At 43.5% G+C, this 54,722-nt stretch carries 74 protein-coding genes, 1 rRNA gene and 2 other annotated features (1 of these 77 running past the window's edge); of the genes, 68 read left to right on the top strand and 7 right to left on the bottom strand.

Translation table 11 applies throughout. The annotated features are described in order from the left end of the window. From ispF to BT147_RS07130, 24 genes are all read left to right on the top strand, one after another. Positions 1-61, top strand: partial view of a 2-C-methyl-D-erythritol 2,4-cyclodiphosphate synthase gene (ispF, locus tag BT147_RS07245; RefSeq protein WP_072332900.1) — the 3' portion only. Its footprint begins 416 nt before the window's first position; only the last 61 of its 477 coding nucleotides appear in the window; its start codon lies off the left edge, out of view; it ends in the stop codon at positions 59-61. Between the two features lie 51 nt (positions 62-112). After that, complete coding sequence (gene gltX / locus BT147_RS07240) at positions 113-1,573, top strand: glutamate--tRNA ligase (RefSeq protein WP_072332897.1); 1,461 nt, start codon at positions 113-115, stop codon at positions 1,571-1,573. A gap of 29 nt (positions 1,574-1,602) precedes the next feature. Further along, positions 1,603-1,844: a binding site (T-box leader), on the top strand. Between the two features lie 77 nt (positions 1,845-1,921). Further along, the gene (gene cysE, locus BT147_RS07235; protein ID WP_353640708.1) at positions 1,922-2,650 is read left to right on the top strand and encodes a serine O-acetyltransferase; all 729 of its coding nucleotides are present in this window, start codon (positions 1,922-1,924) and stop codon (positions 2,648-2,650) included. After that, positions 2,619-4,016, top strand: a complete 1,398-nt coding sequence (cysS, locus tag BT147_RS07230; RefSeq protein WP_072332894.1) for a cysteine--tRNA ligase — start codon at positions 2,619-2,621, stop codon at positions 4,014-4,016. The genes cysE and cysS overlap by 32 nt, the downstream gene beginning before the upstream one ends. Beyond that, entirely contained in the window at positions 4,001-4,429 is a 429-nt protein-coding gene (locus BT147_RS07225; protein ID WP_353640707.1) for a Mini-ribonuclease 3, read from the top strand. Before cysS ends, BT147_RS07225 begins: the two co-directional genes overlap by 16 nt. A 16-nt stretch (positions 4,430-4,445) precedes the next feature. Then, a complete protein-coding gene (gene rlmB, locus BT147_RS07220; RefSeq protein WP_072332891.1) occupies positions 4,446-5,186 on the top strand; it encodes a 23S rRNA (guanosine(2251)-2'-O)-methyltransferase RlmB in 741 nt (246 codons plus the stop codon). Next, positions 5,179-5,703, top strand: a complete 525-nt coding sequence (locus tag BT147_RS07215; RefSeq protein WP_072332888.1) for an NYN domain-containing protein — start codon at positions 5,179-5,181, stop codon at positions 5,701-5,703. The genes rlmB and BT147_RS07215 overlap by 8 nt, the downstream gene beginning before the upstream one ends. An 83-nt stretch (positions 5,704-5,786) precedes the next feature. Next, entirely contained in the window at positions 5,787-6,449 is a 663-nt protein-coding gene (sigH, locus tag BT147_RS07210; protein ID WP_072332884.1) for an RNA polymerase sporulation sigma factor SigH, read from the top strand. 237 nt (positions 6,450-6,686) lie between these two features. Beyond that, a complete protein-coding gene (gene rpmG / locus BT147_RS07205; RefSeq protein WP_072332881.1) occupies positions 6,687-6,836 on the top strand; it encodes a 50S ribosomal protein L33 in 150 nt (49 codons plus the stop codon). A 35-nt stretch (positions 6,837-6,871) separates the two neighbouring features. Continuing rightward, complete coding sequence (gene secE, locus BT147_RS07200) at positions 6,872-7,099, top strand: preprotein translocase subunit SecE (RefSeq protein WP_177239725.1); 228 nt, start codon at positions 6,872-6,874, stop codon at positions 7,097-7,099. A 54-nt stretch (positions 7,100-7,153) separates the two neighbouring features. After that, positions 7,154-7,687 carry a transcription termination/antitermination protein NusG gene (gene nusG / locus BT147_RS07195; RefSeq protein WP_072332878.1) on the top strand — a complete coding sequence of 178 codons (534 nt, stop codon included), beginning with the start codon at positions 7,154-7,156 and terminating at the stop codon, positions 7,685-7,687. A 158-nt stretch (positions 7,688-7,845) separates the two neighbouring features. After that, entirely contained in the window at positions 7,846-8,271 is a 426-nt protein-coding gene (gene rplK, locus BT147_RS07190; RefSeq protein ID WP_072332875.1) for a 50S ribosomal protein L11, read from the top strand. An 87-nt stretch (positions 8,272-8,358) separates the two neighbouring features. Continuing rightward, positions 8,359-9,057 carry a 50S ribosomal protein L1 gene (gene rplA, locus BT147_RS07185; RefSeq protein ID WP_072332873.1) on the top strand — a complete coding sequence of 233 codons (699 nt, stop codon included), beginning with the start codon at positions 8,359-8,361 and terminating at the stop codon, positions 9,055-9,057. Positions 9,058-9,115: 58 nt separating this feature from the next. Continuing rightward, positions 9,116-9,235: a sequence feature (ribosomal protein L10 leader region), on the top strand. Positions 9,236-9,258: 23 nt separating this feature from the next. Further along, positions 9,259-9,771: a 50S ribosomal protein L10 gene (gene rplJ / locus BT147_RS07180; protein ID WP_072332870.1), complete on the top strand. Its 513-nt coding sequence runs from the start codon at positions 9,259-9,261 to the stop codon at positions 9,769-9,771. 75 nt (positions 9,772-9,846) lie between these two features. Continuing rightward, entirely contained in the window at positions 9,847-10,209 is a 363-nt protein-coding gene (gene rplL, locus BT147_RS07175; protein WP_072332867.1) for a 50S ribosomal protein L7/L12, read from the top strand. 70 nt (positions 10,210-10,279) lie between these two features. After that, positions 10,280-10,879, top strand: a complete 600-nt coding sequence (locus BT147_RS07170) for a class I SAM-dependent methyltransferase (RefSeq protein ID WP_072332864.1) — start codon at positions 10,280-10,282, stop codon at positions 10,877-10,879. Positions 10,880-11,146: 267 nt separating this feature from the next. Beyond that, the gene (gene rpoB, locus BT147_RS07165) at positions 11,147-14,698 is read left to right on the top strand and encodes a DNA-directed RNA polymerase subunit beta (RefSeq protein WP_177239723.1); all 3,552 of its coding nucleotides are present in this window, start codon (positions 11,147-11,149) and stop codon (positions 14,696-14,698) included. Positions 14,699-14,772: 74 nt separating this feature from the next. Next, a complete protein-coding gene (gene rpoC / locus BT147_RS07160) occupies positions 14,773-18,381 on the top strand; it encodes a DNA-directed RNA polymerase subunit beta' (protein ID WP_072332859.1) in 3,609 nt (1,202 codons plus the stop codon). A 97-nt stretch (positions 18,382-18,478) separates the two neighbouring features. Continuing rightward, positions 18,479-18,727: a ribosomal L7Ae/L30e/S12e/Gadd45 family protein gene (locus tag BT147_RS07155; RefSeq protein WP_072332856.1), complete on the top strand. Its 249-nt coding sequence runs from the start codon at positions 18,479-18,481 to the stop codon at positions 18,725-18,727. Positions 18,728-18,882: 155 nt separating this feature from the next. Next, entirely contained in the window at positions 18,883-19,296 is a 414-nt protein-coding gene (rpsL, locus tag BT147_RS07150) for a 30S ribosomal protein S12 (RefSeq protein WP_072332853.1), read from the top strand. 47 nt (positions 19,297-19,343) lie between these two features. Next, positions 19,344-19,814 (top strand): 30S ribosomal protein S7, encoded by a 471-nt coding sequence (rpsG, locus tag BT147_RS07145; RefSeq protein ID WP_072332850.1) that lies wholly within the window; start codon positions 19,344-19,346, stop codon positions 19,812-19,814. Between the two features lie 43 nt (positions 19,815-19,857). Then, the gene (fusA, locus tag BT147_RS07140) at positions 19,858-21,933 is read left to right on the top strand and encodes an elongation factor G (RefSeq protein ID WP_072332847.1); all 2,076 of its coding nucleotides are present in this window, start codon (positions 19,858-19,860) and stop codon (positions 21,931-21,933) included. A gap of 114 nt (positions 21,934-22,047) precedes the next feature. After that, on the top strand, positions 22,048-23,235 hold the full coding sequence (tuf, locus tag BT147_RS07135; RefSeq protein ID WP_072332844.1) for an elongation factor Tu: 1,188 nt from the start codon (positions 22,048-22,050) through the stop codon (positions 23,233-23,235). A gap of 236 nt (positions 23,236-23,471) precedes the next feature. After that, positions 23,472-23,915, top strand: coding sequence for a hypothetical protein (locus tag BT147_RS07130; RefSeq protein WP_072332841.1), 444 nt, complete (start codon positions 23,472-23,474; stop codon positions 23,913-23,915). A gap of 127 nt (positions 23,916-24,042) precedes the next feature. Here the strand turns inward: BT147_RS07130 and BT147_RS07125 are convergent, their stop codons facing one another. Genes BT147_RS07125 through BT147_RS07105 form a run of 5 tightly spaced genes read right to left on the bottom strand, consistent with a single transcriptional unit; the run spans position 24,043 to position 27,929 of the window. Next, positions 24,043-24,909, bottom strand: coding sequence for an ATP-binding cassette domain-containing protein (locus tag BT147_RS07125; RefSeq protein ID WP_072332838.1), 867 nt, complete (start codon positions 24,907-24,909; stop codon positions 24,043-24,045). Continuing rightward, positions 24,909-25,325, bottom strand: coding sequence for a GntR family transcriptional regulator (locus BT147_RS07120; protein WP_072332835.1), 417 nt, complete (start codon positions 25,323-25,325; stop codon positions 24,909-24,911). Before BT147_RS07120 ends, BT147_RS07125 begins: the two co-directional genes overlap by 1 nt. Positions 25,326-25,341: 16 nt before the next feature. Next, positions 25,342-26,049 (bottom strand): hypothetical protein, encoded by a 708-nt coding sequence (locus tag BT147_RS07115; protein WP_072332832.1) that lies wholly within the window; start codon positions 26,047-26,049, stop codon positions 25,342-25,344. A 12-nt stretch (positions 26,050-26,061) separates the two neighbouring features. Further along, complete coding sequence (locus BT147_RS07110) at positions 26,062-27,186, bottom strand: ABC transporter permease (protein ID WP_072332829.1); 1,125 nt, start codon at positions 27,184-27,186, stop codon at positions 26,062-26,064. Beyond that, positions 27,183-27,929: an ABC transporter ATP-binding protein gene (locus tag BT147_RS07105; RefSeq protein WP_072332826.1), complete on the bottom strand. Its 747-nt coding sequence runs from the start codon at positions 27,927-27,929 to the stop codon at positions 27,183-27,185. Before BT147_RS07105 ends, BT147_RS07110 begins: the two co-directional genes overlap by 4 nt. A gap of 390 nt (positions 27,930-28,319) precedes the next feature. On the opposite strand from BT147_RS07105, the gene rpsJ reads away from it, so the two are divergent. The 40 genes from rpsJ to salA all read left to right on the top strand — a co-directional run bounded on the left by rpsJ (position 28,320) and on the right by salA (position 50,858). Continuing rightward, positions 28,320-28,628 (top strand): 30S ribosomal protein S10, encoded by a 309-nt coding sequence (rpsJ, locus tag BT147_RS07100; protein WP_093291968.1) that lies wholly within the window; start codon positions 28,320-28,322, stop codon positions 28,626-28,628. A 33-nt stretch (positions 28,629-28,661) separates the two neighbouring features. After that, complete coding sequence (gene rplC / locus BT147_RS07095; protein ID WP_072332820.1) at positions 28,662-29,291, top strand: 50S ribosomal protein L3; 630 nt, start codon at positions 28,662-28,664, stop codon at positions 29,289-29,291. A gap of 25 nt (positions 29,292-29,316) precedes the next feature. Continuing rightward, complete coding sequence (gene rplD / locus BT147_RS07090; RefSeq protein ID WP_072332817.1) at positions 29,317-29,943, top strand: 50S ribosomal protein L4; 627 nt, start codon at positions 29,317-29,319, stop codon at positions 29,941-29,943. Beyond that, positions 29,940-30,227: a 50S ribosomal protein L23 gene (gene rplW / locus BT147_RS07085; protein ID WP_072332814.1), complete on the top strand. Its 288-nt coding sequence runs from the start codon at positions 29,940-29,942 to the stop codon at positions 30,225-30,227. The genes rplD and rplW overlap by 4 nt, the downstream gene beginning before the upstream one ends. Positions 30,228-30,261: 34 nt before the next feature. Continuing rightward, positions 30,262-31,092, top strand: coding sequence for a 50S ribosomal protein L2 (gene rplB, locus BT147_RS07080; RefSeq protein ID WP_072332812.1), 831 nt, complete (start codon positions 30,262-30,264; stop codon positions 31,090-31,092). A 42-nt stretch (positions 31,093-31,134) separates the two neighbouring features. Continuing rightward, positions 31,135-31,416, top strand: coding sequence for a 30S ribosomal protein S19 (gene rpsS, locus BT147_RS07075; protein ID WP_072332809.1), 282 nt, complete (start codon positions 31,135-31,137; stop codon positions 31,414-31,416). Positions 31,417-31,447: 31 nt separating this feature from the next. Then, positions 31,448-31,780: a 50S ribosomal protein L22 gene (gene rplV / locus BT147_RS07070; RefSeq protein ID WP_072332806.1), complete on the top strand. Its 333-nt coding sequence runs from the start codon at positions 31,448-31,450 to the stop codon at positions 31,778-31,780. Between the two features lie 24 nt (positions 31,781-31,804). Next, positions 31,805-32,470, top strand: a complete 666-nt coding sequence (gene rpsC, locus BT147_RS07065; protein WP_072332804.1) for a 30S ribosomal protein S3 — start codon at positions 31,805-31,807, stop codon at positions 32,468-32,470. A 3-nt stretch (positions 32,471-32,473) separates the two neighbouring features. Continuing rightward, a complete protein-coding gene (gene rplP, locus BT147_RS07060; RefSeq protein WP_072332801.1) occupies positions 32,474-32,896 on the top strand; it encodes a 50S ribosomal protein L16 in 423 nt (140 codons plus the stop codon). Further along, positions 32,893-33,105, top strand: a complete 213-nt coding sequence (gene rpmC / locus BT147_RS07055) for a 50S ribosomal protein L29 (RefSeq protein ID WP_072332798.1) — start codon at positions 32,893-32,895, stop codon at positions 33,103-33,105. Before rplP ends, rpmC begins: the two co-directional genes overlap by 4 nt. Then, a complete protein-coding gene (gene rpsQ, locus BT147_RS07050) occupies positions 33,102-33,368 on the top strand; it encodes a 30S ribosomal protein S17 (protein WP_072332795.1) in 267 nt (88 codons plus the stop codon). Before rpmC ends, rpsQ begins: the two co-directional genes overlap by 4 nt. A 39-nt stretch (positions 33,369-33,407) precedes the next feature. Continuing rightward, on the top strand, positions 33,408-33,776 hold the full coding sequence (rplN, locus tag BT147_RS07045) for a 50S ribosomal protein L14 (protein ID WP_072332792.1): 369 nt from the start codon (positions 33,408-33,410) through the stop codon (positions 33,774-33,776). Positions 33,777-33,834: 58 nt separating this feature from the next. Then, entirely contained in the window at positions 33,835-34,191 is a 357-nt protein-coding gene (gene rplX, locus BT147_RS07040) for a 50S ribosomal protein L24 (protein WP_072333097.1), read from the top strand. 26 nt (positions 34,192-34,217) lie between these two features. Next, entirely contained in the window at positions 34,218-34,757 is a 540-nt protein-coding gene (gene rplE, locus BT147_RS07035) for a 50S ribosomal protein L5 (RefSeq protein ID WP_072332789.1), read from the top strand. Positions 34,758-34,785: 28 nt separating this feature from the next. Further along, the gene (locus BT147_RS07030) at positions 34,786-34,971 is read left to right on the top strand and encodes a type Z 30S ribosomal protein S14 (protein ID WP_072332786.1); all 186 of its coding nucleotides are present in this window, start codon (positions 34,786-34,788) and stop codon (positions 34,969-34,971) included. A gap of 26 nt (positions 34,972-34,997) precedes the next feature. Next, positions 34,998-35,396: a 30S ribosomal protein S8 gene (gene rpsH, locus BT147_RS07025; RefSeq protein WP_072332783.1), complete on the top strand. Its 399-nt coding sequence runs from the start codon at positions 34,998-35,000 to the stop codon at positions 35,394-35,396. 31 nt (positions 35,397-35,427) lie between these two features. Continuing rightward, the gene (gene rplF, locus BT147_RS07020) at positions 35,428-35,964 is read left to right on the top strand and encodes a 50S ribosomal protein L6 (protein WP_072332780.1); all 537 of its coding nucleotides are present in this window, start codon (positions 35,428-35,430) and stop codon (positions 35,962-35,964) included. 33 nt (positions 35,965-35,997) lie between these two features. Then, positions 35,998-36,357: a 50S ribosomal protein L18 gene (gene rplR, locus BT147_RS07015; RefSeq protein WP_072332777.1), complete on the top strand. Its 360-nt coding sequence runs from the start codon at positions 35,998-36,000 to the stop codon at positions 36,355-36,357. Between the two features lie 47 nt (positions 36,358-36,404). Further along, a complete protein-coding gene (rpsE, locus tag BT147_RS07010) occupies positions 36,405-36,872 on the top strand; it encodes a 30S ribosomal protein S5 (RefSeq protein ID WP_093292052.1) in 468 nt (155 codons plus the stop codon). Positions 36,873-36,883: 11 nt separating this feature from the next. Further along, on the top strand, positions 36,884-37,072 hold the full coding sequence (gene rpmD, locus BT147_RS07005; protein ID WP_072332771.1) for a 50S ribosomal protein L30: 189 nt from the start codon (positions 36,884-36,886) through the stop codon (positions 37,070-37,072). 31 nt (positions 37,073-37,103) lie between these two features. Continuing rightward, positions 37,104-37,544, top strand: coding sequence for a 50S ribosomal protein L15 (gene rplO / locus BT147_RS07000; protein ID WP_072332768.1), 441 nt, complete (start codon positions 37,104-37,106; stop codon positions 37,542-37,544). 1 nt (position 37,545) lies between these two features. Next, on the top strand, positions 37,546-38,850 hold the full coding sequence (gene secY / locus BT147_RS06995) for a preprotein translocase subunit SecY (RefSeq protein WP_072332765.1): 1,305 nt from the start codon (positions 37,546-37,548) through the stop codon (positions 38,848-38,850). 111 nt (positions 38,851-38,961) lie between these two features. Next, entirely contained in the window at positions 38,962-39,615 is a 654-nt protein-coding gene (locus BT147_RS06990; RefSeq protein ID WP_072332762.1) for an adenylate kinase, read from the top strand. Then, a complete protein-coding gene (gene map, locus BT147_RS06985; protein WP_072332760.1) occupies positions 39,612-40,358 on the top strand; it encodes a type I methionyl aminopeptidase in 747 nt (248 codons plus the stop codon). The genes BT147_RS06990 and map overlap by 4 nt, the downstream gene beginning before the upstream one ends. An 11-nt stretch (positions 40,359-40,369) precedes the next feature. Beyond that, positions 40,370-40,684: a KOW domain-containing RNA-binding protein gene (locus BT147_RS06980; RefSeq protein ID WP_072332757.1), complete on the top strand. Its 315-nt coding sequence runs from the start codon at positions 40,370-40,372 to the stop codon at positions 40,682-40,684. Between the two features lie 3 nt (positions 40,685-40,687). After that, positions 40,688-40,906, top strand: coding sequence for a translation initiation factor IF-1 (gene infA / locus BT147_RS06975; RefSeq protein ID WP_072332755.1), 219 nt, complete (start codon positions 40,688-40,690; stop codon positions 40,904-40,906). A 32-nt stretch (positions 40,907-40,938) separates the two neighbouring features. Further along, the gene (gene rpmJ, locus BT147_RS06970) at positions 40,939-41,052 is read left to right on the top strand and encodes a 50S ribosomal protein L36 (RefSeq protein ID WP_072332752.1); all 114 of its coding nucleotides are present in this window, start codon (positions 40,939-40,941) and stop codon (positions 41,050-41,052) included. Between the two features lie 20 nt (positions 41,053-41,072). Continuing rightward, positions 41,073-41,441, top strand: coding sequence for a 30S ribosomal protein S13 (gene rpsM, locus BT147_RS06965; RefSeq protein ID WP_072332749.1), 369 nt, complete (start codon positions 41,073-41,075; stop codon positions 41,439-41,441). Positions 41,442-41,463: 22 nt separating this feature from the next. Further along, the gene (rpsK, locus tag BT147_RS06960) at positions 41,464-41,865 is read left to right on the top strand and encodes a 30S ribosomal protein S11 (RefSeq protein ID WP_072332746.1); all 402 of its coding nucleotides are present in this window, start codon (positions 41,464-41,466) and stop codon (positions 41,863-41,865) included. A gap of 230 nt (positions 41,866-42,095) precedes the next feature. Beyond that, positions 42,096-43,049: a DNA-directed RNA polymerase subunit alpha gene (locus tag BT147_RS06955; protein ID WP_072332743.1), complete on the top strand. Its 954-nt coding sequence runs from the start codon at positions 42,096-42,098 to the stop codon at positions 43,047-43,049. Positions 43,050-43,075: 26 nt separating this feature from the next. Further along, positions 43,076-43,468, top strand: coding sequence for a 50S ribosomal protein L17 (rplQ, locus tag BT147_RS06950; protein ID WP_072332740.1), 393 nt, complete (start codon positions 43,076-43,078; stop codon positions 43,466-43,468). A gap of 79 nt (positions 43,469-43,547) precedes the next feature. Then, on the top strand, positions 43,548-44,405 hold the full coding sequence (locus BT147_RS06945) for an energy-coupling factor transporter ATPase (RefSeq protein WP_072332737.1): 858 nt from the start codon (positions 43,548-43,550) through the stop codon (positions 44,403-44,405). Beyond that, positions 44,381-45,238 (top strand): energy-coupling factor transporter ATPase, encoded by an 858-nt coding sequence (locus BT147_RS06940; RefSeq protein ID WP_072332734.1) that lies wholly within the window; start codon positions 44,381-44,383, stop codon positions 45,236-45,238. The genes BT147_RS06945 and BT147_RS06940 overlap by 25 nt, the downstream gene beginning before the upstream one ends. Beyond that, a complete protein-coding gene (locus BT147_RS06935) occupies positions 45,235-46,029 on the top strand; it encodes an energy-coupling factor transporter transmembrane component T family protein (RefSeq protein WP_072332731.1) in 795 nt (264 codons plus the stop codon). The genes BT147_RS06940 and BT147_RS06935 overlap by 4 nt, the downstream gene beginning before the upstream one ends. A 10-nt stretch (positions 46,030-46,039) precedes the next feature. Continuing rightward, positions 46,040-46,789 carry a tRNA pseudouridine(38-40) synthase TruA gene (truA, locus tag BT147_RS06930; protein ID WP_072333094.1) on the top strand — a complete coding sequence of 250 codons (750 nt, stop codon included), beginning with the start codon at positions 46,040-46,042 and terminating at the stop codon, positions 46,787-46,789. A gap of 223 nt (positions 46,790-47,012) precedes the next feature. Continuing rightward, positions 47,013-47,450: a 50S ribosomal protein L13 gene (gene rplM, locus BT147_RS06925; RefSeq protein WP_072332728.1), complete on the top strand. Its 438-nt coding sequence runs from the start codon at positions 47,013-47,015 to the stop codon at positions 47,448-47,450. Between the two features lie 19 nt (positions 47,451-47,469). After that, positions 47,470-47,862 carry a 30S ribosomal protein S9 gene (rpsI, locus tag BT147_RS06920; protein WP_072332725.1) on the top strand — a complete coding sequence of 131 codons (393 nt, stop codon included), beginning with the start codon at positions 47,470-47,472 and terminating at the stop codon, positions 47,860-47,862. Positions 47,863-48,022: 160 nt separating this feature from the next. Continuing rightward, positions 48,023-48,742 (top strand): sulfotransferase family 2 domain-containing protein, encoded by a 720-nt coding sequence (locus BT147_RS06915; protein ID WP_072332722.1) that lies wholly within the window; start codon positions 48,023-48,025, stop codon positions 48,740-48,742. Positions 48,743-48,837: 95 nt separating this feature from the next. Then, on the top strand, positions 48,838-49,584 hold the full coding sequence (gene cwlD, locus BT147_RS06910; RefSeq protein WP_143187940.1) for an N-acetylmuramoyl-L-alanine amidase CwlD: 747 nt from the start codon (positions 48,838-48,840) through the stop codon (positions 49,582-49,584). Between the two features lie 179 nt (positions 49,585-49,763). Then, positions 49,764-50,858, top strand: coding sequence for an iron-sulfur carrier protein/transcriptional regulator SalA (salA, locus tag BT147_RS06905; protein WP_072332719.1), 1,095 nt, complete (start codon positions 49,764-49,766; stop codon positions 50,856-50,858). 68 nt (positions 50,859-50,926) lie between these two features. On the opposite strand, the gene gerD is transcribed toward salA, so the two are convergent. Then, positions 50,927-51,550, bottom strand: a complete 624-nt coding sequence (gerD, locus tag BT147_RS06900) for a spore germination lipoprotein GerD (protein ID WP_072332716.1) — start codon at positions 51,548-51,550, stop codon at positions 50,927-50,929. 151 nt (positions 51,551-51,701) lie between these two features. Here gerD and BT147_RS06895 point away from each other — a divergent pair, with 151 nt between their 5' ends. Next, positions 51,702-52,337, top strand: a complete 636-nt coding sequence (locus tag BT147_RS06895) for a KinB-signaling pathway activation protein (RefSeq protein ID WP_072332712.1) — start codon at positions 51,702-51,704, stop codon at positions 52,335-52,337. A 15-nt stretch (positions 52,338-52,352) separates the two neighbouring features. On the opposite strand, the gene pdaB is transcribed toward BT147_RS06895, so the two are convergent. Then, positions 52,353-53,129 (bottom strand): polysaccharide deacetylase family sporulation protein PdaB, encoded by a 777-nt coding sequence (pdaB, locus tag BT147_RS06890; RefSeq protein ID WP_072332709.1) that lies wholly within the window; start codon positions 53,127-53,129, stop codon positions 52,353-52,355. Positions 53,130-53,200: 71 nt separating this feature from the next. On the opposite strand from pdaB, the gene BT147_RS06885 reads away from it, so the two are divergent. The 3 genes from BT147_RS06885 to BT147_RS06875 form a co-directional block, all read left to right on the top strand. Beyond that, complete coding sequence (locus BT147_RS06885; RefSeq protein ID WP_072332706.1) at positions 53,201-53,827, top strand: stage II sporulation protein M; 627 nt, start codon at positions 53,201-53,203, stop codon at positions 53,825-53,827. Between the two features lie 13 nt (positions 53,828-53,840). Then, the gene (locus BT147_RS06880; RefSeq protein ID WP_072332703.1) at positions 53,841-54,260 is read left to right on the top strand and encodes an OsmC family protein; all 420 of its coding nucleotides are present in this window, start codon (positions 53,841-53,843) and stop codon (positions 54,258-54,260) included. Between the two features lie 223 nt (positions 54,261-54,483). After that, positions 54,484-54,722: ribosomal RNA gene (locus tag BT147_RS06875) — 16S ribosomal RNA — on the top strand; the annotation flags it as partial.

Genomic DNA, 54,722 nt, shown 5'->3' with positions numbered 1-54,722 from the left:
TTTTGCTGGTCGTGGTGAGGGAATTGCTTCAATGGCGGTTGTGCTGTTGGAGAAGAGGTAGTCTATACGGCGAAACAAAACTAATTAACTTACTAAGAGGAGAGATAACCCCATGACAGTTCGCACACGATACGCACCAAGCCCTACTGGCTACTTACATATCGGCGGAGCGCGTACCGCCTTATTCAGCTACTTATTCGCTAAAAAGAATGGCGGACAATTTATCCTACGGATCGAGGATACAGATACAGAACGTAATATAGAGGGCGCAGATCTAGAGCAAATGAACGGCTTGGAGTGGCTAGGCGTCATAGCGGATGAGTCGACGGAAAAAGGCGGACCACATGAGCCGTACCGTTGTATGCAACGCCTCGATCTCTATACAGAGTACGCAGATCGACTCGTAGCGGAAGGGAAAGCCTACTATAGCTATGCGAACCAAGCGGAGCTAGAGCAAGAGCGCGAAGAACAACTAGCTCGTGGTGAGGCGCCGAAGTTTAGTGGCTGGGATCGTCATCTGAGTGATGAGCAAATTGCTGCATATCAAGCAGAGGGACGCGTTCCTAGTATTCGTTTGGCTGTTCCACCAGATCAAACGTTCGCTTTTTCTGATTACGTGCGTGGCGATGTAGAGTTTGATTCCAATGGAATTGGCGATTTTATCATTGTTCGTCCAGATGGTCGTCCTACTTATAATTTTGCTGTTGTGATTGATGATGCGCTTATGAACATCACTCATGTGATTCGCGGGGAAGAACATATTTCGAATACGCCTCGTCAGCTATGTGTCGCTCAGGCGCTTGGATTTGCGGCACCGAAGTTTGCTCATATCCCGTTGATTCTCAATCATGAAGGGAAAAAAATGAGCAAGCGGGATGAGTCGATTGTTCAATTCATTAGCCAATATCGCGATCTTGGTTACCTACCAGAAGCGATTGTGAATTTCTTGGCCCTACTGGGATGGTCTCCTGAAGGAGAAGAGGAGATTTTTACTCTTGAAGAATTAACCGATCTCTTCTCCTTAGAGAGGGTTTCAAAGTCACCAGCAACGTTTGATACAGCCAAGTTGAAGTGGATGAATAACTATTATATTAAGAAATCAAGCCTAGAACGGATCACGGATCTTGCCATACCTTATTTAGAGAAGGCAGGCAAAATTTCATCCCCTCTTACTCTGGAGCAAAGAGAATGGGTAACACGGTTAGTAGGGCTTTACCAGGAGCAGATGGATGAGATTTCTCAAATCGTGGAGCTATCGGATATCTTCTTCCGTCAAGATATCTATTATTCTTCAGAAGCGGAGCAGGTACTGGCTGGAGATTCTGTAGTGACGGTTATTTCAAGCTATGTAGCGGAGGTTCAAGCACAAGGTGATTTAGACGCTACGACGGTCAAATCCATGTTCAAAGCAGTGCAAAAAGAGACTGGTTTTAAAGGGAAGCAGCTCTTTATGCCAGTGCGTGCGGTCATTTCTGGACAGACGCATGGTCCAGACTTGACCGAAACGATCTTACTCCTAGGGAAAGACATTGTTGTAAAACGTTTACAAAGCTTCGTTGACAAACGTTCCTAGAATCGGAGAGAATAGAGTTAAATTCATACGGCTTTGCGATGATTGGGAAAAGTATAGATGATCGTTGTTTTCAGAGAGAGGTCAAACGGTGAGACGACCTTAGCGATATCATCTGGAAGTGCCCCCAAGAGCTAGTTTCCCCAATGGATGGTGATGATTTGCCTATCTTAGTAGGGAGATTCGGTACCCTGCCGTTATCAGGATTTAAGGGGAATCCACTTTTGGTAGGTGGGTTCAAACAGAGTGGAACCGCGGGCAAACCGTCTCTGTAGCAGATGTGCTATGGAGACGGTTATTTGTTTTATTCGGCAGATGAGAGGAGAAGGTTGTATGTCATGGTTGAGTAAAATGGGGATGCTTCGGAGAACGATACAAGCGGATATCCAAGCCGTCTTTGATCGAGATCCAGCGGCAAGAAATACGATTGAAGTCGTTTTTACGTATGCAGGGCTACATGCGATTTGGGCTCATCGAGTAGCACATTGGTTTTATAAAAAGGGCTGGTACCTTGTCGCCCGCTTGATTTCACAGAGTAATCGGTTTCACACAGGTATTGAAATCCATCCAGGTGCCAAAATAGGGATTGGTTGTTTTATTGACCACGGGATGGGTGTGGTAATAGGGGAAACGTGCGAGATCGGGAACTATGTAACCATTTATCAAGGAGTTACATTAGGGGGCACTGGGAAAGAAAAAGGAAAACGTCATCCTACGATTGACGATCATGTACTGATTGCATCAGGCGCGAAAGTATTAGGATCGATCCGAGTTGGGCGTTGCGCTCGAATTGGAGCAGGTTCTGTTGTGTTAAGAGAAGTACCTGCTAACTCAACTGTTGTAGGTGTTCCTGGACGGATCGTGGTTCAGGATGGAGTTCGTGTCCAAACCGATCTCGATCAAGTAAATCTTCCAGACCCTGTAGCAGAGATGTTTCGCGGATTACAGGGAGAGATCGGGCTGCTAAAACAAGAGATAGAGCGCTTAAAACAAGAACAAAATGGACAAATGAAGCTGATACCAGAAGGGCAACAAGGAGGTAGCAACCATGACAATCAAGCTGTTCAATACACTGACTAGACAAAAAGAAACTCTCACCACAATAGAGAAAAATAAGATCAATATGTATGTTTGTGGCCCAACTGTATATAGTTATATTCATATCGGGAATGCTCGTTGTTTTGTATTTTTTGATGTGGCGAGACGTTTTTTGGAGCACCAGGGGTATGAGGTAAACTACGTACAAAACTTTACAGACGTGGATGATCGCCTGATCAATGCATCCATTGAGACAGGACTTTCGGTTCCAGAGATTGCGGAGCGATACATCGAAGCGTACTTTGATGACATGGATGCTCTGGGAGTAAAAAGAGCAACCACTCATCCGAGGGCGACTGAAAACATCCAAGAGATGCTCGAATTTATTCAGGATTTGATTAAAAAGGGATACGCCTATGAAAAAAACGGAGATGTCTACTTTCGTTCCCTAAAAAAAGAAGGATACGGATGCCTGTCACATCATTCACTAGAAGATTTAAAATCGGGTGCTCGTGTAGAAGTAAATGAGTTGAAGGAGAGTCCGCTCGATTTTGCACTATGGAAAGCTGCTAAGCCAGGTGAGATTAGCTGGGATACTCCGTGGGGACTGGGACGTCCAGGTTGGCATATCGAATGTTCAGCTATGGCGCGCAGATATCTTGGGGATACTTTGGATATACATGCTGGGGGGATCGATCTCTGCTTCCCACACCATGAAAATGAAATTGCCCAGAGTGAGGCGATGACGGGTGAGACGTTTGTTCGTTATTGGTTGCATAATGAATTTATCAATATGAACAATGTGAAGATGTCCAAATCGGTTGGGAATGTCATGAGTGTAGTGGAATTACGCAAGTATTTCGAGCCACTTGCCTTGCGCTATTTCTTGTTATCCACTCATTATCGAAACCCGATGAACTTTACGGAAGATACACTCAGACAAGCGGATGAGAGTGTAAAGCGTATCCAGACAGCCTATGAAAATCTACAGCATCGAATCCAAGCTACACAGCCTGGAGATGTGGATAGAAGCATTGTGTCACAATTGGAAGATCTAAGCAGTCAATTTATTACAGAGATGAGTGATGATTTTAACTCTGCTAATGCGATTACGGTCGTGTTTGATTGTGTTAGACTTGCAAATGATTTAGTATCTCGGGAAGTAATTACACAAGAAACGGGTAAACTGGTAATCGACTGGTTTGAAACGTTCGCAGGAAATATTTTAGGTCTGATTCATCGGAATGAGATGTCTTTAGAAGATGAAATCGAGGCGCTTATTGAAGGGCGACAACAAGCTAGAAAGGATCGCGACTTTGCCTTAGCAGATGCGATTCGAAATCAATTATTGGAGCAGGGGATTGTGTTAGAAGATACTCCCCAAGGTGTGCGATGGAAGAGAAAATAAATCCGTATTTACTAGGGATGGGGGAAGCCGACTTGCCTAGGCCCCCCTCTCAAATCCACCCCCTATTACAAGCATATATAGGGGATTCCGTGTATGAAGTATATGTACGTTACCACCTTCTTGCTATTGGGGTGGTCAAGCCTCATGAACTACAACAAAGAGCGACCCAATATGTATCAGCGGTGGCACAAGCCAAAGCAAGTCGTATCATTGAAGGTGATTTGACAGAGGAAGAAGCGGATGTGCTCCGCCGGGGACGTAATGCCAAATCAGGTAGTGTGGCGAAAAGCGCTTCAGTATCCCAGTATCGCTATAGTACAGGTTTGGAGTCACTGATTGGATATCTGTATCTATCAGGCAAACAAGAGAGACTCGAACAATTAATGAAACAAATTATAGTAGCGTGTGAATGATAGGAGGAGATTAGATATGGGGACAGATTGGATTATCGGAAGGCAGGCTTTATCAGAGACACTTAGTTCGGGACGACATATCGAGAAGGTGTTCGTAGCGGAAGGGGTTCAGAAGAAGACCATTGCTGACATGATCAAACAGTTAGAAGATCAAAAGATTTCGTACCAATGGGTGCCTCGTTCGAAGCTAGATCAACTAGCGGATGGTGGAAACCATCAAGGAATCGCGGCTCAGATCGCGGCTTATGAATATAGCACAGTGGATCGGATCTTAAAGCGCGCTCAGAAGAAAGGCGAGAAGCCGTTTTTACTCTTGCTGGATGGGATTGAAGACCCACATAATTTAGGATCGATCCTTCGTTCGGCCGATGCTGCAGGCGTTCACGGTGTTGTGATTCCAAAACGGCGTGCCGTCGGCTTGACTTCTGTAGTAGCCAAAACCTCTGCGGGGGCTATTGAGTATGTACCAGTGGCACAAGTTACCAATTTGAACCGAGTTGCAGATGAGCTAAAAAAGGAAGGCATTTGGTTGGTAGGAACAGATGGATCTGCGAAACAATCCTACAATCAGGTAAATTTTGACATGCCAGTTGCTCTGGTTATTGGCAATGAAGGTCAAGGAATTAGCCAATTAATGAAAAAAAAATGCGACTTCTTAGTGCGACTTCCGATGAAGGGGCGTGTTGCTTCTCTCAACGCATCTGTGGCTGCGGGGATTTGTATGTACCAAGTGGCACTCGGACGGGATAATGGCTAGCACGCGTGAAGAATGGCTGGTGGTCGATGGTTATAATGTGATCGGCCTCCAGGCAAACATTCATCGGAAGGAACGACGTTTAGAAGAACAACGAAACCAGTTGATTAGTCAACTATCTGAGTATCAGGCAATGACAGGTCGTAAAGTGTATGTAGTATTTGATGCTCACCAGACTCACGGGGCGCGTGTACAAAAAACACAAGAAAAGGTGGAAGTGGTCTTTACATGTAAAGATGAGACGGCGGATGAATACATCGAGCAATTTGTGCGAAAAAGTAAAAATCCACATCGTAGAATTTATGTAGCTACTTCTGATTATCTAGAACAACGAATGGTGTTTGGTCAAGGTGCGTATCGGGTTTCCTCACGAGAACTGTTGGAGCAGATTCGAAGTGCAAGGGTTCAATTAGGAGAGGATTTACGGACTCAAGAGTCAACAAGTCCTAAAAATAAGCTAGGGGATTATCTACCGACTCATTTGCAGAAAGAATTTGAAAAGTTAAGAAGGAAAAAATAGGTGGAAAATTGACGATTTTGTTTCATTTCAGATATAATAGCCTTACATGCGGTTTACATGCTACTTTTGCCGGGGGGATCGCAGTGAGTGTAGACCTACAAACAAGTAATGCTATTCAGTATGAGAAGGTCGTCGAGTACAAAACATTACCAGATGAAGAGCTGGTTGAGGAAGTTCGGATTGGATGCCAAGAAGCCCTCGAATACTTAATTCATAAGTATAAGAACTTTGTTAGAGCGAAAGCCCGCTCCTATTTTTTAATTGGGGCAGACCATGAAGATATTGTGCAAGAAGGCATGATTGGCTTGTATAAAGCAATACGTGATTTTCGTGGGGACAAGCTGGCCTCGTTTAAAGCTTTTGCTGAGCTTTGCATAACCAGACAAATCATCACCGCCATCAAAACAGCAACTCGTCAAAAGCATATTCCGCTTAATTCTTATGTCTCATTGGACAAGCCTAGCCACGATGATTCGGATCGCACACTATATGATACGCTCACCGGTGGCAGGCTAAATCCAGAAGAGATCTATATTAATCAAGAAGAATATAGCGATATCGAGGATCAAATTTCCCAAATTTTAAGTGACCTCGAGCGAAAAGTGTTGATGTTATACTTAGATGGGCGAAGCTACCAAGAAATCGCTGTGGACCTAAACCGTCATGTAAAGTCCATCGATAACGCACTACAACGTGTGAAGAGAAAACTAGAACGCTACTTAGAAGTAAGAGAAATCTCTCTATAAACAGTGAAAATAACGAATGAAATAAAAAACAGGGGACCAGCCTGTTTTTTATTTCATTCGACAAAAAAGGACAAATTCCTTTTTTTGTTTCTACCGAGAAAAATAAGCCCATAATGGGTATGAAGTAGGCTTTCATTGACAGAGGATGCGAGGTTATGATAAATTAACTTGGGTGTTTTCTAATCATATACCATCATGATTTGATCGGACTGATATTTGTAGGGGAGGTGTTTTTCAATGCGCGTAAACATTACAATGGCTTGCGTAACTTGCAAAATGCGCAATTATGCGTTGACCAAAAACAAGCGTAAGCATCCAGATCGTATGGAGTTGAAGAAGTATTGCCCTCGTTGCAACACTCATACTGTTCATCGTGAAACCAAGTAATAACTTCTTCCTTAATGAAAGATGGGGGTGACAATATGACTTTTCTTGCCAATATCGGACGTGGTATCAAGAAAAGCGTGGGCGGTACTGTGGGTTTCTTTAGCGGTAGCGTTCAAGAGCTCAAACGTGTTCGTTGGCCATCCCGTAAGGAAATGGTTAACTACACACTAGTCGTTGTATCTACTGTTGCTGTTCTAACCATCTTTTTGTTCCTAATTGATTTAGGGATTAACGAGGTATTGAATTTGATTCCAAAAAAATAGATTGATTTGAATCGATTGTCGTAAGGGGGGACAGGGTAAGCTACCCTGGATTACATGGAAAAGAATTGGTATGTCGTTCACACGTATTCCGGCTACGAAAACAAGGTAAAGACAAACCTAGAGAAGCGCATCGAATCAATGGAGATGCAAGATAAGATTTTTCGCGTACTCGTTCCCATGGAAGAAGAGACGGAACTGAAAGATGGTAAGAAGAAGACTGTCATGCGAAAAGTGTTTCCTGGGTATGTCCTAGTCGAAATGGTCATGACAGACGACTCTTGGTATGTAGTAAGGAATACACCAGGTGTAACCGGCTTTGTTGGTTCTTCTGGTGCTGGTTCGAAACCAACACCCCTTTTACCAGACGAGGTTCAGGTCATTCTTGCTTCGATGGGCGTAGAAGAAGCTCAGATCATCGTGGATTACGAGGTAGGAGAATCGGTACGTGTGAAAGAGGGTCCGTTTGCAGGCACGATTGGACTAATCGAAGAAGTCGATGCCAAAAATGGTAAGTTGAAGTTGCTAGTCAACATGTTCGGTAGAGAAACACCAGTAGAACTAGAATATTTCCAAGTGGAAAAAATTTAACATCAGGAAAAACTTTTGTTTCTCCTGAAAGTATGATAGATTGTTATAGTTATTACCCAGCCGCTTAAGGCGGAACAGAAGCGTTTATTCGCTTGCTGTGACCGTGGGAGGGGAATTCCCCGCAAAATACCACATTGTGTTGAAGGAGGTAGTTAGCGATGGCCAAGAAAGTCTTTAGAGTGGTCAAGCTACAAATCCCTGCTGGTAAAGCTAACCCAGCGCCACCTGTTGGACCAGCTCTCGGAGCAGCTGGTGTTAACATCATGGGATTCTGTAAAGAATTTAATGCTCGTACTGCGGATCAAGCAGGTATGATCATTCCTGTGGAGATTACTGTATTTGAAGATCGTTCATTCACCTTCATTACGAAAACTCCACCAGCTGCAATTCTCTTGAAAAAAGCTGCTGGAATCGAATCTGGTTCTGGAGAGCCTAACAAGAAAAAAGTAGCAACGGTTAAGCGCGATAAAGTTCGCGAAATTGCTGAAACAAAAATGCCGGACCTAAACGCAGCTGATGTTGAAGGCGCTATGCGTATGGTAGAAGGCACTGCCCGTAGCATGGGGATCGTCATCGAAGACTAATAACGTCTTCGTTGCCTAGGCTCTCTGCCACGATTGTCTAGGTAAGTGGGAGGATCATCCGTTACAACCACGAAGGGAGGAATTGAAGTGGCTAAACATGGTAAAAAGTACTTGGAAGCTACCAAGAAAGTAGATCGTTTCAAACAATACGATATAGCCGAAGCGCTTACTCTCGTAAAAGAACTTTCTACAGCTAAATTTGATGAAACGGTTGAAGCTGCATTCCGCTTAGGTATTGATACCAAAAAAGCAGATCAACAAGTGAGAGGTGCTGTTGTACTGCCACACGGTACCGGTAAAACTCAACGCGTTCTTGTTTTTGCTAAAGGCGAGAAAGCAAAAGAAGCTGAACTTGCTGGAGCGGATTACGTAGGCGATGAGGACCTCATCAACAAAATCCAACAAGGTTGGTTCGAATTTGATGTTGTTGTAGCAACTCCTGATATGATGGGTCAAGTAGGTCGCTTGGGCCGTGTACTCGGACCAAAAGGTCTTATGCCAAACCCAAAAACAGGCACAGTAACATTTGAAGTCGAAAAAGCAATCAATGAGATCAAAGCAGGTAAAATCGAGTACCGCGGGGATAAAGCAGGTATTATTCATGCTCCTATCGGAAAAGTGTCCTTCACAGAAGCACAACTCGCTGAAAACTTGCAAGCTCTTGCTGATGCTCTTACAAAGGCGAAACCAGCGGCTGCAAAAGGCACTTACATGAAGAGTGTAACAGTTTCTTCGACCATGGGTCCTGGAGTATCTGTTAACGCACTTCGCTTTTCTAGTCGTTAATAATAGATTTGGCTTTTATTTGACAAAGGCTTACAGTTTCTAGTAAACTGATGAAGCTGATTGAAATCGAATAGAACCGTAGACAGTAGGAGTGCGGGAAGCACTTAATTTTCCTACCGAGGTGTTTTTATAAAACCCTTGGCCTTCGACTGTCTACGAAGGCTTTTCTTTTTCCTACAACTCTTTAAGGAGGTGTCCCCTATGTCCAAAGCAGTTGAACAGAAAAAACTTGTGGTAGCTGACATCGTTGCTAAGCTAGAGCGTAGTAAAACGACTGTAGTCGCTGACTACCGCGGTTTAACTGTAAAACAAACAAACGAACTTCGCAGGGAATTGCGTGAGGCTGGTGTAGAACTTCAAGTTCTTAAAAACACGATGACTCGTCGTGCTTCTGAGCAAGTTGGTTTGAGTGAACTTGGCGAATACTTGACTGGTCCAAGCGCGGTTGCGTTTAGCTATGATGATGTTGTAGCACCGGCTCGTGTTCTCCATAAGTTTGCAAAAGATAACAAAGCGTTGGAGATTAAAGGTGGCGTAGTAGAGGGGAAAGTAGTTGGTTTAGAAGATATCCAAGCTCTTGCTGAACTTCCATCTCGCGAAGGTCTTCTTTCCATGCTTCTCTCTGTTATGCAAGCTCCAGTCCGTAACTTTGCGCTTGCTGTTAAAGCAGTTGCAGATAAAGACGGAGAAGCTCCAGAAACTACTGAGGCGTAAGGTACTTTCCTTTCACTCAATGCGATTGACGTATGATGAAACTTTATTGATACATTTACTGGGAGGTATAACTCAATGTCTAAAGAACAAATCATTGAAGCGATTAAAACTATGAGCGTTCTAGAATTGAACGATCTTGTAAAAGCAATTGAAGAAGAATTTGGTGTAACAGCAGCGGCACCTATGGTAATGGGTGGCGGAGCAGTAGCAGCGGAAGCAGCAGTAAAAACTGAGTTCGATGTAATCTTAACCAATGCTGGTAGCAGCAAAATCAACGTAATTAAAGCAGTTCGTGAAATCACAGGCCTTGGCTTGAAAGAAGCGAAAGCACTTGTTGATGGAACACCTGCTCCAGTTAAAGAAGGCATTAGCGAAGATGATGCAAATGCTATCAAAGCAAAACTTGAAGAAGCTGGTGCTAACGTAGAAGTTAAGTAATTAACTTTTCGTTCCGGTTTGACCCGTCGTCATCGGTCGGCGGGTCATTTCTATATAGGAGGCTGTCTAGATGAGTGATCATTACTACTCGAAGAATCCTATCTCTAAAAAAGAGGAACGCGATTTTGAAGTGATGGTTCGAGGAGAAAAGTTATCCTTTCAGACAGATGCAGGTGTGTTTTCGAAGAAAGGACTAGACTTTGGCAGTCGATTTTTGATTGAATCGGTAGACTTAAAAGGGGCTTGTCATATACTTGATCTAGGTTGTGGTTATGGACCTATCGGTTTATCGATTGCAAAAATGAATCCTAATATCCACGTTACGATGGTTGATATAAATGAACGTGCTGTTGAGCTCGCGAAGAAAAATGCTGTGTATAATCGACTCTCCGAGCGAGTGAATATTTTCGTTAGTGATCGATTCGAAAAAGTAGCTGGCATGAAGTTTGACTGTATCTTATTGAATCCACCGATTCGAACAGGGAAGACAGTGATCTACCAGATGTTTGCTGAGGCGAAAAGACATCTACATGACTCCGGTTCGTTTTGGATTGTGATTCGTAAGCAACAAGGTGCAGAGTCAGCATGTACAGAATTACATGATCTATTTTCGTCTGTGGAAGTAGTGGAACGAAAAAAGGGGTACTGGGTAATCCGAGCTGGTTTCTGAGAAAATTTGTAAATATCGTTGACAAAAGAAATCGGCCTGTGCTAGTGTTATAAAATGCAGAAAGTCTAGTTTAGATGATATTTCCTGCATTTTTTTGTGCCATTACAGGAAAACTAGTGAGATTTGTTTAAATATGGAAATCACTGGTTAAGATAGGAAAATAGACTACTTTATAGTTAAAAATGTGGTAATTCGACCCATTTTTCTTTTTTCGCTTTTATCCTTAGTACGCAATAGATTGCGTCAGGATCCGAGGGGGGAATTTGTTTGGCTGGTAAACTTGTCCAGTACGGTCGGCGGCAAAGAAGAAGTTATGCCCGCATTGAAGAGGTATTAGAATTACCCAATCTTATTGAAATTCAACAAAAATCCTACGAGTGGTTTTTAGAGGAAGGCCTTCGTGAGATGTTTCATGACATTTCACCGATTGAGGACTTTACGAAAAACCTCGTATTGGAGTTTGTTGACTACAGTTTGGGAGAACCCAAGTACAACGTAGAACAAGCGAAAGATAATCAGGTAACCTATTCAGCTCCACTCCGTGTAAAAGTTCGTCTGATCAATAAAGAAACAGGCGAAGTGAAGGAGCAGGAAGTTTTCATGGGTGATTTCCCACTCATGACTGAAACGGGGACGTTTATCTACAACGGAGCGGAACGTGTCATTGTCAGCCAGTTGGTTCGTTCACCTAGTGTGTATTATAACACGAAAGTCGACAAAAACGGTAAGCCAACTTACACAGCTACAGTGATTCCGAATCGCGGTGCATGGCTGGAGTTGGAAACCGACGCGAAGGATATTATTTATGTGCGAATCGATCGCACAAGAAAAATTCCTGTGACGGTTCTTTTGCGTGCATTAGGCTTTAGTTCTGATGCTGAGATCATTGATCTACTAGGTGATGACGAGTATGTACGCAACACATTAGATAAAGACAACACAGGCAACACTGAAAAAGCGTTAATTGAAATCTATGAGCGTCTTCGTCCAGGGGAACCACCAACGGCTGATAATGCTCGTAGCCTTCTATTCTCTCGTTTCTTCGATCCAAAGCGATATGATTTAGCAAGCGTAGGTCGTTACAAGATGAATAAGAAGTTACACATTAAAAATCGTTTATTAAATAAAAAGCTAGCAGAAGCAATCGTCGATCCTGAAACAGGTGAGATCTTAGCAGAAGCAGGCACAGTGCTCGAGCGTAGGGTGCTTGATAAACTATTACCAGCTTTGACAGGTGAGAGTCCATACGGCCTAACAGAAACGACTGTACGTGGTGGGGTACCTGATGAAGGTCCAATCCACTTACAATCGATTCATATTTTCTCTCCGATAGATGAAGAGAAAGTGATTAAAGTGATTTCTAATGCAGAAATTGATATGTCTGTGAAAAATATCACACCTGCTGATATCATCTCCTCGATTAACTACTTTGTTAACCTCTTACATCGTGTAGGAGATACCGATGATATTGATCACTTGGGGAATCGTCGTCTACGCTCTGTTGGAGAGCTGTTGCAGAATCAGTTCCGCATCGGTCTATCTCGTATGGAGCGTGTGGTTCGTGAGCGGATGTCCATTCAAGATGCAAATGCGATAACACCGCAAGCATTGATTAATATCCGTCCGGTTATCGCTTCAATCAAAGAATTCTTTGGTTCTAGCCAGTTGTCTCAATTTATGGACCAAACCAATCCATTGGCTGAATTAACTCATAAACGTCGTCTATCAGCACTTGGACCTGGTGGTTTGACTCGTGAGCGTGCGGGTTTCGAAGTTCGAGACGTCCACCATTCTCACTATGGTCGTATGTGTCCGATTGAAACTCCGGAGGGTCCAAACATTGGTTTGATCAACTCCTTATCTAGCTTTGCTCGTATTAACAATTATGGCTTTATCGAAACGCCATATCGCCGTGTAAATCCAGATACGAACCAAGTAACGGAAGAAATTCATTATCTGACTGCAGATGAAGAGGATAACTACTATGTAGCTCAGGCCAATGCGGAGATTGATGAAGAAGGTAACTTCCTCACTAACGGGGTTATCACTCGTTATCGTGATGAGTTATTAACGGTTACGAGAGATCGAATCGATTACATGGACGTATCCCCTAAACAAGTTGTTTCGGTAGCGACAGCGTGTATTCCATTCTTGGAAAACGATGACTCCAACCGTGCTTTGATGGGTTCTAACATGCAGCGCCAAGCGGTACCATTATTGGTTCCTGAATCTCCATTTATCGGTACAGGTATGGAGCATAAAGCAGCGGCAGACTCTGGTGTTATGATCCTAGCGAAGAATCCGGGTACAGTTGAGCGTGTTACTGCTAATGAGATTTGGATTCGTAAAGAACAAGTTTTAGATGGTCGTCTCGTAAAAGGTGACTTGGATAAATATAAATTGACCAAGTTTTCTCGTTCCAACCAAGGTACTTGTATTAATCAACGCCCTGTGGTCAGCAGAGGTGAGAAAGTACTAAAAGGTGCTGTTCTCGCTGACGGTCCATCTACCGAGCAAGGGGAAATGGCTCTTGGTCGAAATGTCGTCGTAGCCTTTATGACTTGGGAAGGTTACAACTACGAGGATGCGATTCTCTTAAGTGAGAAGCTAGTGAAAGAGGATGTCTATACTTCGATCCATATTGAAAAATATGAATCAGAAGCGCGGGACACCAAGTTAGGTCCAGAGGAGATCACGCGTGATATTCCGAACGTGGGTGAAGATGCTCTGCGGAATCTGGACGAGCGTGGAATTGTTCGTGTCGGTGCTGAGATTAAGGTTGGAGATATCTTAGTAGGGAAAGTAACTCCGAAAGGGGTAACAGAACTTACTGCTGAAGAGCGTCTTTTGCATGCAATCTTTGGTGAGAAAGCACGTGAAGTTCGCGATACATCGCTCCGCGTTCCACACGGTCAAGATGGAATTATCGTGGATGTGAAAGTGTTTACTCGTGAAAACGGCGATGAATTACCACCAGGAGTAAATCAACTTGTACGTGTTTACATCGCGCAGAAGCGTAAGATATCTGAAGGGGATAAGATGGCGGGACGTCATGGTAATAAAGGGGTTATCTCACGGATTATGCCGGAAGAAGACATGCCATTCTTGCCAGACGGTACACCTGTACAAATCGTCTTAAATCCTCTGGGTGTTCCTTCGCGGATGAATATCGGACAAGTGTTAGAAGTCCATCTCGGTATGGCGGCGAAGTCACTAGGTCTTCATATGGCTACTCCAGTATTTGACGGAGCTCGTGAAAATGAGGTATTTGATGCCTTAGAAGAGTCTGGCGGAGACCGTGATGGAAAAACGATGTTGTATGATGGACGAACAGGTGAAGCTTTTGAAAACCGTGTCACAGTTGGGGTCATGTATATGATTAAACTTGCACACATGGTTGATGATAAGATCCATGCTCGTTCTACAGGTCCATACTCTCTTGTTACTCAACAACCATTGGGTGGTAAAGCTCAATTTGGTGGTCAGCGTTTCGGGGAGATGGAGGTTTGGGCGCTTGAAGCATACGGTGCGGCGTACACACTACAAGAAATCTTGACTGTTAAGTCGGACGATGTTGTGGGTCGTGTGAAGACGTACGAAGCGATTGTCAAGGGTGAAAATGTACCAGAACCTGGTGTTCCTGAATCATTCAAAGTATTGATCAAAGAACTTCAATCTCTCGGTATGGATGTAAAAATCCTTGCTGAGAACGAAGAAGAAATCGAAATGCGTGAGTTGGACGAAGATGATGAGCCTGGTAATGAAAGGCTTCACTTTGATCTAGAAAGTAATGATGAAGGACCTCGGTCCGTTTCGTAGTCCTAGGTGTGGAGAGGTGAGCCGGCAAGCGTCACTTCTCCTACTAGGAGGAACCCAGAGGGAGGAATGCCCACATGCTCGATGTGAATAACTTTGAGTATATGAAGATCGGTCTGGCCTCGCCAGAAAAAATCCGCTCTTGGTCTCGTGGTGAGGTTAAGAAGCCAGAAACAATTAACTACCGTACATTAAAGCCAGAAAAAGAGGGGCTTTTCTGTGAGAAAATCTTTGGTCCTACGAAGGACTGGGAGTGTCACTGTGGGAAGTATAAACGCGTTCGTTATAAGGGTGTTGTCTGTGACCGTTGTGGTGTAGAAGTAACCAGACAAAAGGTCCGTCGCGAACGTATGGGGCACATTGAGCTAGCTGCGCCTGTTTCTCATATCTGGTATTTCAAAGGAATTCCTAGCCGCATGGGTTTGGTCCTCGATATGTCTCCACGTTCGTTGGAGGAAGTAATCTACTTTGCATCCTATGTGGTTGTCGATCCAGGTCAAACCCCACTTGAAAAGAAGCAACTTTTATCTGAGAAAGAATTCCGTAGTTATCGTGAGAAATATGGTAATTCTTTTGTGGCAAAGATGGGAGCAGAAGCGATTCGTCGTCTGCTTGCTGATATCGATCTCATGAAAGAAGTGGATAGTCTAAAAGAAGAGTTGACGACAGCTCAAGGGCAGCGCCGGAATCGTGCTGTAAAACGTTTGGAAGTACTAGAGGCATTCCGTAGTTCTGGTAACAGACCAGACTGGATGGTTCTCGATGTATTGCCGGTTATTCCACCAGAACTGCGCCCAATGGTGCAATTAGATGGAGGGCGTTTTGCAACATCTGATTTGAATGATCTCTATCGTCGTGTAATCAACCGTAATAACCGTCTGAAACGTTTACTGGATCTAGGGGCTCCTGATATCATCGTCCAAAATGAAAAACGGATGCTTCAAGAAGCAGTCGACGCACTGATTGATAATGGTCGTCGTGGTCGTCCTGTAACAGGTCCTGGTAATCGTCCATTGAAATCCCTTTCTCATATGTTAAAAGGGAAGCAAGGTCGTTTCCGTCAGAACTTGCTTGGGAAACGTGTAGACTACTCGGGTCGTTCGGTAATCGTTGTAGGGCCGAACCTTAAGATGTACCAATGTGGTCTTCCAAAAGAGATGGCACTGGAGCTCTTTAAACCATTCGTAATGAAAGAGTTAGTCTCAAAAGGCCTAGCTCACAACATTAAGAGTGCGAAAAGAAAAGTAGAACGAGTTCATCCAGAGGTATGGGACGTTTTAGAAGAGGTTATTCGTGAACACCCTGTTCTCTTGAACCGTGCGCCTACGCTTCACCGTCTTGGAATTCAAGCATTTGAACCGATCTTAGTAGAAGGTCGTGCGATTCGTCTACATCCACTCGTATGTACTGCGTATAACGCGGACTTCGACGGTGACCAAATGGCGGTTCACGTACCATTATCTGCAGAAGCTCAGGCAGAAGCTCGCTTACTGATGCTGGCGGCACAAAATATCTTGAATCCAAAGGACGGCAAACCTGTCGTAACACCTTCTCAGGATATGGTACTCGGTTGCTATTACCTTACCATGCAAAAAGAAGGCGAAATGGGCGAAGGCTCTGTTTTCCAATCGATTGCAGAAGCAATTAATGCTTATCAACATGGGTATGTCACGTTGCATAGCCGTATTGCGATCCCAGCGAAAACACTGAAGAAAACCTCTTTCACAGAGGCTCAAGAAGGTGCATTGCTGGTAACAACTCCTGGTAAGTTGATCTTCAACGAAGTATTCCCAGAAGAATTTCCGTACATCAATGAACCTGGTAAAAAGAACTTTGTTCAAACAAGTGATGGGCACTTTATATTTGAAAAAGGTACGAATGTTCGCGAGTTTATTCAATCACTACCGGATCCAGGTGCATTACGGAAAAAGGATATGGGTGCGATTATTGCAGAATGTTTCCGTCGTTTTGGGACGATGATGACTTCTGTCATTCTAGATAAAGTAAAACAACTTGGTTACACATATTCCACACGTGCAGGTATCACGATGGCTGTATCGGATGTAAACGTTCCTGCTGCAAAATACGATATTTTGAAAGAAGCGGATCAACAAGTAGATGCAGTTGTGAAGCAATACCGTCGTGGATTGATTACCGATGATGAGCGTTATGAACGTGTTATCTCCATCTGGAGCAAGACAAAAGATCGTGTAACCGAAGTCTTGATGAAGAATATGGGTAAATATAACCCAATCTTCATGATGGCTAACTCTGGTGCGCGGGGTAACGTTTCACAGATTACTCAGCTTGCAGGTATGCGAGGACTCATGGCGAACCCAGCCGGTAAAATTATTGAGCGTCCGATTCGCACAAACTTCCGTGAAGGTTTGACTGTATTAGAGTACTTTATCTCTACTCACGGAGCGCGAAAAGGCTTGGCGGATACCGCCCTTCGTACAGCTGACTCTGGTTACCTCACACGACGCCTTGTCGACGTAGCTCAGGATGTCATTGTTCGTGAAAATGATTGTGGAACAGACCGCGGTCAACGAGTATCTCGCATTCATGATGGCAATGAGATCATTGAGGAGTTATTTGATCGTATTGTGGGTCGTACAGCTTTTGAGACAGTGAAACACCCAACTGATGGACGTGTGATTGTGGATCGTAACGAATTGATTACAGAAGAACACGCAGAAGAGATCGTAGAGGCGGGTATTGAAAAAGTAGTCATTCGTTCTGTTCTAAGTTGCCGTACCAAGCATGGAGTTTGTAAGAAATGTTATGGACGTAACTTGGCCCTCGGTACACAGGTGGAGATCGGTGAAGCGGTCGGGATTATCGCGGCTCAATCGATTGGTGAGCCTGGTACTCAGTTGACCATGCGTACCTTCCATACTGGTGGGGTAGCGGGTGACGATATTACGCAAGGTTTGCCTCGTATCCAAGAGCTATTTGAAGCTCGTAATCCAAAAGGTCAAGCTGTTATCAGTGAGATCACAGGTAAGGTAACGGATATCCGAGAGGTAAAAGATCGTCGTGAAGTAGAAGTGGAAAATGATGTGGAGAGTAAAGCACATGTGATTCCATATGGCTCTAGACTTCGTGTAGTTGTTGGCGATGAAGTGAAATTTGGCGATGAGCTTACTGAAGGCTCGATTGATCCAAAGGAATTGCTTCGAGTCAAAGGGGTACATGGTGTTCAAAGCTATATCTTGCAAGAGGTACAAAAAGTATACCGCTTACAAGGGGTAGAAATTAACGACAAGCACGTTGAGGTTATGATTCGTCAGATGATGAGAAAAGTACGGATTACGGATGCAGGTCAAACCGTTCTTCTGCCAGGTTCCGTGGTAGATATACATGAATTTGAAGCGGCAAACCGTGATGTACTCTTACGTGGTGAAGAGCCTGCTGTTGCTCGTCCGCTCTTGCTAGGTATTACTAAAGCTTCACTTGAAACAGAATCCTTCTTGTCGGCTGCTTCCTTCCAAGAGACGACTCGTGTTCTAACCGATGCGGCAATCAAAGGAAAAGTGGACCGCTTGCTAGGTCTGAAAGAGAACGTTATTATCGGTAAGCTAGTTCCTGCTGGTACGGGTATGTCTCGCTACCGCAATCTACAGGTGAAGATGGCGAATGAAGTAAACGATCTTCAAGCATCTGATTCCGTGCTTATCGATTAGAGTAGTTCAAAATACAATCTTGTTGACATTGTGAATACCGGGTGGTAAGATACACTCGTGTGCTTGGAACGTTTCACTTTGGAGGGCTGATAAATTGATGTCTTATGAAAAAGTGAAAGTAGCAAAAGCAATGGCGATTGGAACCAAGCAAACGAAAAAGGCCATTGAGAATTTGTCTGCTGTAGAAGTGATTCTAGCAGATGATGCAGATCAAAAGATTCAGCTCTTGATCTCCTCGATGTGTCAGGCTCGGGGAATCCCTGTTGTGCGCGGGCTCTCGATGAGAGAGCTAGGTAAAACGTGTGGCATCGAAGTCGGTGCAGCAACAGTAGCGATTTGCAGATAATGATGAAACACTTGAGATAAATTGGGTCGAACTGCATGTATCCTAGGTAGTCATGCAGTTCGTCTCCCCTTATTTGTTCTCATGGATGTTTTTTTACTCTTCCATGATCCGCCTGGATCTGTGGACTTACAAGATAAGCAGGGGGGTGCCAAAAGATGCCAACAATTAACCAGTTGATTCGTAAAGGCCGTACTGACAAAGTGAGAAAGTCAAAATCTCCAGCTCTTCAGTACACTTACAACAGCATGAAAAAGGACATTGTGCTACAAAGCTCTCCACAAAAGCGTGGTGTATGTACTCGTGTTGGTACGATGACTCCGAAAAAGCCAAACTCCGCGTTGCGTAAATATGCTCGTGTGCGTTTGACAAACGGTACAGAGGTAACTGCTTACATCCCGGGAATCGGTCACAACTTGCAAGAGCATAGTGTTGTACTCATTCGTGGTGGTCGTGTGAAAGACTTACCAGGGGTACGTTACCATATCGTGCGTGGTGCACTGGATACTGCGGGTGTGAACAACCGTAACCAAAGCCGCTCCAAATACGGTACAAAGCGTCCTAAGAAATAATGTATTTATCACTTTATATTAACTACTTATAAGAAGGAGGGAAAAGCATGCCACGTAAAGGCCCAGTACCTCGCCGTGATGCACTTCCAGATCCAATATACAACAGCAAGTTGGTTACTCGTTTAGTCAACCGTCTGATGTACGATGGAAAAAAAGGAAAAGCGCAAACTATTTTGTATGATGCTTTTAACCTAATCCAACAACGTTCTGGTAACGACCCAATGGAAGTTTTTGAGCAAGCTCTTAAAAACGTAATGCCAGTACTTGAAGTAAAGGCTCGCCGTGTAGGTGGTTCTAACTATCAAGTACCTGTTGAGGTAAAACCAGAACGTCGTACAAGTCTTGGACTACGCTGGTTGGTAAGTTATGCACGTCTGCGTAACGAAAAAACCATGGAAGAACGTTTGGCGAATGAAATTCTTGATGCAGCAAACAACTCTGGTTCTGCTGTGAAGAAAAAAGAAGATGTTCACCGTATGGCGGAAGCAAACCGCGCGTTTGCACATTACCGCTGGTAATTATATTGTTTATCTGTTTGACAGATGAAGGGAGAAATTCCAGATGGCACGTGAGTTCTCCTTAAAAGATACACGGAATATCGGGATCATGGCTCATATCGATGCTGGTAAAACTACTACTACTGAGCGTGTTCTTTTCTATACCGGTCGTGTACACAAAATTGGTGAGGTGCACGAAGGTGCGGCTACCATGGACTGGATGGAACAGGAACAAGAACGCGGAATTACGATTACTTCCGCTGCCACCACTGCCCAGTGGGATGGCCACCGTATCAACATTATTGATACTCCTGGTCACGTAGACTTTACCGTTGAGGTTGAGCGTTCCCTGCGTGTACTCGATGGAGCTGTAGGTGTATTCTGCGCTAAAGGCGGCGTAGAACCACAATCTGAAACTGTATGGCGTCAAGCTGACCGTTATGGTGTTCCACGTCTTGCTTATGTGAACAAGATGGACATCTTAGGAGCTGACTTCTACGGTGCAGTAGAGCAAATGCGTGAGCGCCTTGGTGCAAACGCAGTACCAATCCAACTTCCAATTGGTTCTGAAGATAAGTTCCTTGGAATCGTGGACTTGGTAAAGATGAAAGCAATGATTTATACCGACGATTTGGGAACCACCTCTGAATCAGGTGAAATCCCGGCCGAGTTGAAGGATAAAGCAGACGAGTATCGTACGATACTTGTAGAAGCTGTAGCAGAACTCGACGAAGAGCTAATGGAAAAGTACTTGGAAGGTGAAGAACTCACCGAAGAGGAAATTGTAAAAGCACTTCGTAAAGGTACATGTGAAGTGAAGATTACACCTGTTACTTGTGGTTCTTCCTACAAAAACAAAGGAGTTCAACCTTTGCTCGATGCTGTAGTGGCTTATCTCCCATCTCCACTTGATGTTCCTGCGATCCAAGGTCAGTTGCCAGATGGCACTGAAGCGATTCGTGAGTCAAGCGATGAAGAGCCATTCTCCGCTCTTGCATTCAAAATCATGACAGACCCATATGTCGGGAAACTTACATTCTTCCGCGTTTACTCTGGGACATTAGAGTCAGGATCTTATGTTTTGAACTCTACTAAAGACAAGCGTGAACGTGTAGGTCGGATTCTTCAGATGCATGCTAACTCTCGTGAAGAGATCAGCAAAGTATACGCTGGAGACATCGCAGCAGCAGTAGGTCTTAAAGATACTACTACTGGAGAAACTCTCTGTGATGAGAAAAATCTGATCGTACTTGAATCAATGGAGTTTCCTGATCCAGTAATCGAGATCGCAATCGAACCAAAATCGAAAAGCGATCAAGATAAAATGTCTATCGCCTTGACCAAACTTGCTGAAGAGGATCCAACTTTTAAAGCTTGGACCGATGAAGAAACAGGTCAAACGATCATTGCTGGTATGGGTGAGCTCCACCTCGATATCATCGTAGACCGTATGAAACGTGAATTCAAAGTAGAAGCGAACATTGGTGCGCCACAAGTTGCCTACAGAGAAACGTTCCGCACTGCTGCGAAAGTCGAAGGAAAATTTGTTCGTCAGTCCGGTGGTCGTGGTCAATTCGGTCACGTCTGGGTTGAATTCGAACCAATGGAAGCTGGCGAAGGCTTCGAATTTGTGAACAAAATCGTCGGTGGTGTTGTTCCACGTGAATATGTCCCTGCGGTTCAAGCTGGTATCGAAGAGTCTATGAAAAATGGTGTCCTTGCTGGATTCCCATTAGTAGATGTTCGTGCTAGACTTGTAGATGGATCTTATCACGATGTTGACTCCTCTGAGATGGCGTTTAAGATCGCTGGATCGATGGCGCTAAAAGCTGCGAAGTCCAAGTGTAACCCTGTTATTCTTGAGCCGATGATGAAGGTCGAAGTAACGGTTCCTGAAGAATACATGGGTGACATCATGGGTGATGTTAGCTCTCGTCGTGGGCGAGTAGAGGGCATGGATGCTCGTGGTAACTCTCAAGTAGTGCGCGGTATGGTTCCACTATCTGAGATGTTTGGTTATGTAAATAGCCTACGTTCTCGTACACAAGGTCGTGGTACGTTCTCTATGGTATTTAGTCATTATGAAGAAGTACCAAAGAGTGTCGCAGAAGAGATTATTAAAAAGGCTTCTGGTAACTAATTTAACAAGAACCTGGTAGAGTGTCACCCCGATCACTTTACCAGATTCCTATACATCTTTTTACCAAAACCAAAAACCAAAATACTTATTTCCTTATCTGAGGAGGATTTTATCATGGCAAAAGCCAAGTTCGAGCGTAATAAGCCACACGTTAACATTGGTACAATTGGTCACGTTGACCACGGTAAAACAACATTGACTGCTGCAATCACAACTGTATTGGCTCAAAAAGGTGGAGCAACTGCTACTGCTTATGACCAAATCGATAAAGCACCAGAAGAGCGTGAGCGTGGTATCACCATTTCTACTGCACACGTTGAGTACGAAACAGACAACCGTCACTATGCACACGTTGACTGCCCAGGACATGCTGACTATGTGAAAAACATGATTACAGGTGCTGCGCAAATGGACGGAGCGATTCTGGTTGTATCTGCAGCTGACGGCCCAATGCCACAAACACGTGAGCATATCTTGCTATCTCGTCAGGTAGGCGTACCTTATATCGTTGTATTCATGAACAAAGTGGACATGGTTGACGATGAAGAGCTATTGGAACTCGTTGAAATGGAAATTCGTGAACTTCTTTCTGAGTACGAATTCCCAGGCGATGACATCCCAGTTGTTAAAGGATCTGCTCTAAAAGCACTTCAAGATCCAAGCAGCGAGTGGGCTGATCGTATCGTTGAATTGATGAGCGAAGTAGATGCTTACATCCCAGAACCAGAACGTGCTACAGATAAGCCTTTCTTGATGCCAGTAGAGGACGTATTCACCATTACTGGTCGTGGTACTGTTGCTACCGGACGTGTAGAACGTGGAACCATTAAAGTAGGCGACGAGATCGAAATCATCGGTCTTACTGAAACTCGTAAATCCATCGTAACCGGTGTTGAGATGTTCCGTAAACTTCTTGACTCTGCAGTTGCTGGTGATAACATTGGAGCTCTTCTTCGTGGTGTAGACCGCAAAGATATCGCTCGTGGTCAAGTACTTGCTAAAACGGGTTCTGTGAAACCACATACCAAGTTTAAAGCACAAGTATATGTATTAAGTAAAGAAGAGGGCGGACGTCACACTCCATTCTTCTCTAACTATCGTCCACAATTCTATTTCCGTACAACTGACGTAACGGGTGTTATCCAGCTTCCTGAAGGTACTGAAATGTGTATGCCTGGCGACAACATCGAAATGACTGTTGAGCTTATCGCTCCAATCGCGATCGAAGATGGTACACGTTTCGCGATCCGCGAAGGTGGACGTACTGTTGGTGCTGGTGCAGTAACTTCTATCATCGAGTAGTTCTTACTTCGTAGACACTGATTGACTATACTCATAGAAAAAAGCCTTATGGTCTGATCCGGACAGACTGTAAGGCTTTTTCTGTATTGAAAAACAGGTGAATGGAGAGGGTAAAATGACACTTTCATTTGCATTTTATTCTCATATTATATCAGTGAACAATGATAGTATCATTTAAAGCTAACATGTAAAAATATGTCCTTTATGTTCAAAATCATAACAGGGGGAATTTGAGGATGGCTCACTTGGTGGACATTCGATATCATCAGTATGGGAGTACAACACCGGGAGGTTCTTCTACGCAAATTTCTACAAGCCCAACTGCTCCAACAAGAGTGGCAACCGTTCGATTTCCATTAGTTTGTGGAACAAGCCTTGTTGAATTAGATGGAATTATTCATGTTAATAACGATAATACGAATGCTACGAGCACCCAATATGTAACAGTGGAGATTAGAAGAGGTGCTACACTTATTTATCAATCCAATATTGAAATTGATGATGAAGTATTAGATGATTATACCTTTGTCACATTTAAGCACATCGATCCACTACACGTAAAATGCATGGAGGATGTCGTCTATACTCTAAGTATCCACTCAAATGTAACGAATATGTTTTTCCACACCCCTGTTAACTTTACAGCAAAAAGATATTTAATTGATAGTAACGCACGCTAATTGACTACTTTATGTTGTCTAATATAAGATGAGCCTCATGTCTGATCCGGACAGACATGGGGCTTTTTTGTTGTTAGTTGGCTATATTTGAAATTGATTGATATAGATATAGATAATACACATCTAACTATCGTGTTTGTTTATCTATTGTTTTATACATCCATTCTAGAATCTCATTCATTTGCATAACATTGTATCGATAATCGATTTGTTTTGATTCGAGCATAGATCGTGTTTTAGGGAGATGTTGAGTGATCCATTGGGTCATGCTGGATGGGATGGTAGTTACCACTTCTTCAGGAACAGAGATTGTAGCTTGATTCGAGATCCATACATATCCCCACTGACCTAATTCTTCCTCCTTACCAAAAGACCGAACCTGTTTTCCTTGATGAATGAGTGTGATATGGTCCATCAGTTTGTTGATCTCATCTACATCATGAGAGGCAAGTAAAATAGATCGCTCTGACTTCTCCATCCAAATCTGTATCGACTCGTACAAGACGGTTTTGGACAGAAAGTCTAGACCATTTGACGGCTCATCTAGGAGTAATAGATCAGACTCCGTAGACATAGCGAGACTAATTAACAGTTTTCGCTGATTTCCTGTGGATAGTTTTTCATAGGGTACATGTAACTCAAAATCGAATTGCTTCATAAACTGTTGCATTTGATCTTGATTCCATTTGGGATACCAGTGACGATACCAAGAGATTAGGTCATTTCCAGTCCAGTAAGGGGATCCTTGATAATGGCTTGGGACATAGGCGAACTGCTTTTCTGATTGTTGTAATTCGGCAATGGGTTTGCCGAAGATGGAGATCTCTCCGTGGTCCCGGTGTTCCGCCCCAGAAATCATCTGTAGAATCGTACTTTTCCCAGAGCCATTCGGTCCAACTAAACCGGAGATGATTCCTGATTCTAAGGATAGTTGTATAGGGCCGATCTCTTTGTGTGGATACTTTTTCTCTAATTGGTGAGTGGTTAGGAGCATCAAGCATCCTCCTCTGTTTTCTCTTGGTGCCATTTTTGAAATAAATGGAGTTGCTTTATAAGAATGGTTTCTACTTTTTCAGGAGAAGCATGAATTCGTTTTAGAAATTGGAAAAGTTCTTGAATCGCTTTTTCGACTTCTTTTTGCTGCGCTGAAGGCACGTCGATTTCTTCGAGTGAGGAGACGAAGGTGCCACGTCCTTGCTTGACAACGATGAACCCCTTTTGTTCTAACTCTTGATACGCACGTTTGGTTGTAATGATACTACAAGATAAATCAATAGCCAGAGCCCGAATCGAAGGAAGTGGGCTCCCGGGAGGTAGTTGCCCGCTTAAGATTAGTTGACTTAGTTGATCTTGTATCTGTTGATAGATCGGTAGGGCATGATCTAATTTAACATTGATAGGTAGTTGCATGTTATTTGCTCCCTCCCTATTTGAGGCGAACATGCCTAATCATAGATTGTGTGACTATATACAGGAGCGATACTGAGATGAGGAGTGCGCTCAGGCAACCAACGATAGTAAGTGAATGTGCTACTGTAGCAAGCAATTGAACGATATGTTGATTATACTTGTATTGCAGGATAACCAAAGTAAACAAAGGTATCAAATAGATAAAGAGTGAGAGCCAGAAAAATGCTCTATAGGATAATATTACTTCTGTAAACAGTAAAATTGTATTAATTAGAATAGATACAGCCAATGAAAGAATTATCATGGATGTGATATGGGTTTCAGTGTATGGATAGTATGTTTTTAAGCCGATATAGGTTATGGGTACTAGAATCATGAGGTACATACACGCTACTAGTAGTATACTGAGAATCCGGCTGTACACGATTACGTTCGGATGAATGGAAAAGGTACGAAAAAACGCTATTTCTCTTCGACTCAAGTCGCTTCCAACGAGCCTATAAGAGGCATGATGGCGCTTTGTATAGTAAGGAAAAGTGATTAAAGATAATAAAAAAACGGTCGTGACCCAAGTCAAAGGGCGGTCTAAAACGCCCTCTCTTTTCGTTACAAATGTGCTGGCTAACATCACGTATAAAAAACTGTTGAGTAAGAAGTAAGGAACGATATGAATCATCGCTCCCGATAAATCCCGTTTCGATAAAAACCAAGCATCTTTCCACATGAAATCCATCTCCTAAAGCATATGTTTGGGTTTTTGAAAGAGAAAGGCTCCGTACGCTACAAGTGCAAGGCTTAGAGCAGAGCAGGAAGCAAACGTGATGATGATGTCCGTAGTTCCTATGCTTTGATGAAGGATTTCATAAAGAACGGCATGCACATTCCAAAGTGGAATCCAGAACAGATAGCTGGGTAATTGAGAACCAGTTTGTTGCATGATGACAAAAGTTCCGGCCAATACAATCATCATGAGCGGACTTAGATAGTTTTGTGCTTCTTTAAAGCTACGGGCAAATGTACTCATGATGAGTAGTAGAGCAGATATGACCAATACATAGAAGAGTATACAAAGTACGAAGCCAATCAATGGAATAGATCCGATGGAAATAAGCTGATCGAATTTAATGGCTGGACTTGATAAATACGGCTGGATTCCAAGTAGTGAGCTGACGGAAATCAAGGTAGTAACCATAATCATTCCTGTAACACCGATCCACTTTCCAATCCATAATTTCCATGTTGGAACAGGTAGTCCAAGTAATGAGACGATCGTTCTACGTTCCTTCTCACCAGCTATAGAGTCAATGGCAATCATCATCCCGCCCGTAAGTGGTGCGACACCAATCAGAAATGATATCAGATAGAATCCAGAAAAAATGTTTGGGGCACCTTCAGCCGATTTCATTTGTAGCTTAGGTAAATCGGAGGGAGAGATATTCTTCTGGGAGAGATATTGTTGTAAGAGCTGTTGATTGATATGAGACTGGAGAACCGTTTTGTATCCAGAGTCATCAGGGATTTCTAGGATCCACTGCTTAGGTGATCCTGATGGATCTGTTTCTACCTCTAGATATGCTGTAAGATCCCCTTGCTTCATGAACTTCTTGGCCTCTTCGGGCGACATGGTTTTTAGCTCAAGTTTTCCAGGGGCTGATTTCTTAATAGCTGTTTGTAAATCTGCAGGTACTTGCGAGCTAACGCCCATTTCGATTTTTGGTTCTTCAGAAGATTGCATACGATCAATCAGCAGGAAGATTCCTGGGATGAGTAACAATGGGATCAGGATTGACATCCAGAGTGTTCGTTTATCTCGAAATTGCTCCAATAATTCCTTCTTCGCAATATGCCACATTAGCTTCATGATGAAATTCCTCCTTGAATCCAATTTCGCAAGATATCCCGCAAGTTATCTGTTTGAAGCTCCTGATAGAGATTGGAAATGGTTCCGTTATAGATCATTTTTCCTTGTGACAAGGTGATAATTTTATCCGTTAAGTGAGTTACTTCCTCTAAGATATGAGTGGAGAAGAGGATGGTTTTTCCGGATTGTTGTAGTGATTTTACTAAGTCTTGAAACGCAAGTGACGCGGCGATATCGAGACCAGTTGTAGGCTCGTCAAACAGTAGATAGTCTGGGTTGTGGATAAGTGTTCGTAAGATAGCGGTTTTCTGCAAATTCCCTTTAGAGAGTTCTCCTGCTTTTTTGTGGAGATGTGGGGTAAGTAGAAGTTGCTCAGCCCACTCATCAATTCGCTGACGGGCCACAGAATCGGGTACATCATAAAATTTTGCAAAATATAAGATGTTTTCATACGCCGTTAAACGATGATAAAGACCAGAGTCATTACCAAACAAAAGTCCAATTCGTTTTTTGCAAGCAAGTGGATTTTGAGATAAGTTTTGTCCTCCTATTTGGATGGAGCCAGCGGTTGGTGTAATGAGTCCGGTTAATAGTTGAAAGAGAGTAGACTTTCCAGCTCCATTTTCCCCGAGTAATGCAATCAACTCTCCCGTGTGTATAGAGATATCAATGTTCTGTAAAGCCTTCGTAGGGCCGTAGTGTTTGGATAGTCCTACTGTCTGGATTGCGACGTTTTGTGACATTCGATCTCCTCCTGCAAATTTTGAAATACATTATAGTCTATATATTCATATATACAGTATGTTCTTTAAACCTGTCAATGTTTTATTTTAGGAATACCAATTTCTTCAAACATCCTTGTCATTCCCATTTCAATCTGATAAAATGTCTTCTGCAGTCTTCTCTAGAACTTTACTTACACCGCTTCGCTGACATCATAGAATTTACCTTTTAGACAGATGCTTTTTTTCCTTGCATCTGTTTTATATTTTCTATATAATAGCGAATGTTGGTCATGAACAGCGATGAAGCAGAAGGTTGCCGACACACCCGGCCCCTTTGCCATGGCCTAGGTCGGGAGAAATTTCTGCGGAGAAGTTCATTTAAGAAAAATGAGCGAAGGAGGGTTACTAATGGCAAAACAAAAGATTCGCATTCGGCTGAAAGCCTATGACCACCGTGTCCTAGATCAATCGGCGGTGAAAATCGTTGATACTGCGAAGCGTACGGGCGCTAGCGTGTCAGGTCCGATTCCGCTTCCAACAGAGAAATCTGTTTATACGATCTTGCGGGCGGTTCATAAATATAAAGATTCCCGTGAGCAGTTCGAAATGCGCACTCATAAGCGTCTGATCGATATCGTGAATCCTACGCAACAAACCGTAGATGCACTGATGAGATTAGATCTTCCATCGGGTGTTGACATCGAAATTAAATTGTAATGCTTAACTTCGATAGGGTAGGAGGTGTACGGCGTGAAAGGTATTCTTGGTAAAAAGATCGGCATGACTCAAGTCTTCAATGAGGATGGTACAGTTGCTACTGTAACCGTTGTTGAAGCGGGGCCATGTGTCGTTCTTCAAAAGAAAGAAATCGGTACGGATGGTTATGAAGCGATCCAAATCGGTCTCAAAGAAAAGAAAGAACATCGTGCTACTCGTCCTGAGATGGGACATGCAAAAAAAGCAGGTGTGGCACCACAACATTTCGTAAAGGAAATTCGTGGGGTTGACGTTGCAAGCTACGAACTTGGAAGTGTTCTAAAAGCCGACTTATTCGCTGCTGGTGAATTTGTAGATGTAGTTGGAACATCGAAAGGTAAGGGTTTTGCAGGTGCGATTAAACGTCATAATCAATCTCGTGGACCAATGAGTCACGGTTCTCGTTATCACCGTGGACCAGGTTCTTTGGGTGCGGTTGCTCCTAACCGTGTATTCAAAGGACAAACTCTACCAGGTCAAATGGGTCATGAGCGTATTACGACACAAAACCTTGAGGTTGTACGTGTAGACGCTGAAAAGAACCTGATCTTGGTAAAAGGTAGTATTCCAGGTCCTAAGAATGGTTATGTAATTGTTAAATCATCTGTTAAGAAAAGCGTATAACTGAGCAAAGAAAGGAGGACATAACATGCCTAAATTGACTGTATTAGATGTGCATGGTAAGGAAGTGGGCGAGATCGAACTAGCGGATGCGGTGTTCGGAATCACTCCAAACCAACACGTACTACATGATGCAGTTGTTATGCAACAAGCATCCCAGCGTCGTGGTACCCATGCGGTAAAAGGACGTTCTGAAGTTCGTGGTGGTGGTCGTAAGCCATACAAACAAAAAGGTACTGGTAATGCTCGTCAAGGTAGCATTCGCTCCCCACAATGGGTTGGTGGTGGTACAGTCTTTGGACCGGTTCCACGTAGCTATGGTTACAAATTGCCAAAGAAAGTACGTCGTCTAGCTATCAAGTCTGCTCTTTCTTCCAAAGTATTGGATAACGAATTAGTAGTGCTAGATGCGTTAGCTCTTGAAGCTGCGAAAACTCGTGAGCTAGTACAAGTGCTAAAAAATCTTGGCATGGAGAAAAAGACTTTGATCGTTTTAGACGATTTAGAGGAGAAAGCAGCTCTTGCTGCACGCAACATCCCAGGTGTGAAATTAATCGTAGCTGATGGTGTTAATGTGCTCGACGTCCTCTACCATGACAAAGTGATTTTCACTCGTGGGGCTGTAAATCGTGTTGAGGAGGTGTTTGGCCAGTGAAGGATCCACGCGATATCATCCGTCGCCCAGTAGTAACAGAATCTTCTACTGAGATGATGGAACAAGGTAAATACGTTTTCGAAGTAGACGTACGTGCGAACAAAGTGGAAGTGAAAAAAGCGGTTGAAAGTATTTTCGGCGTAAAAGTAGCTTCTGTGAATACACATCGTCTACTAGGAAAGCAAAAGCGTCATGGTCGTTATACAGGTCGGACGCCAGAACGTAAGAAAGCAATCGTTACGCTTGCTGAAGGCAGCAAAGCGATTGAAATCTTCCAAGCTTAATTACACATTTGATTAAAAAAGGAGGGAAATCGAAGTGGGTATTAAACAATACAGACCAACGACTCCATCACGTCGTCATATGACTAGTTCTACTTTTGAAGAGATCACTACTAGCACTCCTGAGAAGTCGCTATTACAACCTCTAAACAAGAAGGCAGGTCGTAACAACCAAGGTAAAATTACCGTACGTCACCAAGGCGGTGGCCATAAACGTAAATACCGTGTGATCGACTTTAAACGTAATAAAGATGGCATCGTAGGGAAAGTGGCGACGGTCGAATATGATCCAAACCGTTCTGCGAACATCGCACTTATTCATTACGTTGATGGGGAAAAACGTTACATCCTAGCTCCAAATGGTCTAAAAGTAGGGCAAGAGATCATCTCCGGTCCTGAATCAGATATCAAGCCAGGTAACGCTCTTCCACTTCGCAACATCCCAGTAGGTACGGTAATCCATAACATCGAGCTTAAACCAGGCCGTGGTGGACAACTTGTACGTGCTGCAGGTACTAGCGCACAGCTTCTTGGTAAAGAAGGTCGCTATGCTATCATTCGTCTAGTATCCGGTGAAACTCGCATGATTCTTCTTGAGTGCCGCGCGACAATCGGTCAAGTAGGTAACTTGGATCATGAATTGATTAACATCGGTAAAGCAGGTCGTTCTCGTTGGTTAGGTAAACGCCCAACCGTACGTGGATCTGTCATGAACCCTGTAGATCATCCACACGGTGGTGGTGAGGGACGTGCTCCAATCGGTCGTAAGTCTCCTGTTACTCCTTGGGGTAAACCAACTCTTGGTTACAAGACTCGCAAGAAAAACAAAGCGTCTGACAAGTACATCGTACGTCGTCGCAAGAAGTAATAAAAACTATTATCTAGCCTCACTCGAAGGGAGGTTTCAGCTATGGGCCGCAGCCTGAAAAAAGGACCCTTTGCAGATGATCACTTAATCAAGAAAGTGGTTGAGCTGAACGAAAAAGGCGAAAAGCGTATTGTCAAAACTTGGTCTCGTCGTTCTACCATCTTCCCAGACTTTGTTGGTCATACCATTGCAGTTCACGATGGACGCAAACATGTTCCTGTATACGTAACGGAAGATATGGTCGGTCATAAACTTGGTGAGTTCGCTCCAACCCGTACCTACAAAGGTCATGGTAACGATGATAAGAAGACGAAACGTCGGTAGATGATCGATTCGCGAGAGAGGAGGTCAACGCATGCAAGCAAAAGCGATTGCGCGTAACATTCGAATTGCACCACGTAAAGTTCGTTTGGTAATTGATTTGATTCGCGGAAAGTCTGTAGAAGAGGCTTTCGCAGTCCTTCAGTTTACCCACCGTGCTGCCTCGCCGGTCATCGAGAAGGTGTTAAAGTCTGCTGTTGCGAATGCAGAGCATAACTACAACATGGATGCAAACAACCTCGTTGTAGAAACAGCTTTCGTTGATGAAGGGCCAACGTTGAAACGCTACATGCCTCGTGCAATGGGCCGTGCAAGCCGAATTAACAAACGTTCAAGCCACATTACTGTGGTTGTAAAAGAAAAATAATCTCTGAATAAGGAGGGATAAGCTATGGGTCAAAAGGTGAATCCAATTGGACTTCGCGTTGGTGTCATTCGTGACTGGGAGTCCAAATGGTTCGGCGGAAAAGACTTCGCAGATCTACTTCATGAAGACTTAAAAATTCGTGACTTTGTGAAAAAACGTCTGAAAGATGCAGCCGTTTCTAAAATAGAAATCGAACGTGCAGCGAACCGTGTGAACATCACTGTTCATACCGCGAAACCAGGAATGGTAATTGGTAAAGGCGGTACAGAAGTAGATGCACTTCGCAATGCTCTTGTGAAACTAACAGGCAAAAAAGTACACATTAACATTCACGAAATTAAACACCCTGAGCTTGATGCAAATCTGGTTGCTGAAAGTATTGCTCAACAATTAGAACGCCGTGTATCGTTCCGTCGTGCTATGAAACAATCAATCGGTCGTACATTACGTGTTGGTGCGAAAGGTGTTCGTACTTTAGTAAGCGGTCGTTTGGGTGGAGCAGATATCGCTCGTAGCGAAGGTTATAGCGAAGGTACTGTACCACTCCATACACTACGTGCTGACATTGACTACGGTTTTGCTGAAGCAGATACGACTTACGGTAAAATCGGTGTTAAAGTTTGGATCTATCGTGGTGAAGTTCTCCCAACAAAAAACACTCCAAAGGGAGAAGTGGAAGGAGGCAAATAAGCGATGCTATTACCAAAACGCGTAAAATATCGTCGCCCACACCGTGGTAAGATGCGCGGTAAAGCAAAAGGCGGTACGGAAGTAGCATTCGGCGAATATGGTTTGCAAGCTCTTGAGCCATCATGGATCACTAACCGCCAGATTGAGGCAGCGCGTCGTGCGATGACTCGTTACATGAAGCGTGGTGGACAAGTTTGGATCAAGATCTTCCCAGACAAGCCAGTTACTCAAAAGCCTCTAGAGGTACGGATGGGTAGCGGTAAAGGTTCCCCGGAAAAATGGGTAGCGGTTGTAAAACCTGGGAAAATCATGTTCGAAGTTGCTGGTGTACCTGAAGATGTAGCTCGTGAAGCTATGCGCCTAGCTGCGATGAAACTACCAATTAAAACGAAATTTGTGAAACGTGAAGCGGGGGGTAACGAATGAAAGCGAAAGAGCTATTAGAGTTGACCACCGCCGAAATCGAGCAAAAGCTTGCTGAGTTCAAAGAAGAACTGTTCAACCTTCGTTTCCAGTCCGCTACTGGACAATTGGAAAACCCAACCCGTTTGGGCCAAGTTCGCAAGGACATTGCTCGTTGTAAAACGGCTCTCCGTGAGCGCGAACTAGGAATCGAAAGGAGGACACAGGGATGAGCGAACGCACAACACGCCGTAAAGTTCGAATCGGCAAAGTGGTAAGCGATAAAATGGATAAAACCATCGTCGTTTCTGTAGAAACCTACAAACGTGACTCCAAATATGGAAAGCGCGTTAAATTTACCAAAAAATTTAAAGCTCATGATGAAGAGAATAAAGCAAAAGCTGGAGATCTCGTTAAAATCATGGAAACTCGTCCGTTGTCTAAGGACAAACGTTGGCGCTTGGTGGAAATCGTAGAAGAAGCGGTTATCATCTAATGATTGACACGTAAAGAGTAGCGGGAAGGAGGGAAACTCATGCTTCAAAACCTATCTCGTCTTCGTGTAGCAGATAATTCCGGCGCGAAGGAAGTAATGGTCATCCGTGTGTTGGGTGGTTCTAATAAAGCCACCGCTGGGATCGGCGATCTCGTCGTTGCATCCGTGAAACAGGCAACACCCGGTGGCGTTGTCAAGAAAGGTGATGTAGTGAGATGTGTAGTCGTGCGCACGAAACGTCCTGTGCGTCGTCCAGATGGCTCCTACATTCGCTTTGATGAAAATGCCGCAGTTGTGATCAAGGAAGATAAGAGCCCACGTGGTACCCGTATTTTCGGACCAGTAGCTCGTGAACTTCGTGATCGTGATTTCATGAAGATCATCTCCCTAGCGCCAGAAGTTCTCTAATTGATCGGATCAAATATATGACTTCTGAATGAAGGGGGTGCCGATTGTGAGCGCAAAAATGCACATCAAAAAAGGTGACACTGTACTTGTTATGCGTGGGAAAGAAGCTCCAACTTTCGATGCAGACGGTAAAAAAGTATTCACTAAAGGTCGTGTAATCAAGGTTCTTGCTAAAGAAGGTCGCGTAGTTGTGGAAGGCGTAAACATGGTAAAACGCCATAGCCGTCCAACACAGGCGAACCCTCAAGGTGGCATCATTGAGAAAGAAGCACCTATTCATGTTTCTAACTTGATGATCGAAGACCCAAAAACGAAACAACCAACACGCATTGGTTACAAATTCGTTGATGGTAAGAACGGCGAACAAAAGAAAGTTCGTTATGCTAAAAAATCAGGTGAAATTCTAGATAAGTAATTCTTCGCATGAAAGGAGGTACCCAGATGGCTCGCTTAAAAGAACTTTATTTGAATGAGGTAGCTCCGTCGTTGCAGAAAAAGTTTGGTTACAAATCTGTAATGCAGCTACCTAAAGTCGAAAAAGTTGTAATCAACATGGGTGTTGGTGAAGCCGTTCAAAACTCTAAAGTATTGGACAATGCAGTGGAAGACCTTACCTTGATCGCTGGTCAAAAACCAGTTATCACCAAAGCGAAAAAATCCATTGCTGGTTTCAAACTCCGTGAAGGTATGCCAATTGGTGTGAAAGTAACCCTACGCGGTGAGCGTATGTACCATTTCTTAGACAGATTGGTAAACGTTGCGCTACCACGTGTTCGTGATTTTCGCGGTGTTTCCGCAAAATCATTTGATGGACGCGGTAACTACACACTCGGTTTGAAAGAACAATTGATCTTTCCAGAGATCTCTTATGATAAAGTTGATAAAGTTCGTGGGATGGATGTAGTCATTGTTACTACTGCTAAATCTGACGAAGAAGCTCGTGAACTACTTACTGCTATGGGAATGCCATTCCGTAAGTAGAAATCCTAATGCTAAAGGAGGGAATCCGTTGGCCAAGAAGTCGATGATCGTGAAGAATCAACGTACGCCAAAGTTCAAAGTTCAAGGCTATACTCGCTGTGAGCGCTGTGGTCGTCCGCATTCTGTATACCGTAAGTTCCGTCTCTGTCGTATTTGCTTCCGTGAACTGGCCTACAAAGGGCAGATTCCCGGCGTGAAAAAAGCTAGCTGGTAATTGTTTGAGGAAGGAGGGTTCTCACAATGGTGATGACAGATCCAATTGCAGATATGTTAACACGTATTCGTAACGCAAACATGGTTCGCCATGAAAGCTTGGAAGTTCCTGCTTCTCGCATGAAACGTGAGATTGCTGAGATCTTGAAGCGTGAAGGTTTCATCCGCGACGCTGAGTACGTTGAGGATTCGAAACAAGGCGTGTTACGTATTTTCTTGAAATATGGCTCAAGTAACGAAAAGGTTATTTCTGGTCTAAAACGTATCTCGAAACCGGGATTGCGTGTATACGCAAAATCCACTGAGATCCCACGCGTTCTTCGTGGACTCGGGATTGCAATTATTTCTACCAACAAAGGTGTAATGACCGATAAAGAAGCTCGTCAACAAAACGTTGGTGGCGAAGTTCTCGCATACATCTGGTAATTTTCTTATAGAAGATCGGAGGTGACTTCGAATGTCTCGTATTGGTAAAAAACCGATTGTGATTCCAGCGGGTGTGGAATTCAAGCAAGAGGGTAACGTTGTGACTGTAAAAGGTCCAAAAGGAACCCTTACACGCGAATTCAGTCCAGACATCACGATCACCGTTGAGGATAATCAACTATCAGTAAGCCGTCCTAGTGATCATCGTACACACCGTGCACTTCATGGTACAACTCGTAGCTTGCTAGCCAGCATGGTTGAAGGTGTAGCGAATGGATTTACAAAAACCTTGGAACTCGTAGGTGTTGGTTATCGTGCTTCTAAAAAAGGTAACAACGTTGTACTAAACGTTGGCTACTCTCACCCTGTAGAGGTTGAGCCTTTGGCAGGAATCGAGTTCGACGTTCCTTCTCAAACACAAGTGATCGTCAAAGGGATTGACAAGCAAGTGGTTGGAGAAATGGCGGCAAACATTCGCGCGAAACGTGAACCTGAACCGTACAAAGGTAAAGGTATCAAGTATAGTGATGAAGTGGTTCGTCGTAAAGAAGGTAAAACTGGTAAGTAATAAATTTGCTAGTTGAAGGGAGTGAACTAGACCGTGATTCAAAAGCCGGAGCGCAATAAAGGTCGTAAGAAACGTCATTTACGCGTACGTAAAAGAGTTTTTGGCACGGCTGTGCGTCCTCGCCTTAATGTTTTCCGTTCATCGAAAAACATCTACGCTCAGTTGATTGATGATCAAACTGGCGTAACAGTGATCGCAGCATCTTCCTTAGATAAAGATTTCGAAGGAAAAGGTACTACCGTTGATGCTGCACATGCTGTAGGTGAATTGATCGCAAAACGTGCTATCGAGAAGGGTTATAAATCTGTTGTATTCGACCGTGGTGGCTATATCTATCATGGACGTGTGCAAGCACTGGCTGAAGGAGCTAGGAAAGGAGGTCTAGACTTTTGAGCAGACAAGACAGACCACGCAAAAAGGATGCAGTTCAATCCGAGTTTGTGGAAAAAGTGGTTAACATTAACCGCGTATCCAAAGTTGTTAAGGGTGGACGTCGTTTTAGCTTTAGCGCACTCGTAGTAGTGGGTGATGGCAAAGGACGTGTTGGTGTCGGCATCGGTAAAGCTGCTGAAGTACCAGAAGCGATCCGCAAAGGTGTAGATGATGCAAAAAAGAACCTGATCTCTATTCCGTTGCAAGGTAGCACCATTCCTCACGATATCATTGGTCGCTTTGGCGCTGGTAGCGTTATTCTAAAACCAGCTTCCAAAGGTACTGGTGTAATCGCGGGTGGTCCAGTTCGTGATGTACTAGCCGTGGCTGGTGTGGGTGATATCCTCACAAAGTCTACGGGTTCCAATAACCCAATTAACATGGTTCGCGCAACCCTCGCAGGTCTTGCAGGACTGAAACGTCCTCAAGACGTAGCTAAATTGCGTGGAAAAACAGTAGAAGAGTTGTTAGGATAGGAGGGATACCCGTGGCAAAGAAAGTAGCGATTACCTTTACAGGTAGCATGATCGGACGTCCGGAATCCCAACGTGTTACCCTGCGGACACTCGGCTTCACCAAACGTGAACAAACGGTTGTCCACAATGACAATCCTGCGATCCGTGGTATGATTAATAAAGTGAGCCACTTGGTTGAAGTGAAAGAAATGAACGAGTAATAGTAGGACATGTTGAAGAGGAGGTGCGAAGATGAAACTACATGAGTTAAAACCAGCTGAAGGCTCTCGTCATACGAGAAAGCGTGTAGGTCGTGGTACAGGTTCTGGCTTAGGTAAAACCTCTGGTCGTGGACACAAAGGACAAAACGCTCGTTCGGGCGGTGGTGTTCGTCCTGGATTTGAAGGGGGCCAAAACCCAATCTATCGTCGTCTGCCGAAACGAGGCTTTACCTCTCCAAATCGTGTAGAGTATGCAGTTGTCAACTTAGACACTTTGAATCGCTTTGAAGATGGTACTGTAGTAACCCCAGAACTTTTAGTAGAGACGGGTGTTGTGAAAAACCTAAAAGCAGGCGTAAAAGTTCTTGCGAATGGCGAACTAACGAAAAAGCTTACTATTAAAGCTCATAAGTTCTCCCAAAGCGCACAAGAAAAAATTACCGCCGCTGGTGGAGCGACGGAGGTAATCTAATATGTTTACAACCCTGGGCAACATTTTTAAGGTGGAAGATCTTCGTCGTCGTATTTTGTTCACGTTGTTGTTGCTTATTGTCTTCCGTATCGGAAGCTTTATTCCTGTTCCGAACACGAACTCAGGTGCATTACGGGCGTACCTAGAGACACAAGGAGGAGGAGTCTTCGGACTTATCAATACCTTCTCGGGTAACTCTCTGCATAATTTCTCAATCTTTGCGATGGGGATTATGCCGTATATCACTGCTTCGATTATTGTTCAACTATTGACGATGGACGTGATTCCCGCCTTTGCTCGTTGGGCGAAAGAGGGAGAGACAGGACGACGTAAGATTGCACAAGTAACTCGTTATTTTACGATTGCTCTTGGTATTATCCAGTCCATCGGGTTGTCTATCGGGTTTGGTCGTGCTGCCAAAGAATTCATTATCGGCGATGGTTTCTGGACCTATGCTTCGATTTCTTTGACACTTACAGCAGGAACGGCTTTCTTAATGTGGCTAGGTGAGCAGATTACGGATAAAGGAATTGGAAATGGTATTTCCATTATCATTTTTGCCGGAATCGCTGCCGGGATTCCTGGAGTTGCCCAACAAGTATGGACAACATTCTTTACTGGTAAGGCTGATATGACGATGGGAATCCTTAAGCTTGCTGGAATTCTACTGATTATATTAGTTGTGATTGTCGGGATTATCTATATTCAGCAAGGTGTACGGAAAATTACGATTAACTATACCAAGCGTGTGGTAGGTCGTAAGATGTATGGAGGTCAATCCACACATATTCCGTTTAAAGTAAATGCTGCGGGTGTGATTCCTGTCATTTTCGCAGTATCTTTGCTTATGTTCCCTCCGACGATCGCTAGATTCTGGGAGGGTAACGCAATTGCGAATTGGGTTATCCAACATTTCGACTACACCAGTTCCACATTAGGCATGATCCTATATGTTCTGTTGATTCTTGGATTTACGTACTTCTATACGTTTGTTCAAATGAATCCGATTCAGCTTTCTGATCAGTTAAAGAAGAACGGTGGTTTTATCCCGGGCGTACGTCCAGGGAAAGCGACTACTTCTTACTTAACTCGGATCATGAATCGTCTCACCTTGACAGGAGCACTTTTCCTAGCGGCTGTTGCGATTCTGCCAGTCATTTTTATCAAGCTAGCTGGTTTACCAACTTCTGTTCAAATTGGTGGTACTTCACTCTTGATCGTGATTGGTGTTGTGCTTGAAGTGATGAAGACGATTGAGGCTCAGTTGGTAAAACGACATTATAAAGGTTTCATGTCTTCCAAGTAACATGAGTATAGCCCCGGTAAGAAATATCCGGGGACTCGTGTGTGCTTGGGACTTACAATTTTTAACTTTTCATTGCGGACCGCCCGCAGAATTCACCGGGAGGTAAGACGCTTGAATATTATTTTGATGGGTATGCCCGGTGCAGGAAAAGGTACACAAGCTGCGAAGATCATTGAGCAGTTGAATATACCACATATTTCAACAGGCGATATGTTTCGTGCAGCTGTGAAAGAACAAACGCCTCTAGGACTAGAAGCAAAATCGTTTATGGACCAAGGACAATTGGTTCCTGACCGTGTAACGATTGGTATTGTTCGTGAGCGCCTGGCAAAAGATGATTGTGCGAAAGGCTTCTTGTTAGATGGTTTCCCGAGAACGGTACCTCAAGCAGAAGCACTAGATCAGTTATTAGTTGATTTGAATCGCGAATTAGATCACGTTATCTACATCGATGTGGCGATGGATGAGCTTTTACGCCGCCTCACAGGTCGTTGGATTTGTCGTGATTGTGGTGCTACCTACCATGCTGTGTTTGCTCCTCCTGAAAAGGAAGGTGTTTGCGATCATTGTGGTGGTGAGCTATACCAACGCGAGGATGATCGTGCAGAAACGGTTATAAACCGTCTGAAGGTCAACTTTGAACAAACAAATCATTTGCTCGCTTATTATGAGTCAACTGGCAAACTGGAACGTGTAAACGGAACTCTGCCAATTGATCAAGTAAGTAAGCATATCTTGTCTGTGGTTCGAGGAACAGTGTTATGATCACGGTTAAGTCGTTAACTGAGATCGAACGTATGAGGCAAGCCGGTAAAATTGTTTATCTAACTCATCAGGAGTTAAAGAAATGGATTGAGCCGGGCATCACTACGAGAGAGATTGACCACGTTGCAGAGAAGTTTATCAGGAATTTGGGAGCCACCCCTTCTTTCAAGGGATATAACGGCTTTCAAGGAAGTGTATGCACTTCAGTAAATGATGAGCTAGTGCACGGTATCCCGAGCAAGCGTAAGCTTCTAAATGGGGATATCATCTCTATTGATATTGGTGCTTATTACGAGGGCTTTCATGGTGATTCTGCGTGGACCTATTCGATAGGAACTGTAACACCAGAAGCGGAGCGTTTACTTGCTGTCACTGAACAATCGTTGTATGCTGGTTTAGCGGTATGTAAACCAGGAGTCCGGTTAGGTGATGTATCTCATGCGATTCAATCTGTTGCTGAGGCAGCGGGATTTTCGATTGTGGAAGAGTACGCTGGACATGGAATCGGTCGTGAGCTTCATGAAGATCCTTCTGTTCCAAACTTCGGCGAACCTGGAAAAGGCAGACGTCTTTCTAAGGGGATGACCTTAGCAATCGAGCCGATGGTGAATGCGGGAAGCCGCTTTGTTCGTACATTAGATGATCAGTGGACAGTTGTAACCACAGACGGTTCTCTATGTGCTCACTTCGAGCACACTATCGCGATTACGGACGATGGCTATGAGATACTTACCACAGCGTAAGGTGAAGGGTGATGGATGTGACAGGTGTTGACAGTCGTATATGTGTTGGGCAGATCGTTCAAGTGAAAACTGGGCGAGAAGCTGGTGCTTACGCGGTTGTCATCGGCTTGGAAGAACCTCACTTTGTATGGTTAGCAGATGGTAAAAAGCGATTGGCTGAGAAGCCCAAGCGGAAAAACCAGAAGCATGTACAACCAACCATTCAAGTGGTGCAAGAGGTAGTTAGTAGCTTGCAGGTTACGGGTCGTGTCACCAATGCACTGTTGCGGTACGCCCTGAACCAATACCTGCTCCAAATACGTTCTGAAGAACAGAAAGGAGTGTGAGTCATGGCCAAGGAAGATGTAATTGAGGTGGAAGGAATCGTAGTTGAATCCCTACCTAACGCAATGTTTAAAGTGGAGTTAGAGAATCGTCATACAGTACTCGCGACTGTATCAGGAAAGATTCGCATGCATTTTATCCGAATTCTTCCGGGGGATAAAGTGACGGTTCAACTCTCTCCATACGACTTAACCCGCGGACGGATTACTTATCGTTATAAGTAACCTTTCGGGAACGAGAAGGAGGTAAACCGGTAATGAAAGTACGTCCATCGGTGAAGCCCATTTGCGAAAAATGTAAAGTCATCCGCCGCAAAGGGGTAGTAATGGTAATCTGTGAAAATCCAAAACACAAACAAAAACAAGGTTAACAGAAAGGGAGGTGTAGCGTATGGCACGTATTGCAGGTATTGACTTGCCACGTGAAAAACGCGTTGAGATCGCCCTAACCTATATCTATGGTATTGGTCGCTCTCAATCTAAAAAAATTATTTCTGAGACTGGTGTAAATCCAGATACTCGTGTCCGTGACCTAACGGAGGAAGAAGTAAACAAACTTCGTACTCACATTGACAAGACTCTTACAATTGAAGGGGATCTACGTCGCGAAATTTCTCTTAACATCAAACGTTTGATGGAGATTGCTTCCTATCGTGGGATTCGTCATCGTAGAGGCTTGCCAGTTCGTGGTCAAAAAACCAAAACGAATGCACGTACTCGTAAAGGACCACGTCGTACTGTTGCGAACAAGAAAAAATAATTAGATAAGGAGGGACTTACCAATGGCACCAAAACGCAAAGGCGCGAACCAACGCGTGAAACGCCGTGTTAAAAAACATGTTGAATCGGGCGTTGTACACATTCGTTCTACTTTTAACAACACTATCATCACCATTACCGATCCACGCGGTAACTCGATTGCTTGGGCTTCTGCAGGTACAATGGGCTTCAAAGGTAGCCGTAAAAGCACACCTTTCGCAGCTCAAATGGCAGCAGAAGTGGCAGCAAAAACCGCTATGGAAAACGGTATGAAGACCGTTGAAGTAATGGTAAAAGGACCTGGTTCCGGTCGTGAAGCAGCAATCCGTTCTCTTCAAGCAGTAGGGTTAGAAGTTAGCTTAATTAAAGATGTGACACCAATCCCTCACAATGGCTGTCGTCCGCCGAAACGTCGTCGTGTATAATGCGTTGACAAGATAACTTTAGGGTTTATCTTAGAGCCAGATTGTGTATACTGGATAGGACTGGAAATTTTTTCAGCACTCTTACTTATGCACATTTAGTTGCACGGGCACGTTAGAGTAGGATGACACGTCTTCTCAAACGTGTGATTGGCGTTGTTAAACGATGAACGAGCCTATGTAACCTGATAGATCCAGAACTACGACGTTCTGAAGGAGGGTTTGTGAGCCGTATGATTGAAATTGAAAAGCCAAAGATCGAAGCTGTTGAGATAAGCGAAGATCATCGATACGGGAAGTTTGTTGTAGAACCTTTAGAACGAGGATACGGTACTACCTTAGGAAACTCGTTGCGCCGTGTACTGCTCTCCTCTTTGCCTGGAGCGGCTGTTACAGCGATTCAAATTGATGGCGTATTACATGAGTTCTCTACGATTCCTGGTGTGGTCGAGGATACAACAGAACTGATTCTCAACTTGAAAAAGCTCGCCCTCAAAATTCATTCCGATGAACAAAAAACGCTAGAGATTGATATTGATGGCGGAACGGATGGTTATGAGATTCTTGCTGGTGATATTCGGGCCGATAGTGATGTGGAGGTTTTAAATCCAAATCTACACATTGCTACGCTTGAATCGGGAGCACACCTTCACATTCGTATGACAGCGAATCGTGGACGGGGATATGTGGCTGCTGACAAGAATAAAAACGAAGATCAGGCAATTGGTGTGATTCCAATTGACTCTATCTATACTCCAATTGAACGTGTAAACTATCAAATCGAGAATACACGTGTTGGACAAGTTACTAACTATGACAAGCTGACTTTAGAAGTTTGGTCAAATGGTAGCTTAAAACCTGATGAAGCTGTTAGCCTTGGCGCAAAAATTCTCAACGATCATATAATGCTTTTTGTCGGTCTGACCGAAGAAGCAAAAGATGCTGAGATTATGGTTGAAAAGGAAGAAGATAAGAAAGAAAAAGTGATGGAGATGACCATCGAAGAACTTGATCTTTCAGTTCGCTCCTATAACTGCCTAAAGCGCGCTGGAATTAATTCCGTACAAGAGCTTACACAGAAATCAGAAGAAGATATGATGAAAGTCCGTAACCTCGGACGTAAGTCTTTAGAAGAGGTACAAGAAAAGCTTGCTGAGCTTGGTCTTGGCTTGCGCAACGAAGATTAATCCGCTTTTAGGGGGAGGGAAAATAGATGGCATACTCTAAATTAGGTCGCAATAGTTCAGCTCGTAAAGCTCTTTTCCGTGACCTCGTAACCGATCTAATCCTCAACGAACGTATCCAAACGACTGAATCCAAAGCGAAAGAAGTTCGCTCTATTGCCGAGAAGTTGATCACTTTGGGTAAACGCGGTGATTTACATGCTCGCCGCCAAGCAGCCGCATTCGTTCGTACTGAGCGTTCTTATACCGAAAAAGATGGCGAAGAATTAACCCATCATAAGAATGTAGATGCAGTAAAAAAATTGTTTGATGAAGTTGCGCCACGCTATGCAGAGCGTAATGGTGGCTATACTCGCATTTTGAAAATTGGACCTCGTCGTGGTGACGGAGCTCCAATGGTATTCCTTGAGCTTGTAAAATAACTGCTTGCTATGTTTGAAAGGGTGAGGGCAGGATCTAACCGGTCCTGACGTTTACCCTTTTTTCTTTAGGTGGGAATATATGAAACACTTAAAATCTCTCATAGAACTATCTGGGGTATGGTTTGATTATCATCCAGATCGCCAAATGAAGGAGCAATGGGCATTACAAGACATTAATCTTACGATTCAATCAGGTGAGTATGTAGTTGTGATGGGGCCAAATGGCTCTGGTAAATCCACGTTTGCTCGTTTATTAAATGGGTTGTTTATCCCCACAGAAGGCGAAGTTCGAGTGGGGGATTTTTCTACTGTGAATGACCTTGGGCGATTTCATATTCGTAGAAAAGTAGGAATGGTCTTTCAAAATCCAGACAATCAAATTGTAGCGACAACGGTACGTGACGATGTTGCGTTTGGACTTGAAAATCTGGGTGTTCCAAGAGAAGAGATGATTCCTCGTATAGAACGCTCTCTAGAAGAGGTTGGATTAGTTGGATTTGAAAATCGTGAACCAGCTCATCTTTCGGGTGGCCAAAAGCAGCGCCTTGCGATTGCCGGTGTGCTTGCGATGGATCCAGAGATTATTGTGTTTGATGAATCTACCTCTATGCTTGACCCACAGGGACGAGAAGAAGTGCGAGACCTGATGAAAAAGCTTCATCAACAGGGCCGGACAGTGATTCATATTACTCATTCTGCGCAAGAAGCTTTTCTAGCAGAACGAGTCATTGTGATTGCTCATCATCGTCTACAGTTAGATTATCCATCTAGTGATTTATATAACCAATCTAATTTGTTAGAGCGGTGGGGCTTAGAAGTTCCTCTTCCGATTCGATTACGTGCATTGCTGAAGGAGCAGGGAGTGGAGCTGAACGAACCGATTGGAAATTCGGATGAAATGGTGGCTCAGATATGGAGATATCTTTCAAAGACGTAACCTACACCTATTCCACTGGGACTCCGTTCGAACACCGAGCACTTCAGGATATTCATGTTCAATTCAAACAAGGCAACTATGTTGCTGTGATTGGTAAGACGGGTTCAGGCAAATCTACGTTGGTTCAACTTTTAGCGGGTTTGCTCCTTCCTACGAGAGGTGTCTTACAGGTAGGAAATACTCGAATTCACTCTCATTCTAAGAAATTAGGGGAGTATCGCAAAAGAGTTGGCGTTGTTTTTCAATATCCAGAGCATCAGCTCTTTGAAGAAACAGTTGCTAAGGATATCGCCTTTGGGCCGAAAAACCTTGGTTGTGATGCAGTTGAGATCGAATATCGAGTGACGGAAGCGATGTTGTGGATGGGTCTTTCTCCTGATCTAAGGGAACGATCACCGTTTGAGTTATCGGGTGGTCAAATGAGACGAGTAGCGATTGCAGGAGTACTTGCTATGCGTCCAGACATCTTGATTTTGGATGAACCTACTGCCGGATTAGACTACCTAGGGCAGAGGGATCTGCTGTCTATTCTAAAGAGGTTTCATCAGCACTTTGGATGTACAGTGGTTCATGTTACACACAACATGAATGAAGCCGCCGAACTAGCTGAACAGGTCGTACTCATGAGTGATGGGAAAGTGATTGCTACTGGGAAACCGATTGAAATCTTTCGGAATCTGCCATACCTAAAGGTGAGCGGACTAGATGTTCCAGATGTGACGAAGTGGATTATGTCGTTAAATGAGAAGCTATCTACACCGATCTCGACCGAGATTTATGAGTTATCTACACTTGTAGATGAGCTTGTTCATCGTTGGAGGAGAGGCTCATGAACTCTGTTATCATTGGACAGTACATACCGATGGACTCTTGGCTACATCGACTCGATCCGCGTTCAAAATGCATCTTTGTTTTCTGTATGTTGATCTTGATTTTCTTCGCTAACAATGTAGAGGGCTATACTCTTCTGCTTTTCGTTGGATTACTCGGAGTGATTCTTTCTCGAATCTCATCCCTTCTTTTCTTGCGTTCGATGAAATTGATTATCTGGATGATTTTGTTTACAACCCTTTTTCATCTGTTTTTTACGCAGAGTGGAAGTATTGTCTTGCAAACTCCGATTCTTACCATTTATGAGGAAGGAGTTCGCCAGGCAGCTATTATTTCGGTTCGTTTTATCTTATTAATGATTTTCGCTTCTTTGTTGATGTTTACTACTTCGCCGATTGACTTGACGGATGGACTGGAGTCGCTTCTTTCGCCCCTTCGCAGATGGAAGTTTCCTGTTCATGAGTTTGCGATGATGATGTCGATTGCCTTGCGTTTTATTCCCACACTATGGGCAGAGACGGATAAGATTATCAAAGCACAAAAGGCACGTGGGGCGGACTTCGAAAGCGGAAACCTATACCGTCGTGTGAAGGCGTATATTCCGGTTTTAATCCCACTTATGATTTCGTCATTTCGACGGGCAGAGGATTTGGCAACCGCGATGGAGGCAAGGGGTTATGTAGGTGGTGTCGGTCGTACGAAATTGCGAGTACTTTCCATACGCCGCTCTGATATTCTTTTGTTGGTGATTTTATCCATTGTGGCAACTGCCCTTTTTTGGATGAGAAAGTAGGACAATCATGATGAAGAAGATTCAATTAATCATTTCATATGATGGTACTGATTATGCAGGATATCAGCGTCAACCGGAGCAAAGAACCGTACAAGGAACACTTGAAGTAGCATTGAAGCGCTTAACCGGAGAAGAGATTCATATTCATGGCTCAGGGCGTACTGATGCAGGTGTTCATGCTGTAGGACAGGTGTGCCACTTCGAAACGGTTTCACCTATTCCAGGGGAAAGATACACGTATATACTACGCAAGATTCTTCCTCGGGATCTGGTGGTCCGCTCCAGCCAAGAGGTGTCGATGGACTTTCATTCGCGAAAAAGTGCGCATTGGAAAACGTATCGCTATAGCATTGATACCAATCGCGTACCTAATGTATTTATGAGACGCTTCCAAACGCACGATCCTATACCACTTGATCCGATTTTGATGCAAGAAGCAGCGAACTATTTAGTGGGAACGCATGTGTTTACGTCGCTTTGCTCGACGAAGACGGTTGTCCCGGACCATAAGCGTACCATTTTTAGCTGTATTATTCGTGAAGACCAAGGTATTGTGTCCATTGAAGTATCAGGGAGTGGATTTCTATACAACATGGTACGGATTATTGTAGGTACATTGGTGGAAGTTGGTAGAGGGGAGCGGGATCCTCAATCGATCCCTGCATTATTAGGAGCTTGTGATCGAAGACTGGCAGGTCCTACCTATCCGCCTGAAGGTCTTACATTAGTTGAAGTAGGCTATGCACCTTTAGAGGTTTAAGTTGCCAACTTGACATTTCTTCATAAGTGGTATATGATTACGCTTGGTATTTTCCACTCCACGCCCCGGTGGAATTGGTTCGGCGCAAAACAAAAAGATTGTTCTTTTTACTCGTCGTTCCGCCCATCCTTCCGCTTCAAAGGATGAGCGAAATTTGAATGGATATCATTGAATAGGGCCGGCTAAGCCGTAGTCCATTGCACATAGAGGAGGGAAATATACGATGCGTACAACATTTATCGCAAAGCCACATCAAGTGGAACGTAAATGGTATGTGGTAGATGCTCAAGGTAAAACACTTGGTCGTCTAGCTACTGAAGTTGCTACTCTACTTCGTGGTAAACATAAACCTGAGTTTACCCCGCATGTGGACACAGGTGATTTCGTAATCGTAATCAATGCTTCCGGTATCGAACTTACCGGTAACAAACTAAACAAAAAGATCTACTACCGTCATTCTGGTCATCCAGGCGGCTTGAAGCAGACAGTAGCTGCTGATCTTCGTGCAACTCGTCCAGAGCGCATGATCGAACTAGCAGTAAAAGGTATGCTTCCAAAAGGTAGCCTAGGTCGTCAACAATTCAAAAAACTAAAAGTATATGCAGGAACCGAACATCCTCATCAGGCACAATCGCCAGTTGAGTATGAACTACGCGGTTAATAAAAAGGAGGTACCGATTTTGGCACAAGTTCAGTTTTATGGAACCGGTCGCCGTAAGGAGTCGGTTGCCCGTGTACGTCTCGTTGCTGGCGATGGCCGCATCGTGGTAAACGGTCGTGACTTGGACACTTACTTCGGACTTGAAACTTTGAAAGCGATCGTTCGTCAACCACTTGTATTGACAGATACTCTTGGACGTTATGATGTACTTGTTAATGTAGGTGGCGGTGGTTTTACCGGACAGGCTGGTGCAATCCGTCATGGAATCGCACGTGCACTTCTAAAAGTAGATGCAGAGCTTCGTCCTGCACTGAAAAAAGCTGGTTTCTTAACTCGTGACCCACGTATGAAAGAGCGTAAGAAATACGGTCTTAAAGCAGCTCGTCGTGCTCCACAGTTCTCCAAACGGTAATAGCTGTTTCATAATAGTCTCCAATCATGTAGATGGTTGGGGGCTTTTATTTGTCTTTGGGCATATATTCTTCATTCATGGAGTAATAGTGGTAAGGATAAGTGGTATTTAGTTTAGGGATCATTTGTCTATGACTATTTTTAAGTGAGGTTGATAGTTGATGTATGGACCTTTATATCATGAGGATCTACCTATTATCCTATTTTGGAGCCCGAAGGCAGGATGTACGAGTTTAAACAAATGGTTTTTCTTTCAAATAGGGTTGTTAGATGAAGCACTCTCGCATAACCCTTGGATTCATCATTTTCGAATTAAATATATGGGGCAAGATAATTACGCTATATGGACTAAGCACATTCGAGAAGGAACGAAGAAAGTATATAAGCTTGTACGTAATCCTTATACAAGAGCGGTTAGTTCTTTTGTTTATTACTTAGAAAATCCATCTACATTAAAGGCGCCTAATCCGTGTAGCTTTAAAGACTTTCTCCATCATGTGAAGCAATATAGAGAGAGAAATATGGAGCTTGATCGCCATTTAGCGCCCCAGTACTATCCTTTTGAGCAAAGAATGAACATAGAGTATATATATTTGGAAAAATTCGAAAGCGAAATACGAACCATAGAAAGTAAATATGGTTTGTCACACTCCCCGCTAGAGGATCTTTGTCAATCGAAGCATCATAGGAATCCTGTAGAGGTAGAAGAAAGTGTGGGAGATAAAATGTTTTCGTTTTCTGATTTGAAGACTCGAATGCCTAGCCACCAAAGCTTTTATACTGAAGATACAATTGAACTGGTGCAACAAATATACAAACTTGATTTTGAAAAATACAACTATTCGTTTGAGTTGCCGTTTGTGTTGATTGCTGATGCATAGTAGTGAATTCCATTAGATGTTTCGTTCATTCCTTTCATAGCCTGTACTAAGGAAGCATACACATTAGTAACATAGATGTGTATGGAGGCGCTGGCATGATATTATTGAAATCTCTTTATCACATAATCAGTACCTTTCGTTGGCGTAGAATGTATTGGATTCCTCTGATGGGAGTTATCTTACTTACTTGTAGCTTTATGATTGAACCCATTCGGAGCACCTGGATGTCACGGACGGAACCGATGTTTGGAAAAGTAATTGCAATTGATGCAGGTCATGGGGGAGTAGATGGAGGAGCGGTTAGCCCTTCGGGGATCATCGAGAAAGATATCACACTGAAGATCGCTTCTTATCTACAGCAGCTTCTTGGACAAGCGGGTGCTCAGGTTGTGATGACTAGAGAAACAGATACAGACCTTGCAAGTCCTGATACCCGAAAAATCTCTCGCCGGAAAGCAGAAGATTTATCTAACCGGGTTCGCTTAGTTCGCGAGAGTGGAGCAGAACTTTTTATCAGCATCCATCTTAACTCGATGTCAAAAGGCCCGTGGAGGGGAGCTCAAACCTTCTATAATCCGATTAAGGAAGAGAATAAACGTCTTGCCTCTCTCATTCAATCCGAAATTATTCGTACCATTGCGAATACAGATCGCCTACCAAAGGCTAAAAATGATGTATTTCTCATGAAATACTCGCCTGTACCTATGTCTTTAGTGGAAGTAGGCTTTTTATCCAATCATGAAGAAGCTAAGTTGCTAGCTACAGAAGTTTATCAAAAACAAATTGCTTCAGCGATTTATTACGGTATGCTGGCCTATTACGATGGAAAGGAAGTTAAATAGGAGTATCTTACTTGTAGAATGTGAAGAATGAACAGTTTTGATCTTCAGTATGCTATAATCAATCTGGATATGTTGACCTACATAAGGCAAAAGAAGAGGATGAACTGGTTTTCATCCTCAGTCCCATTTCATTCAACATAACTGAACATTAGTATATAACTCCGAGGTGTGTTTAAAATATGCTAACGACTGAGAGCATTATGGAAGCTTTACGGGAGGTAAAAGACCCCGAACTTAATAAAAGTCTTGTAAGTTTGAATATGATTCGAAATATCCAGATACAGGGTAACGATGTATCGTTGGATGTAATCTTAACCATCCGAGGGTGTCCATTAAAAATAAAGATTCAGGAAGACGTGGAAAATGCGATCCGGCAATTAGGTGCAGAACGTGTGACGGTCACGTTTGGAGCTATGACAGATGAAGAGAGAGCAGCATTATCTGCTTCCTTACGTGCAGAGCAACACGCAAGTCGTGAAAATGCTACTACGCAAGGCAGAGAGGCATCCTCTACGCCAGGAATTCCTCAAACGAACTATATTGCGATTGCTTCAGGAAAAGGTGGAGTCGGAAAGTCCACTGTAACAGTTAACTTGGCAGTTGCTTTAGCGCGTGCAGGTAAAAAAGTAGGGATTATCGACGCCGACATCTACGGATTTAGCGTTCCAGATATGATGGGGATTGAACAACGACCCACCGTTATTGATGAAGTCATTCTTCCTGTAGAACGATATGGGGTCAAAGTGATATCGATGGGCTTTTTTGTAGAGGATAATGCCCCTGTTGTGTGGCGTGGCCCTATCTTAGGTAAAATGTTGCGTAATTTCCTTCATGAAGTGCATTGGGGAGAATTAGATTATCTGCTACTCGATCTACCACCCGGCACAGGAGATATTGCTCTTGACGTTCACCAAATGATTCCTCAGAGTAAAGAAATTATCGTAACTACTCCGCATGCTACAGCAGCATTTGTTGCAGCTCGTGCTGGTGCAATGGCACTTAGTACGACTAAGCACGAGATTCTTGGAGTAGTGGAGAACATGTCTTGGTATACAGATCGAAACGGTGATAAAGAGTACGTGTTTGGCCGTGGAGGTGGGGAAAAGCTTGCAGAATCATTAAATGTGGAGCTGCTGTGTCAAATTCCTCTCGGGGCTCCGGGTAATGTATTAGAAGACCCAGAGTACTCACCGTCTGTTTATCCGACCCATCATCCAACAGGGAAACTGTATGATGAGCTAGCGCGAAAAGTGACTCAAGCTGTTACAACATAAGTTACAGTCTGAAACCAGTCCTAAGCGGGACTGGTTTCGCCTTTGAATAAAGTTGTTTATTCGAGTGATTACGATGTCGGTGAGTTGCTCGTCCCATCTGAACTACTACCTGATTCTTCAGATTCACTACTCTGATCTGATGAGGACTGTTGTTTTCCTTTTTTAGAGCTTTCTTGAATCAATTTCATCAGTTGTTGTTGAAAACTTGGAGACTTTAGTGCTTCTTCGATGAGTTTCATGGTTTCTTTTCGATTTTCTTGGCTTTTCATCAACTGAAGGATTGTCTTCGAGAATTCTGGATCTTTTAAAAGGTCCATCATGGATTTTTGATACTCAGGATCTTTCATCAATGCTTTAAAGAGATTTTTCATTTCTTTCTCAGTCGCTTTGGCGAAGCTATTCGCAATATCAGGCTTTGTCAGTAACTTACCCAGCCCTTCTTGTGCTTTAGGATCTGTCATTACCTTAGACATAGCCTTCTCTACTTCTTGTGAATTGACAACGATCTGCTCTTTAAATTCAGGATCCGTCATCATTTTTTGCAAAGCTTGCTTCCCTTCTTGGGTCTGGAGGACATCTAATACGATTCCTTTCGTCTTTTGATAGTCCACAGACTCCGATTCTTTTTGAGAACCACAAGAAGTTACCAATAACATGATTGCGATAAGTGAAATGATACGTATGAGAGCCATAATTTCATACCCCGTTTCAGTTTGCCTATGTACCTATAGTATGTTGTTTGTGATTTTTCTTTATCCATCCAAACAAAGGAAGTTCATACATAGCCAACGAAGACCAACTTTGTTACAATCGGTTCAGTTAGATATCAGGGAGCGATATGACATGACATTAAAAAGTTTATTTAAATGGTATTTTTCTACACTTCTCATTGGTGTAAGTGTTACATGTATACTTGGTTTGGTTTCATATTGGATTACAGGGAGTTCACTATTTGGACCGGTTAACCTCCTACTCCTTACAGGACTTCTTCTTCCCTCTATTACTCAGCTCGGCTTCTTTTCTTATCTCGTCTTTAACTGGCTTAGTATGGGTTTAGTACGAAATCAAAAAATCTTTAATACTATCCAAGTATTTTTCTTGTTCGTTGTATTTGGATGTGTAGTCTATTTGAATGTCAATAAATACAATGGTACAGACTTATGGAAGCATTTATCGATTCCAATCATATTACTTGTAGCAGGTGTGATCATTGGAAAACAAAAAGTGCGCTTCACACAGAAGGCAGCCTTCGTTCCAACACTCTTCTTCATGTTTACCGTAACCATGCTGGAAGCAATCCCGGCTATGAACATCAAGGGTGGAGAAGTTCCTGTTTCGTCCATAGCATCTACGGTTTTCGTCTTGGTACTATGTAATGCATGGCAAATTTTAAATCTCCAACGCTGGACTCGTGCAAGAGAAGGTGAGAAATCGAATGAGACTCCGCCATTGGTAACAAAACAGAAAAAAAAGAGCTAGACTAAATCGTCTAGCTTACTGAACTGGCTTCACTTTTTGTTGTGTGCTGGATACTAATTCAGAGACAGTGACAAATTCGTATCCCTTGCTTCTTAATTGATCAATGATTTGAGGTAGTGCTTCATGTGTTTGTCGGCAGGAATCGCTTGCGTGAAGGAGGATAATATCACCGGGATGTGCTTTGGTTACGACGCGATCTATGATGGCTTTAACACCAGGGTTCATCCAATCTCTAGAGTCGGTATCCCACTGAATCGAAGTGTATCCTAAGCTCTGGGCAACCTTTAATACACGCTTGTCAAAATCCCCGTTTGGATAGCGAATCAAGTTCATCTTTTTACCCGTTACTTTATTTAGAATCGTATCGGATGTTGTAATTTGTTTTCGAATTTGGTCCTCGGAGAGTTGACTGTAATTATCGTGCTTATGCCCATGGCTTCCAATCTCGAATTTTAACTCATCCCCAATTTTCTTCACTAAGTCGGGATGCGTCTCCGCCCAAGGGGAAGATAGGAAAAAGGTTGCTTTTTTAACTCCCTTTTTCTGGAGTACATCTAAGATAGGAGCTGTACGTTCCTCTCCCCAGCTAATATCAAAGGTTAGTGCGACTACTTTTTTATCCGTTTTTACACTGTAGATGGCAGCAGGCTCCTTATCAGGGGCTTGTTTTGAAAAAAAGACTGGCAAATCTTTTGCTTCGGCATAATAAACACCAATACCGAAAATACAAACCAGTGCTAATAGAAAAATGCGTTTTATTTTCTTTCCAGATAAAACCATAAAATAGTTCATTTGACACCCTCCATTCATTTAGAAACCTGTCCTAGTGGTAATGTATGTGTGAGGGACAAGAGATATGATATATGGGAGATGAAATTAAATTGAAACGACTCTGGTTTGCATTGAAAGCAGAAAAAAGGCTCATCCTGGTTGTCACAGCACTATTTTTCGTTTCTGCTCTTATGGGGAGTGTGAATACGGAACAGTGGAGGAAGCTTTTCGATCAACTTCAGATTTTTGATCACTTTGATAAAATGATTCAGAGCTTAGGGGCAAATCCCAGTTGGTTTAAAGTTAGTAAAGAAATCTTTATAAATAATTTGACAGCTTGTTTGATGCTAATTGGAATGGGTGTATTATTAGGAATCCCAACGATTTCAAGTCTGATAACAAATGGATTATTGGTAGGGTATGTGATCACAGTTTCTAGCCAAGAGACAGGAATTTCAGGCTGGAGCTTATTTTTCACAAAGATTGTTCCTCATGGCATCTTTGAGTTACCAGCTATTTTTCTTGCAGCTGCTTTAGGACTGCGAATTGGAATCTCTGTGTTTTCATCAGTAGTTTCACTATTTAAATCAGCCAATCGGACTCAGACACAGGTGGAGTGGAAGGAGATTGGACAGCGTCTTCCTCTATTGCTGGGGCTTATCGTCTTATTATTGCTTATAGCAGCCAGCGTTGAAGGGCTCCTAATCACTTCTGTATAAAAGGAGAGCAAACATGAAGATCGATATACAATGGCAAGGGAAAATGGAATTTAAGACGGAAGCTCCGTCTGGGCATCATATTACGATGGATGCATCTTCGGAAGTAGGTGGAGAGAACCGAGGGCCTCGCCCGACAGAAATGTTACTGTCTGCTGTAGGGACTTGCTCAGGCATAGATATTGTAGACATATTGGAGAAAATGCGCCTAGAAGTACAATCTTTCTCGATGGAGGTAAGAGGGGAACGTGCAAATGAGTTTCCTAAGAAGTTTACAAGTGTCCATATGCACTATTGCTTAACGGGTGATCTACCGATTGAGAAGGTCCGCCGTGCTGTTCATCTATCTGTTGAAAAATACTGTACCGTGTCTAACTCGTTGTCTGCTCGCATAACGGCTAGTTTTGAGGTGAATGGCGAACGTTTTACTATGTAGCATTCTTTCATTTGTTTGGTTTTGAGGGTGTAAATGGAATCTGGATGAACTCTTTTATCTTTTTTATAAAAATGATGTTGACTCAGTAAGTTCGTCTGTGCTATATTATTACATGTCGCCGCGATACGGTGGCACAAACAAAAAAGCAAGTGTTCCTTGAAAACTAAAGAGTGAATGAACCAAGACCTGTTTAATTACTTTAAATTGAGCTTAGCTCAAACTTTCAATGGAGAGTTTGATCCTGGCTCAGGACGAACGCTGGCGGCGTGCCTAATACATGCAAGTCGAGCGAGGAGCTTTTAGCTCCTAGCGGCGAACGGGTGAGTAACACGTGGGCAACCTGCCCGTAAGACTGGGATAACTTCGGGAAACCGGAGCTAATACTGGATAATCTTGATCTTCGCATGAAGGACAAGTAAAAGATTTATCACTTACGGATGGGCCCGCGGTGCATTAGCTTGT

The sequence above is a fragment of the Thermoactinomyces sp. DSM 45891 genome, assembly GCF_900119485.1.
GTDB lineage: Bacteria > Bacillota > Bacilli > Thermoactinomycetales > Thermoactinomycetaceae > Baia.
The sequence above is the reverse complement of the archived record's forward strand: the minus strand, read 5'-3'. Positions and strand labels throughout refer to the sequence as shown.

What these genes read in the sequence shown, in the direction of transcription:
- gltX (WP_072332897.1), top strand. Translation starts at nt 113, where the DNA reads ATGACAGTTCGCACACGATACGCACCAAGCCCTACTGGCTACTTACAT.
- cysE (WP_353640708.1), top strand. Translation starts at nt 1,922, where the DNA reads ATGGGGATGCTTCGGAGAACGATACAAGCGGATATCCAAGCCGTCTTT.
- cysS (WP_072332894.1), top strand. Translation starts at nt 2,619, where the DNA reads ATGACAATCAAGCTGTTCAATACACTGACTAGACAAAAAGAAACTCTC.
- BT147_RS07225 (WP_353640707.1), top strand. Translation starts at nt 4,001, where the DNA reads ATGGAAGAGAAAATAAATCCGTATTTACTAGGGATGGGGGAAGCCGAC.
- rlmB (WP_072332891.1), top strand. Translation starts at nt 4,446, where the DNA reads ATGGGGACAGATTGGATTATCGGAAGGCAGGCTTTATCAGAGACACTT.
- BT147_RS07215 (WP_072332888.1), top strand. Translation starts at nt 5,179, where the DNA reads ATGGCTAGCACGCGTGAAGAATGGCTGGTGGTCGATGGTTATAATGTG.
- rpmG (WP_072332881.1), top strand. Translation starts at nt 6,687, where the DNA reads ATGCGCGTAAACATTACAATGGCTTGCGTAACTTGCAAAATGCGCAAT.
- secE (WP_177239725.1), top strand. Translation starts at nt 6,872, where the DNA reads ATGACTTTTCTTGCCAATATCGGACGTGGTATCAAGAAAAGCGTGGGC.
- nusG (WP_072332878.1), top strand. Translation starts at nt 7,154, where the DNA reads ATGGAAAAGAATTGGTATGTCGTTCACACGTATTCCGGCTACGAAAAC.
- rplK (WP_072332875.1), top strand. Translation starts at nt 7,846, where the DNA reads ATGGCCAAGAAAGTCTTTAGAGTGGTCAAGCTACAAATCCCTGCTGGT.
- rplJ (WP_072332870.1), top strand. Translation starts at nt 9,259, where the DNA reads ATGTCCAAAGCAGTTGAACAGAAAAAACTTGTGGTAGCTGACATCGTT.
- rplL (WP_072332867.1), top strand. Translation starts at nt 9,847, where the DNA reads ATGTCTAAAGAACAAATCATTGAAGCGATTAAAACTATGAGCGTTCTA.
- BT147_RS07170 (WP_072332864.1), top strand. Translation starts at nt 10,280, where the DNA reads ATGAGTGATCATTACTACTCGAAGAATCCTATCTCTAAAAAAGAGGAA.
- rpoC (WP_072332859.1), top strand. Translation starts at nt 14,773, where the DNA reads ATGCTCGATGTGAATAACTTTGAGTATATGAAGATCGGTCTGGCCTCG.
- BT147_RS07155 (WP_072332856.1), top strand. Translation starts at nt 18,479, where the DNA reads ATGTCTTATGAAAAAGTGAAAGTAGCAAAAGCAATGGCGATTGGAACC.
- rpsL (WP_072332853.1), top strand. Translation starts at nt 18,883, where the DNA reads ATGCCAACAATTAACCAGTTGATTCGTAAAGGCCGTACTGACAAAGTG.
- rpsG (WP_072332850.1), top strand. Translation starts at nt 19,344, where the DNA reads ATGCCACGTAAAGGCCCAGTACCTCGCCGTGATGCACTTCCAGATCCA.
- fusA (WP_072332847.1), top strand. Translation starts at nt 19,858, where the DNA reads ATGGCACGTGAGTTCTCCTTAAAAGATACACGGAATATCGGGATCATG.
- tuf (WP_072332844.1), top strand. Translation starts at nt 22,048, where the DNA reads ATGGCAAAAGCCAAGTTCGAGCGTAATAAGCCACACGTTAACATTGGT.
- BT147_RS07130 (WP_072332841.1), top strand. Translation starts at nt 23,472, where the DNA reads ATGGCTCACTTGGTGGACATTCGATATCATCAGTATGGGAGTACAACA.
- BT147_RS07125 (WP_072332838.1), bottom strand. Translation starts at nt 24,909, where the DNA reads ATGCTCCTAACCACTCACCAATTAGAGAAAAAGTATCCACACAAAGAG.
- BT147_RS07120 (WP_072332835.1), bottom strand. Translation starts at nt 25,325, where the DNA reads ATGCAACTACCTATCAATGTTAAATTAGATCATGCCCTACCGATCTAT.
- BT147_RS07115 (WP_072332832.1), bottom strand. Translation starts at nt 26,049, where the DNA reads ATGTGGAAAGATGCTTGGTTTTTATCGAAACGGGATTTATCGGGAGCG.
- BT147_RS07110 (WP_072332829.1), bottom strand. Translation starts at nt 27,186, where the DNA reads ATGAAGCTAATGTGGCATATTGCGAAGAAGGAATTATTGGAGCAATTT.
- BT147_RS07105 (WP_072332826.1), bottom strand. Translation starts at nt 27,929, where the DNA reads ATGTCACAAAACGTCGCAATCCAGACAGTAGGACTATCCAAACACTAC.
- rpsJ (WP_093291968.1), top strand. Translation starts at nt 28,320, where the DNA reads ATGGCAAAACAAAAGATTCGCATTCGGCTGAAAGCCTATGACCACCGT.
- rplD (WP_072332817.1), top strand. Translation starts at nt 29,317, where the DNA reads ATGCCTAAATTGACTGTATTAGATGTGCATGGTAAGGAAGTGGGCGAG.
- rpsS (WP_072332809.1), top strand. Translation starts at nt 31,135, where the DNA reads ATGGGCCGCAGCCTGAAAAAAGGACCCTTTGCAGATGATCACTTAATC.
- rplV (WP_072332806.1), top strand. Translation starts at nt 31,448, where the DNA reads ATGCAAGCAAAAGCGATTGCGCGTAACATTCGAATTGCACCACGTAAA.
- rpsC (WP_072332804.1), top strand. Translation starts at nt 31,805, where the DNA reads ATGGGTCAAAAGGTGAATCCAATTGGACTTCGCGTTGGTGTCATTCGT.
- rplP (WP_072332801.1), top strand. Translation starts at nt 32,474, where the DNA reads ATGCTATTACCAAAACGCGTAAAATATCGTCGCCCACACCGTGGTAAG.
- rpmC (WP_072332798.1), top strand. Translation starts at nt 32,893, where the DNA reads ATGAAAGCGAAAGAGCTATTAGAGTTGACCACCGCCGAAATCGAGCAA.
- rpsQ (WP_072332795.1), top strand. Translation starts at nt 33,102, where the DNA reads ATGAGCGAACGCACAACACGCCGTAAAGTTCGAATCGGCAAAGTGGTA.
- rplN (WP_072332792.1), top strand. Translation starts at nt 33,408, where the DNA reads ATGCTTCAAAACCTATCTCGTCTTCGTGTAGCAGATAATTCCGGCGCG.
- rplX (WP_072333097.1), top strand. Translation starts at nt 33,835, where the DNA reads ATGCACATCAAAAAAGGTGACACTGTACTTGTTATGCGTGGGAAAGAA.
- rplE (WP_072332789.1), top strand. Translation starts at nt 34,218, where the DNA reads ATGGCTCGCTTAAAAGAACTTTATTTGAATGAGGTAGCTCCGTCGTTG.
- rpsH (WP_072332783.1), top strand. Translation starts at nt 34,998, where the DNA reads ATGGTGATGACAGATCCAATTGCAGATATGTTAACACGTATTCGTAAC.
- rplF (WP_072332780.1), top strand. Translation starts at nt 35,428, where the DNA reads ATGTCTCGTATTGGTAAAAAACCGATTGTGATTCCAGCGGGTGTGGAA.
- rplO (WP_072332768.1), top strand. Translation starts at nt 37,104, where the DNA reads ATGAAACTACATGAGTTAAAACCAGCTGAAGGCTCTCGTCATACGAGA.
- secY (WP_072332765.1), top strand. Translation starts at nt 37,546, where the DNA reads ATGTTTACAACCCTGGGCAACATTTTTAAGGTGGAAGATCTTCGTCGT.
- map (WP_072332760.1), top strand. Translation starts at nt 39,612, where the DNA reads ATGATCACGGTTAAGTCGTTAACTGAGATCGAACGTATGAGGCAAGCC.
- BT147_RS06980 (WP_072332757.1), top strand. Translation starts at nt 40,370, where the DNA reads ATGGATGTGACAGGTGTTGACAGTCGTATATGTGTTGGGCAGATCGTT.
- infA (WP_072332755.1), top strand. Translation starts at nt 40,688, where the DNA reads ATGGCCAAGGAAGATGTAATTGAGGTGGAAGGAATCGTAGTTGAATCC.
- rpmJ (WP_072332752.1), top strand. Translation starts at nt 40,939, where the DNA reads ATGAAAGTACGTCCATCGGTGAAGCCCATTTGCGAAAAATGTAAAGTC.
- rpsM (WP_072332749.1), top strand. Translation starts at nt 41,073, where the DNA reads ATGGCACGTATTGCAGGTATTGACTTGCCACGTGAAAAACGCGTTGAG.
- rpsK (WP_072332746.1), top strand. Translation starts at nt 41,464, where the DNA reads ATGGCACCAAAACGCAAAGGCGCGAACCAACGCGTGAAACGCCGTGTT.
- BT147_RS06955 (WP_072332743.1), top strand. Translation starts at nt 42,096, where the DNA reads ATGATTGAAATTGAAAAGCCAAAGATCGAAGCTGTTGAGATAAGCGAA.
- rplQ (WP_072332740.1), top strand. Translation starts at nt 43,076, where the DNA reads ATGGCATACTCTAAATTAGGTCGCAATAGTTCAGCTCGTAAAGCTCTT.
- BT147_RS06945 (WP_072332737.1), top strand. Translation starts at nt 43,548, where the DNA reads ATGAAACACTTAAAATCTCTCATAGAACTATCTGGGGTATGGTTTGAT.
- BT147_RS06940 (WP_072332734.1), top strand. Translation starts at nt 44,381, where the DNA reads ATGGAGATATCTTTCAAAGACGTAACCTACACCTATTCCACTGGGACT.
- BT147_RS06935 (WP_072332731.1), top strand. Translation starts at nt 45,235, where the DNA reads ATGAACTCTGTTATCATTGGACAGTACATACCGATGGACTCTTGGCTA.
- truA (WP_072333094.1), top strand. Translation starts at nt 46,040, where the DNA reads ATGAAGAAGATTCAATTAATCATTTCATATGATGGTACTGATTATGCA.
- rplM (WP_072332728.1), top strand. Translation starts at nt 47,013, where the DNA reads ATGCGTACAACATTTATCGCAAAGCCACATCAAGTGGAACGTAAATGG.
- BT147_RS06915 (WP_072332722.1), top strand. Translation starts at nt 48,023, where the DNA reads ATGTATGGACCTTTATATCATGAGGATCTACCTATTATCCTATTTTGG.
- cwlD (WP_143187940.1), top strand. Translation starts at nt 48,838, where the DNA reads ATGATATTATTGAAATCTCTTTATCACATAATCAGTACCTTTCGTTGG.
- salA (WP_072332719.1), top strand. Translation starts at nt 49,764, where the DNA reads ATGCTAACGACTGAGAGCATTATGGAAGCTTTACGGGAGGTAAAAGAC.
- gerD (WP_072332716.1), bottom strand. Translation starts at nt 51,550, where the DNA reads ATGGCTCTCATACGTATCATTTCACTTATCGCAATCATGTTATTGGTA.
- BT147_RS06895 (WP_072332712.1), top strand. Translation starts at nt 51,702, where the DNA reads ATGACATTAAAAAGTTTATTTAAATGGTATTTTTCTACACTTCTCATT.
- pdaB (WP_072332709.1), bottom strand. Translation starts at nt 53,129, where the DNA reads ATGAACTATTTTATGGTTTTATCTGGAAAGAAAATAAAACGCATTTTT.
- BT147_RS06885 (WP_072332706.1), top strand. Translation starts at nt 53,201, where the DNA reads ATGGGAGATGAAATTAAATTGAAACGACTCTGGTTTGCATTGAAAGCA.
- BT147_RS06880 (WP_072332703.1), top strand. Translation starts at nt 53,841, where the DNA reads ATGAAGATCGATATACAATGGCAAGGGAAAATGGAATTTAAGACGGAA.